Origin of the sequence: Haloarcula sebkhae, assembly GCF_014647415.1 — an archaeon.
GTDB lineage: Archaea > Halobacteriota > Halobacteria > Halobacteriales > Haloarculaceae > Haloarcula > Haloarcula sebkhae.
In genome coordinates this window covers 53,538-109,305 of sequence record NZ_BMPD01000001.1, presented here as the reverse complement: position 1 = coordinate 109,305, position 55,768 = coordinate 53,538, and the positions used below count along the sequence as shown (strand labels likewise).

Annotated in this window: 56 protein-coding genes (2 of these 56 only partly in view); 28 read left to right on the top strand and 28 right to left on the bottom strand. The window is 63.9% G+C overall.

Features of this window, described 5'->3' with window-relative positions; translation table 11 throughout:
• Together IEY38_RS00600 and IEY38_RS00595 are read left to right on the top strand one after the other, a co-directional pair.
• Positions 1-221 carry the end of a 4-phosphopantoate--beta-alanine ligase gene (locus IEY38_RS00600; protein WP_188974520.1) on the top strand. 529 nt of this gene lie to the left of the window's left edge, so 221 of the gene's 750 nt are visible here — the last part of the coding sequence; the start codon falls outside the window, past its left edge; it ends in the stop codon at positions 219-221.
• On the top strand, positions 218-2,770 hold the full coding sequence (locus IEY38_RS00595; protein ID WP_188974519.1) for an AAA family ATPase: 2,553 nt from the start codon (positions 218-220) through the stop codon (positions 2,768-2,770). The genes IEY38_RS00600 and IEY38_RS00595 overlap by 4 nt, the downstream gene beginning before the upstream one ends.
• A 7-nt stretch (positions 2,771-2,777) precedes the next feature.
• Here IEY38_RS00595 and hutH read toward each other — a convergent pair whose 3' ends face one another.
• The 4 genes from hutH to hutU are packed head-to-tail and all read right to left on the bottom strand — an operon-like array spanning position 2,778 to position 8,348.
• The gene (gene hutH / locus IEY38_RS00590; protein WP_188974518.1) at positions 2,778-4,424 is read right to left on the bottom strand and encodes a histidine ammonia-lyase; all 1,647 of its coding nucleotides are present in this window, start codon (positions 4,422-4,424) and stop codon (positions 2,778-2,780) included.
• Entirely contained in the window at positions 4,421-5,683 is a 1,263-nt protein-coding gene (gene hutI, locus IEY38_RS00585; RefSeq protein ID WP_188974517.1) for an imidazolonepropionase, read from the bottom strand. Before hutI ends, hutH begins: the two co-directional genes overlap by 4 nt.
• On the bottom strand, positions 5,680-6,603 hold the full coding sequence (hutG, locus tag IEY38_RS00580; protein ID WP_188974516.1) for a formimidoylglutamase: 924 nt from the start codon (positions 6,601-6,603) through the stop codon (positions 5,680-5,682). The genes hutI and hutG overlap by 4 nt, the downstream gene beginning before the upstream one ends.
• Positions 6,600-8,348 carry a urocanate hydratase gene (gene hutU, locus IEY38_RS00575; RefSeq protein ID WP_188974515.1) on the bottom strand — a complete coding sequence of 583 codons (1,749 nt, stop codon included), beginning with the start codon at positions 8,346-8,348 and terminating at the stop codon, positions 6,600-6,602. The genes hutG and hutU overlap by 4 nt, the downstream gene beginning before the upstream one ends.
• Before the next feature lie 81 nt (positions 8,349-8,429).
• Here hutU and IEY38_RS00570 point away from each other — a divergent pair, with 81 nt between their 5' ends.
• From IEY38_RS00570 to IEY38_RS00545, 6 genes are all read left to right on the top strand, one after another.
• Positions 8,430-9,074, top strand: a complete 645-nt coding sequence (locus IEY38_RS00570; protein ID WP_188974514.1) for a helix-turn-helix domain-containing protein — start codon at positions 8,430-8,432, stop codon at positions 9,072-9,074.
• Positions 9,075-9,306: 232 nt separating this feature from the next.
• Entirely contained in the window at positions 9,307-9,765 is a 459-nt protein-coding gene (locus IEY38_RS00565) for a hypothetical protein (RefSeq protein ID WP_188974513.1), read from the top strand.
• A 77-nt stretch (positions 9,766-9,842) separates the two neighbouring features.
• Positions 9,843-10,631, top strand: a complete 789-nt coding sequence (locus IEY38_RS00560) for a hypothetical protein (protein WP_188974512.1) — start codon at positions 9,843-9,845, stop codon at positions 10,629-10,631.
• A gap of 90 nt (positions 10,632-10,721) precedes the next feature.
• Complete coding sequence (locus tag IEY38_RS00555) at positions 10,722-11,654, top strand: sulfide-dependent adenosine diphosphate thiazole synthase (RefSeq protein WP_005537851.1); 933 nt, start codon at positions 10,722-10,724, stop codon at positions 11,652-11,654.
• A 133-nt stretch (positions 11,655-11,787) separates the two neighbouring features.
• Positions 11,788-12,276 (top strand): HTH domain-containing protein, encoded by a 489-nt coding sequence (locus IEY38_RS00550; RefSeq protein WP_188974511.1) that lies wholly within the window; start codon positions 11,788-11,790, stop codon positions 12,274-12,276.
• Between the two features lie 181 nt (positions 12,277-12,457).
• On the top strand, positions 12,458-13,219 hold the full coding sequence (locus tag IEY38_RS00545) for a DUF7001 family protein (RefSeq protein WP_188974510.1): 762 nt from the start codon (positions 12,458-12,460) through the stop codon (positions 13,217-13,219).
• 17 nt (positions 13,220-13,236) lie between these two features.
• Here IEY38_RS00545 and IEY38_RS00540 read toward each other — a convergent pair whose 3' ends face one another.
• The 4 genes from IEY38_RS00540 to IEY38_RS00525 are packed head-to-tail and all read right to left on the bottom strand — an operon-like array spanning position 13,237 to position 16,131.
• Positions 13,237-13,887 (bottom strand): class I SAM-dependent methyltransferase, encoded by a 651-nt coding sequence (locus IEY38_RS00540; protein ID WP_188974509.1) that lies wholly within the window; start codon positions 13,885-13,887, stop codon positions 13,237-13,239.
• Entirely contained in the window at positions 13,884-14,780 is an 897-nt protein-coding gene (locus tag IEY38_RS00535) for a thiamine-phosphate synthase family protein (RefSeq protein WP_188974508.1), read from the bottom strand. Before IEY38_RS00535 ends, IEY38_RS00540 begins: the two co-directional genes overlap by 4 nt.
• Positions 14,780-15,367, bottom strand: a complete 588-nt coding sequence (gene dcd, locus IEY38_RS00530) for a dCTP deaminase (protein ID WP_004591373.1) — start codon at positions 15,365-15,367, stop codon at positions 14,780-14,782. The genes IEY38_RS00535 and dcd overlap by 1 nt, the downstream gene beginning before the upstream one ends.
• A gap of 41 nt (positions 15,368-15,408) precedes the next feature.
• Positions 15,409-16,131: a YIP1 family protein gene (locus tag IEY38_RS00525; protein WP_229775189.1), complete on the bottom strand. Its 723-nt coding sequence runs from the start codon at positions 16,129-16,131 to the stop codon at positions 15,409-15,411.
• 98 nt (positions 16,132-16,229) lie between these two features.
• On the opposite strand from IEY38_RS00525, the gene pth2 reads away from it, so the two are divergent.
• The 3 genes from pth2 to psmB all read left to right on the top strand — a co-directional run bounded on the left by pth2 (position 16,230) and on the right by psmB (position 18,064).
• Positions 16,230-16,568 (top strand): peptidyl-tRNA hydrolase Pth2, encoded by a 339-nt coding sequence (gene pth2 / locus IEY38_RS00520; protein WP_004591375.1) that lies wholly within the window; start codon positions 16,230-16,232, stop codon positions 16,566-16,568.
• A 69-nt stretch (positions 16,569-16,637) separates the two neighbouring features.
• Positions 16,638-17,372, top strand: a complete 735-nt coding sequence (gene psmA / locus IEY38_RS00515) for an archaeal proteasome endopeptidase complex subunit alpha (RefSeq protein ID WP_004957832.1) — start codon at positions 16,638-16,640, stop codon at positions 17,370-17,372.
• Positions 17,372-18,064: an archaeal proteasome endopeptidase complex subunit beta gene (gene psmB / locus IEY38_RS00510; RefSeq protein ID WP_188974506.1), complete on the top strand. Its 693-nt coding sequence runs from the start codon at positions 17,372-17,374 to the stop codon at positions 18,062-18,064. The genes psmA and psmB overlap by 1 nt, the downstream gene beginning before the upstream one ends.
• A gap of 56 nt (positions 18,065-18,120) precedes the next feature.
• Here the strand turns inward: psmB and IEY38_RS00505 are convergent, their stop codons facing one another.
• The 5 genes from IEY38_RS00505 to tenA all read right to left on the bottom strand — a co-directional run bounded on the left by IEY38_RS00505 (position 18,121) and on the right by tenA (position 21,654).
• Positions 18,121-18,516, bottom strand: a complete 396-nt coding sequence (locus tag IEY38_RS00505; RefSeq protein ID WP_188974505.1) for a universal stress protein — start codon at positions 18,514-18,516, stop codon at positions 18,121-18,123.
• 83 nt (positions 18,517-18,599) lie between these two features.
• Complete coding sequence (locus tag IEY38_RS21585) at positions 18,600-18,728, bottom strand: hypothetical protein (RefSeq protein ID WP_268238725.1); 129 nt, start codon at positions 18,726-18,728, stop codon at positions 18,600-18,602.
• Positions 18,725-20,233: a sodium:solute symporter family protein gene (locus IEY38_RS00500; protein ID WP_188974504.1), complete on the bottom strand. Its 1,509-nt coding sequence runs from the start codon at positions 20,231-20,233 to the stop codon at positions 18,725-18,727. The genes IEY38_RS21585 and IEY38_RS00500 overlap by 4 nt, the downstream gene beginning before the upstream one ends.
• Entirely contained in the window at positions 20,234-20,998 is a 765-nt protein-coding gene (locus tag IEY38_RS00495; protein WP_188974503.1) for a TenA family protein, read from the bottom strand.
• Positions 20,995-21,654, bottom strand: coding sequence for a thiaminase II (gene tenA / locus IEY38_RS00490; RefSeq protein ID WP_188974502.1), 660 nt, complete (start codon positions 21,652-21,654; stop codon positions 20,995-20,997). The genes IEY38_RS00495 and tenA overlap by 4 nt, the downstream gene beginning before the upstream one ends.
• Before the next feature lie 202 nt (positions 21,655-21,856).
• On the opposite strand from tenA, the gene IEY38_RS00485 reads away from it, so the two are divergent.
• Positions 21,857-22,780, top strand: a complete 924-nt coding sequence (locus tag IEY38_RS00485; RefSeq protein ID WP_188974501.1) for a thiamine-phosphate synthase family protein — start codon at positions 21,857-21,859, stop codon at positions 22,778-22,780.
• 22 nt (positions 22,781-22,802) lie between these two features.
• Here IEY38_RS00485 and IEY38_RS00480 read toward each other — a convergent pair whose 3' ends face one another.
• A complete protein-coding gene (locus IEY38_RS00480; protein WP_188974500.1) occupies positions 22,803-23,774 on the bottom strand; it encodes a C-terminal binding protein in 972 nt (323 codons plus the stop codon).
• Positions 23,775-23,933: 159 nt separating this feature from the next.
• Here IEY38_RS00480 and IEY38_RS00475 point away from each other — a divergent pair, with 159 nt between their 5' ends.
• The 6 genes from IEY38_RS00475 (at position 23,934) to IEY38_RS00450 (ending at position 30,849) form a co-directional block, all read left to right on the top strand.
• Positions 23,934-25,337, top strand: coding sequence for a short-chain fatty acid transporter (locus IEY38_RS00475; protein ID WP_188974499.1), 1,404 nt, complete (start codon positions 23,934-23,936; stop codon positions 25,335-25,337).
• Between the two features lie 78 nt (positions 25,338-25,415).
• Entirely contained in the window at positions 25,416-26,765 is a 1,350-nt protein-coding gene (locus tag IEY38_RS00470; RefSeq protein WP_188974498.1) for an MFS transporter, read from the top strand.
• Between the two features lie 289 nt (positions 26,766-27,054).
• Positions 27,055-28,437, top strand: a complete 1,383-nt coding sequence (truD, locus tag IEY38_RS00465; RefSeq protein ID WP_188974497.1) for a tRNA pseudouridine(13) synthase TruD — start codon at positions 27,055-27,057, stop codon at positions 28,435-28,437.
• Between the two features lie 70 nt (positions 28,438-28,507).
• Positions 28,508-29,203 (top strand): phosphoribosyltransferase, encoded by a 696-nt coding sequence (locus IEY38_RS00460; RefSeq protein ID WP_188974496.1) that lies wholly within the window; start codon positions 28,508-28,510, stop codon positions 29,201-29,203.
• A gap of 390 nt (positions 29,204-29,593) precedes the next feature.
• Entirely contained in the window at positions 29,594-30,256 is a 663-nt protein-coding gene (locus tag IEY38_RS00455; RefSeq protein WP_188974495.1) for a ribonuclease H family protein, read from the top strand.
• A gap of 332 nt (positions 30,257-30,588) precedes the next feature.
• Positions 30,589-30,849: a hypothetical protein gene (locus tag IEY38_RS00450; protein WP_188974494.1), complete on the top strand. Its 261-nt coding sequence runs from the start codon at positions 30,589-30,591 to the stop codon at positions 30,847-30,849.
• Positions 30,850-30,959: 110 nt separating this feature from the next.
• Here IEY38_RS00450 and IEY38_RS00445 read toward each other — a convergent pair whose 3' ends face one another.
• Together IEY38_RS00445 and IEY38_RS00440 are read right to left on the bottom strand one after the other, a co-directional pair.
• Positions 30,960-33,212, bottom strand: a complete 2,253-nt coding sequence (locus IEY38_RS00445; RefSeq protein ID WP_170097272.1) for an NADP-dependent malic enzyme — start codon at positions 33,210-33,212, stop codon at positions 30,960-30,962.
• Positions 33,213-33,384: 172 nt separating this feature from the next.
• On the bottom strand, positions 33,385-35,298 hold the full coding sequence (locus IEY38_RS00440; protein ID WP_188976095.1) for a methyl-accepting chemotaxis protein: 1,914 nt from the start codon (positions 35,296-35,298) through the stop codon (positions 33,385-33,387).
• A 128-nt stretch (positions 35,299-35,426) separates the two neighbouring features.
• Between IEY38_RS00440 and IEY38_RS00435 the strand changes: the two genes are divergently transcribed.
• From IEY38_RS00435 to IEY38_RS00415, 5 genes are all read left to right on the top strand, one after another.
• Positions 35,427-35,915: a COX15/CtaA family protein gene (locus IEY38_RS00435; RefSeq protein WP_170097273.1), complete on the top strand. Its 489-nt coding sequence runs from the start codon at positions 35,427-35,429 to the stop codon at positions 35,913-35,915.
• Positions 35,916-35,979: 64 nt separating this feature from the next.
• The gene (locus IEY38_RS00430) at positions 35,980-36,780 is read left to right on the top strand and encodes a basic amino acid ABC transporter substrate-binding protein (RefSeq protein ID WP_188974493.1); all 801 of its coding nucleotides are present in this window, start codon (positions 35,980-35,982) and stop codon (positions 36,778-36,780) included.
• Positions 36,781-36,783: 3 nt separating this feature from the next.
• A complete protein-coding gene (locus IEY38_RS00425) occupies positions 36,784-37,464 on the top strand; it encodes an amino acid ABC transporter permease (RefSeq protein ID WP_188974492.1) in 681 nt (226 codons plus the stop codon).
• Positions 37,461-38,213 (top strand): amino acid ABC transporter ATP-binding protein, encoded by a 753-nt coding sequence (locus tag IEY38_RS00420; RefSeq protein WP_188974491.1) that lies wholly within the window; start codon positions 37,461-37,463, stop codon positions 38,211-38,213. Before IEY38_RS00425 ends, IEY38_RS00420 begins: the two co-directional genes overlap by 4 nt.
• 3 nt (positions 38,214-38,216) lie before the next feature.
• Positions 38,217-39,197 (top strand): amino acid ABC transporter permease, encoded by a 981-nt coding sequence (locus IEY38_RS00415; protein ID WP_188974490.1) that lies wholly within the window; start codon positions 38,217-38,219, stop codon positions 39,195-39,197.
• Here IEY38_RS00415 and IEY38_RS00410 read toward each other — a convergent pair whose 3' ends face one another.
• Positions 39,198-40,724, bottom strand: coding sequence for a replication factor C large subunit (locus tag IEY38_RS00410; RefSeq protein WP_188974489.1), 1,527 nt, complete (start codon positions 40,722-40,724; stop codon positions 39,198-39,200).
• A 98-nt stretch (positions 40,725-40,822) separates the two neighbouring features.
• On the opposite strand from IEY38_RS00410, the gene IEY38_RS00405 reads away from it, so the two are divergent.
• Both IEY38_RS00405 and IEY38_RS00400 read left to right on the top strand, forming a co-directional pair.
• Positions 40,823-41,371, top strand: a complete 549-nt coding sequence (locus IEY38_RS00405) for a type IV pilin (RefSeq protein ID WP_188974488.1) — start codon at positions 40,823-40,825, stop codon at positions 41,369-41,371.
• A 52-nt stretch (positions 41,372-41,423) separates the two neighbouring features.
• Entirely contained in the window at positions 41,424-42,131 is a 708-nt protein-coding gene (locus IEY38_RS00400) for a helix-turn-helix domain-containing protein (protein WP_188974487.1), read from the top strand.
• 27 nt (positions 42,132-42,158) lie between these two features.
• On the opposite strand, the gene IEY38_RS00395 is transcribed toward IEY38_RS00400, so the two are convergent.
• From IEY38_RS00395 to IEY38_RS00375, 5 genes are all read right to left on the bottom strand, one after another.
• Complete coding sequence (locus IEY38_RS00395; protein WP_188974486.1) at positions 42,159-43,373, bottom strand: ZIP family metal transporter; 1,215 nt, start codon at positions 43,371-43,373, stop codon at positions 42,159-42,161.
• A complete protein-coding gene (locus tag IEY38_RS00390) occupies positions 43,370-44,668 on the bottom strand; it encodes a multicopper oxidase domain-containing protein (protein ID WP_188974485.1) in 1,299 nt (432 codons plus the stop codon). Before IEY38_RS00390 ends, IEY38_RS00395 begins: the two co-directional genes overlap by 4 nt.
• Complete coding sequence (locus IEY38_RS00385) at positions 44,668-44,979, bottom strand: helix-turn-helix domain-containing protein (RefSeq protein ID WP_188974484.1); 312 nt, start codon at positions 44,977-44,979, stop codon at positions 44,668-44,670. The genes IEY38_RS00390 and IEY38_RS00385 overlap by 1 nt, the downstream gene beginning before the upstream one ends.
• Positions 44,980-45,531: 552 nt before the next feature.
• Positions 45,532-46,869 (bottom strand): hydroxymethylglutaryl-CoA synthase, encoded by a 1,338-nt coding sequence (hmgB, locus tag IEY38_RS00380; protein ID WP_188974483.1) that lies wholly within the window; start codon positions 46,867-46,869, stop codon positions 45,532-45,534.
• Positions 46,870-46,967: 98 nt separating this feature from the next.
• The gene (locus IEY38_RS00375; RefSeq protein ID WP_188974482.1) at positions 46,968-47,654 is read right to left on the bottom strand and encodes a hypothetical protein; all 687 of its coding nucleotides are present in this window, start codon (positions 47,652-47,654) and stop codon (positions 46,968-46,970) included.
• 220 nt (positions 47,655-47,874) lie between these two features.
• Between IEY38_RS00375 and IEY38_RS00370 the strand changes: the two genes are divergently transcribed.
• On the top strand, positions 47,875-48,585 hold the full coding sequence (locus IEY38_RS00370; RefSeq protein ID WP_229775188.1) for a spore germination YkwD domain-containing protein: 711 nt from the start codon (positions 47,875-47,877) through the stop codon (positions 48,583-48,585).
• A 33-nt stretch (positions 48,586-48,618) separates the two neighbouring features.
• On the opposite strand, the gene IEY38_RS00365 is transcribed toward IEY38_RS00370, so the two are convergent.
• Positions 48,619-50,616: a PKD domain-containing protein gene (locus IEY38_RS00365; protein WP_188974480.1), complete on the bottom strand. Its 1,998-nt coding sequence runs from the start codon at positions 50,614-50,616 to the stop codon at positions 48,619-48,621.
• A gap of 46 nt (positions 50,617-50,662) precedes the next feature.
• On the bottom strand, positions 50,663-51,244 hold the full coding sequence (locus tag IEY38_RS00360) for a DUF2150 family protein (RefSeq protein WP_005537897.1): 582 nt from the start codon (positions 51,242-51,244) through the stop codon (positions 50,663-50,665).
• A gap of 212 nt (positions 51,245-51,456) precedes the next feature.
• Here IEY38_RS00360 and IEY38_RS00355 point away from each other — a divergent pair, with 212 nt between their 5' ends.
• Complete coding sequence (locus IEY38_RS00355) at positions 51,457-51,765, top strand: hypothetical protein (RefSeq protein ID WP_188974479.1); 309 nt, start codon at positions 51,457-51,459, stop codon at positions 51,763-51,765.
• Between the two features lies 1 nt (position 51,766).
• On the opposite strand, the gene IEY38_RS00350 is transcribed toward IEY38_RS00355, so the two are convergent.
• Both IEY38_RS00350 and pdxS read right to left on the bottom strand, forming a co-directional pair.
• Positions 51,767-52,990 carry a mechanosensitive ion channel family protein gene (locus tag IEY38_RS00350; RefSeq protein WP_188974478.1) on the bottom strand — a complete coding sequence of 408 codons (1,224 nt, stop codon included), beginning with the start codon at positions 52,988-52,990 and terminating at the stop codon, positions 51,767-51,769.
• Between the two features lie 94 nt (positions 52,991-53,084).
• Positions 53,085-53,993 carry a pyridoxal 5'-phosphate synthase lyase subunit PdxS gene (pdxS, locus tag IEY38_RS00345; protein WP_170097288.1) on the bottom strand — a complete coding sequence of 303 codons (909 nt, stop codon included), beginning with the start codon at positions 53,991-53,993 and terminating at the stop codon, positions 53,085-53,087.
• 166 nt (positions 53,994-54,159) lie between these two features.
• Here pdxS and IEY38_RS00340 point away from each other — a divergent pair, with 166 nt between their 5' ends.
• Positions 54,160-54,930, top strand: coding sequence for a DUF1405 domain-containing protein (locus IEY38_RS00340; protein ID WP_188974477.1), 771 nt, complete (start codon positions 54,160-54,162; stop codon positions 54,928-54,930).
• A 36-nt stretch (positions 54,931-54,966) separates the two neighbouring features.
• Here IEY38_RS00340 and IEY38_RS00335 read toward each other — a convergent pair whose 3' ends face one another.
• Positions 54,967-55,143 (bottom strand): hypothetical protein, encoded by a 177-nt coding sequence (locus IEY38_RS00335; RefSeq protein ID WP_170097290.1) that lies wholly within the window; start codon positions 55,141-55,143, stop codon positions 54,967-54,969.
• Between the two features lie 93 nt (positions 55,144-55,236).
• Positions 55,237-55,768 carry the final stretch of a valine--tRNA ligase gene (locus IEY38_RS00330; protein ID WP_188974476.1) on the bottom strand. 2,141 nt of this gene lie beyond the right edge of the window, so only the last 532 of its 2,673 coding nucleotides appear in the window; the start codon falls outside the window, past its right edge; its stop codon occupies positions 55,237-55,239.

Sequence of the window (55,768 nt, the reverse complement as noted above, 5' to 3'; positions counted from 1 at the left end):
AGACGGAACTCGTCATCGACCTCAACCCTCGAAGCCGCTCGGCGGAAGTGGCGACGGTCCCCATCGTCGACAACATCATCCGCGCGATCCCGAACATTACCGAGCACGCCCGCAACCTCCGTGGCGACCCGGACGCCCAGCAGGACGCCATCGACGCGTTCGACGCCGACAGCGCCCTGACCGCTGCCGAGCAGACGATTCGGGAGGGCGACCTCGAATGAGTCTGCCACCGTACATCTACGCCGACCGTCGGGTACCAGAGGAGGAGACCGTCAGAGAGACGCTCGACCAGCGGACGATGACCGCTTTCGGGGACGCCGAACAGCTGGAACGCCTCCACCGGGTGTTCTATCCGGTGTTCAAAGTCGACTACGAGTACGAGACCGGCAAGGGGAAGCTGCTCGGGACGACGACGAAGTCCGAAACGGCGTTTCTCGACGGCCTCTGGGCGGACAACGACCGGGCTGTCTCGCAGTACGTCGACGACACCGACGCGGTGGTCCGCCGAGCGACCAGCGACTACGACCTCGGCCGCAGCGACCCGGCGCTTGGCCGCTCTGTCCTGCTGCAGTTTCAAGTTACTGACGACGACGCCCGAGCGTTACTGCCCCAGCGTGTCGCGGAGTACCGCGACCAACAACAGAACGCCGCCTCCGGCACGGCCAACGTATTCCTCCGGAAACTGCGCGAATCCTACGGGCTCCCCGGGGATTTCGACCCCGACGGATTCGACAGCGTGACTGGCGTCGACCGCCTGTATCTCCCCTTCTGGCTTGCCGAGTACCACTCACCCGACAGCACGGACGTGAAGCTCGTCACCTTCCGGGACCCCGATGCCCCGACCGAGGAGCTACAGCGCCACGGCTGGCTCGCGGAGTTTTTGAGCGCCGAACCCCGCCGGCTGGCCGAGTACGGCTACGAAGTCAATCCGGACCGGCTCGAACGGAACATTCGGGAGCGAATCGACCAGTCCGACGAATCAAGTTCGACCGGGACGAGCGGCAATACCGACTCGAACAGTACCGACGGCGCGCCCTCGATAAACCGCGAGCAGCCCTCGGACGACGGGACGGTGGTCCAGCCCGACGGCGTCGACATGGAAGCCGACGGGCTGGTCGACCCGAACCCGTCCCGGAGCTTCGCCGATGTGGGCGGGATGGCCGAGCTACTGGAGACGCTCAACCACAAGGTCGTCCGTCCGCTGCAGGACCCGAGCGCCTTCGAGGAGTACGGCATCGGCGTCGTCAACGGTGTCCTGTTGCACGGCCCGCCCGGCTGTGGGAAAACCCACGTCGCCGGCGCGCTCGCAGGCGAGGTCGACCACGCCTTCATCGAGGTCACGCCCGCCGACGTGACGAGCAAGTACATGGGCGAACCCGCACAGAAGGTCGAGGAGCTGTTCCAGATCGCCCGTGCGAACGCCCCATGTATCCTTTTCATCGACGAGATCGACGGCATCGCCGGCGCACGCGACGGCGACAGCAACATGAACAGCAGCGAGCAGCAACTGGTCAATCAATTGCTCACCGAACTTGAGGGGATCGCAGACGAGGACGTGGTGGTGCTGGGCGCGACGAACCTCGTCGAGGACGTGGACGACGCCATCCGACGCTCGGGTCGGTTCGACGAGCGGGTGGAGGTCCCCCCGCCGGACCCGCAAGCTCGAAAGCAGATTCTGGAGATTCACCTCGCCGGCCGACCGACGGCCGCCGACATCGACCTCGACCCAGTCGTCGAGGAGACGGCCGGCTTCGCGGCCAGCGACATTGAACTCATCGCCGAGGACGCCGCCCGAAAGGCGCTACGGGCGGACGCCCCGATCGGGACGGACCATCTTATGCAGGCCGCCACAGAGACCGACATCAGCATTCCGGACTGGGTCGACCCCGAGATGGTCGCCGAAAACGGCGTCGTCCAGCCCGACGGCGTCGACCTGCAGGCCAGTTCGCTGGTCGAGACTGATCCGGGACGGGACTTCGGCGACGTGGGCGGGATGGGCGAACTGAAGGACCGACTCGAAGATACAGTCCTCGATCCGCTTCAGAACGCCGACGCCTACGCCGAGTACGGGATCGACGTGCTCTCAGGACTGTTGCTGTACGGCCCTCCCGGCTGTGGGAAGACCCACCTCGCCGGCGCGCTCGCGGGCGAGCTCGAACATAGCTTCGTCGAAATCAGCCCCGCGGACGTGACGAGTAAGTGGATGGGTGAGCCGGCCCGCAACGTCGCCGAGGTGTTCGAGGTGGCCCGCGCGAACTCCCCTTGTGTGCTGTTCATCGACGAGATCGACGGCATCGCCGGCTCGCGGCGCGGCTCGATGAACACGAGCGAGCAACAGCTGGTCAATCAACTGCTCACCGAACTCGAAGGCGCGGCGGCTGAAGACATTGTCGTGGTCGCAGCGACGAACTTCGTCGAGGATATCGACGCGGCGCTGCGGCGCTCGGGCCGGTTCGACGAGCGTGTGGAGGTCCCCCCGCCGGATGCCGAGGCTCGAAGGCAGATCCTCGAAATCCACCTGCAAGGCCGGCCCGTTGCCGGCGACATCGACTGGGACGCCATCGTCGGCCCGACCGCGGGGTACGCCGCCAGTGATCTCGAACTCGTCGCCGAGGACGCGGCGCGCCACGCCCTGCGAGACGGCTCGGAGATAACGCAGGCGCACCTCGAAACCGCTGTCCGGGAGACCCATTCGAGCATCGCCGACTGGGACGACCGGGAGCGCTATCAGGGAGCAAAGGGGACCGCTGACCTCGGGCTCGGGTCCTGAGGACGGCTCACTCTAGCTCTTCGTCGAGGGCCGCAGCAACCCGCTCGGTGAAGGCCGGTGACTCGACGAGCGCGCTCGCGGCCTCGATGTCTTCGTGGACCGGGCGGTCCGCCGTCAGCCTCGGGACTACTGCACGGACGGCGTCGTAGGCTTCGGCGGACCCGACACCCAGTTCGAGGCCGTTGTCGACGAAGTCGGCGGCCTGCGCCCCACAGCATAGCTCGACACCGAGGATCGCAGCGGTGTTTCGCGCCGTTTTCCGGGCCAGATACGCCGACTGCGCGCTCATGCTGACGTGGTCCTCCTGATTCCCGCTGACGGGGGTGTTGTCCATCGACGGCCGACCGAAGGACCGACATTCGTTCAACAGCGCCGCGGCAGTGTACTGGGCGATCATGTAGCCCGAACGGACGCCGCTCTGTTCGGTGAGAAACGGCGGGAGGTGTGGCTCCTGCAGATTGGGGTTGAGCATCCGGTCGGTCCGGCGCTCCGAGATGGCCGCGAGTTCGGTGAGCGCGTTCGTCAGATAGTCGAGACGCATGGCGAGCACCGCGCCGTGGAAGTTCCCGCCGGACAGCACGCCCGCGCTGTCGGAGCCGGAGGCCCGATCGTCGACGCTCACAGCGCTTGCCTCGCTCGCTTCACGTCGGTCGCTCCTGCTCGCTCGGCCCGAGGATTCACTGCGCTCGTCTTCGCGGGGGAACACCAGCGGATTGTCCGTCGCGCTGTTAAGCTCGACCTCGACAGCCTCCCGGAGGTGGCCGACGGCGTCACGGACCGCACCATGGACCTGCGGCAGACAGCGCATCGCATAGGCGTCTTGCACGCGGTCGCAGTTTCGGTGTGACTCGACCACGTCGGAGTTGGCCGTCAGCCGCCGGACGTTTCGCGCACTCGCGGCCTGGCCAGCGTGGGGCCGGACGGCAGTGATAGCTTCGTGGGACGGCACTGTCGAGGAGAGGGTCACCTCCGTCGTGAGCGCGCCGGCGATGTCGGCGGCAGTGACCAGTCGTTCAGCGTCGTCGAGGAGGAGCGCGGCGACGCCGACGGTCAGTTGCGTCCCGTTGATGAGCGCCAGCCCCTCCTTGGCCCGGAGCGTCACCGGTTCGAGGTCGGCCGCGTCAAGCGCCTCGTCGCCGGGGAGTCGGTCCCCCTCAATCTCGGCTTCCCCCTCGCTGATGAGCACCAGCGACATGTGTGCGAGTGGTGCGAGGTCACCGCTCGCACCGAGGCTGCCCCGCGATGGAACGACCGGGTGGACACCCGCGTCGAGCATTGCAACCAGCAGATCGACGACGGATTCCCGGATGCCCGAATACCCCTTCGCCAGCGTGTTCGCCCGCGTGACCATCATCGCTCGGACCTCCTCGGTAGTCAATTCCCGGCCGACCGCGGCGGCGTGGCTCCGCAGGAGGTTCCGCTGGAGGCCATCGAGCTCCTCGCGCGGGATGCGCTCGTCGACGAGGTCGCCGAAGCCGGTGGTGACACCGTACACCGCCTCGCCGCTGTCCAGCACGCTCTCGACGCGCTCGCGGGACTCGCGGATTCGCTCGCGGGCGGTCTCGGCAACGGTGACGGGTGCGCCGTTCCGGGCGACGGCGACCACGTCGGCAGGCGTGAGCGACTCGCCGTCGAGGACAACGTCGGCGGTCATGGTTGCGCCTCCCGGTGGTATGACTCATGTGTTGGGGTGCTGACGACCGAGCCGCCTTTCAGGACGGTGTCGACGACATTGGTCCCGTACTGGTATGGAATGTGGACGTGACTCGGCGCGGCAAGGACGACGAGGTCACCGGGAGCCCCCTCGCGGAGCGTTCCGAGTGTATCAGTCCTGTTCAGTGCAAGTGCGGCGTGTTTCGTTCCAGCGATTAGCGCTTCGGCCGGCGTCAGTCCCATCTCGACGCAGGCCAGCGACAGCGCAAAGCCCATGCTGTGGCTGTGGCAGTTCGGATTGAAATCCGTCGCCACCGCGACGGGCGCACCCCGGTCGCGGAACGCCGTCGCGTCCGCGTACGTTGCGCCCAGACCGAACGCCGTTCCGGGGAGCAACACCGGCGTCACGTCGGCTTCGACCAGCGCGTCGATGTCGTCGTCGGTCGCGTGCAGGAGGTGATCGGCACTGGCCGCGCCCACGTCCGCCGCCAACTGCGTCCCGCCGATGTGCGCCAGTTCTTCGGCATGGACCTTCGGCGTCAGGCCGGCGGCTATGCCCGATTCGAGGACGTGACGGGACTGCGCGACTGAGAAGACCCCCTCCTCGCAGAACACGTCGCAGAACTCAGCAATGCCCTGTGACTCGACCGCTGGAATCTGCTCGTCGACGACCGCCGCGGTGTAGTCGTCGGCGTCCCACCCCTCGGGGACCGCGTGTGCACCCATGAATGTCGGGACCACGTCGACGGGATGGACGGCATCGGCGCTGTCGATAACCCGGAGCATCCGTAGCTCTGTCTCCGTGTCGAGCCCGTATCCGGACTTCACCTCGACTGTCGTCGTCCCGTGAGCGAGCATGGTGTCGAGATTGGCCAGCAGGTTCGACAGCAGCGTTTCCTCGTCAGCGTCCCTGACCGCTCGGACCGTTCGGAGGATGCCGCCGCCTTCGGCGAGGATATCCTGATAGGACTTCCCGCGCAGTTTGGCAGCGAACTCGTCAGAGCGGTCACCGGCGAACAGCGCATGGGTGTGTGGGTCGACAAAGCCCGGAACGACGGCCTGACCGCTGGCATTGACAGCGTGCCGGGCGTTCTCCGGCGGGTACTCAGCGGTCACCTCTGCCGTCGGACCGACAGCCGCGACCGTGCCGTCAACGATGGCGATTGCGCCATCCTCGTAGGTCTCCAGACCGCGGCCGTCCGCCGCCGGGCCCGCGACGAGTTCGTCCGCGCCGTAGACCACGGCGTCGGGGGTTGTCATCGGTCACCTCCCAGGCCGCTGAAGAAGTGCGCGATGGCGCGGGCCCCGGCGCGGGCAGTCCGGTTCCCGGTGTCCAGCGGCGGCGCGCACTCGACCACTTCGAACCCGGCGATGCGGTCGTCGGACGCCACGCGACCCAGCATCCGGAACAGTTCTCGTGTCGAGAGGCCGCCCGGTGTCGGCGCACTCACACCCGGTGCGGTCGCGGCGTCGAGCACGTCGAGGTCCAGACTGACATAGACGGCGTCTACGTCGCCCAGTGCGGCGAGAGCGTCGTCAGCCGCGCCAATGGGGTCGCCGGCAACCGACTCCGGCGGCAAGACTGTCCCGCCCTGCTCGGCGAGGTAGTCGTGGTACGCTGTCGAGGTTTCGAAGTGACGCGCGCCGACGACGGCCAGCGTGTCGAGGCCCGCATCGTGGAGCTGACGGTACGGCGTCCCGCTCGTCGGTTCGTCCTGCACGGCGCGGCAATCGAGATGGGCGTCGAAGCTGATCGCGCCGACAGTGCCATCAGCCACCAGCGGCGCGGCGTTCGGGAACGTCAGCGAGTTGTCGCCACCGAGAAACACTGGCACCGCGCTCGTTGCGTGGACCCGGTCCGTTACCGAACGGACGGTACGCTGGACCTGTTCGACGTTGCCGGCCGGGACCTCAATGTTACCGAGGTCGGCGACTGCGTGGACCGGCCCACGTTCGATATGATGTGTCTTCGTTCCGCCGAGTTCGCGCCGGAGGGCCGACGGGCCGGCACGCGCCCCCGGCCGTCCGATGACGGCCCCATCGTACGGTTCGCCCACCAACACAGCGTCGTACTCGCCAGCGGTCGCGAGCGTGGCCGTCTCGACGATGTCACCGAACTGCTCGTCGTTTGGGTCGCCGGACGGGCCGATCCACGGCGACGGGTCTGTTAGGTCGGTCATCGGTCGCGGTCGCGGTCGCGCATCGGGACCGCCACGTCGTTCTCGTCGGCGATATCCTGTGCGATCTCGTAGCCCGCATCGGCGTGGCGAATAACACCCATCCCGGGGTCGGTCGTGAACACGCGGCGGGCCTTCTCGGCTGCGAGATCAGACCCGTCGAGGACGACGTGGTTGTTCGTGTGGAGAGAGTTGCCGATGCCGACGCCGCCGCCGTCGTGGACGCTGACGATATCCGCGCCAGCCGCACAGTTCAGCAGGGCGTTCAAAATCGGCCAGTCGGCGACTGCGTCGGTCCCGTCCTTCATCGCCTCGGTTTCGCGGTTCGGCGAGGCCACGCTCCCGGCGTCCAGATGATCGCGCGTGACGACGACCGGCGCGGAAATCTCGCCGTCGGCGACGAGTTCGTTGATACGGAGCGCGAGGCGGGCGCGCTCGGTCAGTCCGTCCTCGGTCGCGTACCCCAGCCAGCACACTCGCGAGGGAAGCCCCTGAAAGGACACCTGCTCTTGGGCGAGGTCGATCCAGCGATGGAGGTCGTCTTTCCCCGGGAACAACTCCTTGACTGCGTCGTCAGTCCGATGGATGTCCGCGGGGTCGCCCGAGAGCGCGGCCCAGCGGAACGGCCCCTTGCCTTCACAGAACAGCGGGCGGATGTACGCGGGAACGAATCCCGGGAAATCGAACGCGCTGTCGAGGTCGCGCTGGTCCTCGACCTGCCCGCGGATGTTGTTGCCGTACTCGAAGGCGATGGCACCCCTGTCCTGCAGTTCCAGAATGCCTTCGACGTGTCGTTCCATCGTATCGAGGCTCTCCGCGACGTACGTTTCGGGGTCGCGCTCGCGGAGCCGGTCGGCTTCCTCGACGGTGTAGCCAGCGGGGTAGTACCCTTCCAGTTCGTCGTGTGCGCTTGTCTGGTCAGTCACTATATCGGGGACGAACCCCATCTCACGCATCTCCGCAAGCATATCCGCGGCGTTCATGTGGACACCGATGCTGTAGGGCTCACCGTTCGCCGCGGCCTCCTGTGTGCGCTCGATAGCCGTTGGGAGGTCGTCGGTCTTCTCCTGACAATACCCCGTCTCGATGCGCCGGTCGATACGGTCCTCGTCGACTTCGGCCGCGATACAGACGCCGTGGTTCATCGTCACCGCGAGCGGTTGCGCACCGCCCATTCCCCCGAGGCCGCCGGTGACGACAATCTTCCCGCGGAGGCCGTCGTTGTCCGGGTAGTGTTCCCGAGCGAGCGCGGCCAGCGTCTCGTAGGTTCCCTGAATGATGCCCTGCGTGCCGATGTAGGCCCACGAACCGGCGGTCATCTGGCCGTACATGATCTGCCCCTTCGCTTCGAGTTCGTGGAAGTGCTCCCAGGTGTCCCACTTACCGACGAGATTCGAGTTCGCGATGAGGACGCGGGGGGCCTTTTCGTGGGTTTCGAACCGACCGACCGGCTTGCCGCTCTGCACGAGGAGGGTTTCGGTGTCCCCGAGTCCGCGGAGTTCGTCGACGATGGCGTCATAAGCGTCCCACGACCGAGCCGCACGCCCGGTTCCGCCGTACACGACCAGTTCCTCCGGATTCTCGGCGACTTCAGGGTCGAGGTTGTTGTTCAGCATCCGCAGCGCGGCCTCCTGTCGCCACCCTTCACACTCGATATCGGTGCCGGTGGGCGCACCCTGGTACTCGCGCCACTGTTCCGAGGGAGTCCCGATGTCGTGGTCGGTGTCCGGGGAAGACTGCTGTGCCATACCCTCCTATTCGTGCCCTAGCGTGATAGCGGAGACCCTCCGTTCGGAACTGTTTTTATACGCATATGTGTATTAGTTGCTATGTACGAGGCGGTGTTCCGGGTGGCCGGTGATGGGACCTACGAGACGGCGACAGACGGGACCGGCACGCGAATCGAACTGTGGTGTACCGACCATAGCGACCTCCTCCACGTCCGCGGTGGGGATGTCGGGCCGGTCGTCGAACAGGTCCGCGAGACTGTTGGTATCGCCGAGCGCCTCGAAACGGACGATGGGCAGGTTCTGGTCACAGAGGCGTGTCTGAAGGTCCATCTAGCGGACACCGTCGAGCGCTATCTGGCCGACGAGGGGTGTCTGCTCGTGCCGCCGCTTCGGTACGCGGAGGGGCACAAACTCGTCCGGGCGCTGGGGCTTAGTTCCGACGCGCTATCGGCAGTGTACCGATCGTTAGTGTCGGCGTTCGAGGTCACTGTCGAGTCGAAACGTGAGGTCGGGGCAGTGACGCCCGACGCGCCGCTGGTGACCGCTGGCGACGTGGTACCGTCTCTTTCGCCACGCCAGCGCGAGGTGTTCCTGACGGCGTACGAGCACGGGTACTACGAACTGCCGCGCGAGACGACAACGGCGGCTATCGCGGACCGTGTTGGGGTCCAGCGCCGAACCGCGGAAGACCATCTGCGGCGCGCTGAAAAGAAACTAGCCGACGCGCTGGTGGCGTACCTGTAGCTGCGGGGGTTGCGACCAGTACGCTGACGCTAACAGCACCCAGTTCGGGGCTGGTGTCGATGCCCACAGTCCGGACACGTCGCGCTGAACGCCGGTGCGTCATACTCGAACCCGGTGTCACACTGCTGGCAGACGAGTAGCTGTGTCATGGCAGTGATGCAGGTCTGCACCCATATCAGTCTCCCGCCGCCGCTGGCGGGGCGCACTTCCGTGTTCGGGCTAAGGGCCGGGTATGGACCTCGACCGCTTTACCGAGGACACACCGGCCGACGACGCACCCGGTGGGGCCCGGGTGTGTGTTGTCGCCGCACAGACAGAGACGTTCGAACGCTGTCGACAGGGCTTCTATCCGTCACCAGAGTCCTACGACCGAACGACAGAGTCGTTCGACTACATGGCGTTCTACCGGACTGCGCCGGTCTCGGCGGTCACGCACTACGCCCCGGTGACCGATCGAACGGATCAGACCCGTGGCGGCCCGGGACCGATGGACGCGGACGACTGGGGAGCCCTCATTGACTCGTTCTCGGAGACGGACAACGTCGTGGTGTTCGAACTAGACGACCTCGTGCCGCTCAACGCCCCTGTCGAGAATGACCAGCACGGCCTCCAAGGCGCGTGGTACTGCACTATCGACGATCTTCGGGCCGCCGATACGCTCTCGACACTGGCCGCTACCGCGACTACCTGAGCAGGGGCCGGTAGCCCACGCAACGCCCCGGTATCAGTGGCGAGGGTTCAAACGGGAAGCGCCCTTACGAAGGGCGAATGCTCATCTACCCATCGGTCCGGGATCACGGTGTTTCACTGTGCGAGCGGGCCGGCTACGATGTGGCGGTACGTGACGATAGCGGCCGACCGCCCGCGCTCGCGACGCCGAACAACGACGCGGTCGGTCTCGTGGATGCGACAGATCCGCGGCCGATCGCTGTCGAACCACTGACCGAAGCTAACGTCGGCCCTGATGGACTCATTCCCCGGTTTGTCGATGCGGTTCGGGAGGGGCGGGACTGTCTGTTCGTGGTCCCGTCGACAGAGGCGATGGGAACAACACTGACCCAGATGGTCGCCACCGTTCTGGGTGAGCCCACCTGTCTGGCCGCCGACGGCCCCGACGGACGGCAGTTCTACAACGGCCCCGACCGCGTCCCGCTCTCTGATGGCACATACGCCTGTGCGCGAGCACCGGCCGATGACCTCCAGTGGCGCGAGGTCAAAGTCGATCAAGGACGACCCAGACTCGAACTCGGTGTCGGAACGGAAGTGGTCGCCGTTCTCAAACACGTCGATTCGCTCGCCGATGCCGGCCGCCACGCTTTCCAGCACGCCTATCGCCGGGCAGACAACGGGCAGTTCGAGGTGACAGCGGGCGGCGACGTAGTCGAGCGATTCCCCGGGCCGACGGCGATGCGGCGCGGCGGCTACCCACCCGTGCCGATGCCGCTGGTCCCTGAGCACCTGTTTCCCGAGGACGCGGCCCACTCGCGGTGGGCTGTCTGCCAACCCGATGGCGGCACGGACGTACTGACCGCTGATGGACTGAGCGCCTGGGCCTGACGGCGGCTATTTTTCCCTGATGCTGTGTGAACAGCGACCGATAGCTGCATCAGAACGACTATGTATCACCAATGAATATCACTAGGTGGTATGAGCGATTCCGATTCATTCGAACAGTTCAGCGACGTCGGCGAGGCGGAAGTCACACGCGCAATCGGGCAGGAATGGACCGAGGAGTTCATGGACTTCTCGGACTCCGACGTCATCATCGTCGGTGGCGGCCCGTCGGGACTGATGGCTGCGAAGGAACTCGCTGAGCGCGGCGTGCAGGTGATGGTCGTCGAGAAGAACAACTACCTCGGCGGCGGCTTCTGGCTCGGCGGCTTCCTGATGAACAAGGTCACTGTCCGGGACCCTGCCCAGCAGGTGCTCGACGAACTCGAAGTCGACCACAAGCAGTCCAAGGACAGCGAGGGTCTCTACGTCGCCAACGGCCCGGAAGCCTGTTCCGGCCTCATCAAGGCCGCCTGCGACGCCGGCGCGAAGATGCAGAACATGACGGAGTTCACCGACATCGTCATCCGCGAGGATCACCGTGTCGGCGGTATCGTGATGAACTGGACGCCGGTCCATGCGCTACCCCGCGAAATCACCTGCGTCGACCCGATTGCCGTCGAGGCCGACCTCGTCATCGACGCGACGGGCCACGACGCGATGGCGGTCAAGAAACTCGACGAGCGCGGCGTCCTCAACGCACCGGGCCTTGAAGACGAAGCCAGCGGCATGGACCAGACCGACGACGACACCTACGGCGCGCCCGGCCACGACTCGCCCGGCCACGACTCGATGTGGGTCGGCGAGAGCGAGGACGCTGTCGTCGAACACACCGGTCTTGCCCACGACGGCCTCGTCGTTACTGGCATGGCCACCGCGACCACCTACGGCCTCCCGCGCATGGGGCCGACGTTCGGTGCCATGCTCGTCTCCGGCAAGCGCGCCGCGCAGGTCGCGCTTGATGAACTTGAAGTCGACGCCGAGCCGGTCGACGTTACGAGTCGCGACGCAACCCCTGCTGACGACTGAAATCCTCCCTACGTCCCGCTGGTTTTTTAAGCGTCTGTCTTTTTCGGAGTGAGTTACTCATTCAGGCCATAATATCGCACTAATACAAACAATTATGCAAGCGTGCGACAACTATGTTAGTGATTATCAACCAATGCCCGAAGAGATGCAGCGGAGCGACAACCACGGGTCTGACGAGCCAGTCGGCGGCGAGATCGCGGTCCACCTCTGGAGTCGACGGCCGGTTTGTGGTCCCCGAACGACAGCTATCGACCGGTTCACAGAACTCGCCGCAACGGGAGTTGTCGATGATTTCGATATCCAGACGTGGCCCGAGGAAATTCCCGTGTCCCAGCGGAGCGAACACGGCGAGGTGCTGGAGACTGTCGACCGGTACGAACAATGGGCGACCGAACGGGGACTGAGTCTTCGACCACCCTTTGAGACGCGGACCTCGTCGCTACTCGTCGGCGGCAGTACGGAGGTGCTGCGACTCCCGATGATAGCCGTCGCCGTTTACGCGGACGACGATCTCGTGGGGGTCTACCCGTGTACTGACGGAGAGACGACGTGGTCCGTCACCGATTGCATCGACGCGCTCACCGCGGACCCGACGGCGCTCCCGCACGAACCGAAGCAGTGACGCTCGACTGGAACGGCTCAGTCTGTCCGGTGGCGGCCCTGTCCAGCACTGCGATCGGTGTCCGTCTCTCGCCTGAAACACCACACTGACTCGCTCACTCTGACTCTCTATTTTGCATCTCAATGCGCAGTGATCCCCGAGGCACAAACGGTATTACCAACCGATACCACTGGCAAATAAAATGGAGTCCGTCACGCTATACCGCGCCCCGACGACGGTCGCCGACGCCGACGCCATCGCCGGCTGGCTCGACGCACGGATCGAGGCCACTGTCTCCGTCCGGGACCGGTTTCTCTCGCTGCACGGTGACTCGGACTTGGCGGAATCGTTCGCGGAGGCGCGGGTACTCTCGCCGTACGACCGCAAGACCGGGAACACGATGCTGGGTATCGTCCGGTACGAGGAGCGAGCGCTGGAGTCCCCCGAACGGGCCGGCGGCGTCATCTACGACGGGCTGGCGGTCCAGCGGGCGCTCCACGAACGAATTCCCGAGTCCGAGCGGTCACTCGACCACCTCCACGTCCCGCTGCTGGACCGCGTCGTCGGGACCTGGGGCGACCACGACGGCCGCTGGCACAAGCGCGTGCACGTCCTCGGCCAGCCCGCGGTCGTCTCGGTGCCGGGGCTCTACGAAGCCCCCGCAAAGCCCGAGCAGTACTACAAGGAACAGCAGAAACACGCCCTGCTCTCCGGTGGCACACCGCCTCGGGAGGTACTCGAAAACGAAGTCGAGGGCGAGTTCCTCGTCGAGGACGACCCGCGGACGACCGACGCGCTCAAGGGGTACGTCCTGCAGGCCTGCCACTACCTCGACACTGGCGAGGCGTTCTGTGACGAGGAAACATGCCGGCTCCACAACTCCCACCGCCAGCCCGACGTCGTCGCCGCACAGCTACGGGAGCCACAGTTCTGTCCGGAGCACGCCGAGCGGTATCGGCCATAGCGATTCGGCCCGTCCCGTCAGGGCACAGTCCCGCTGAGCAGTCCGGCGAAGCCGCCGGCCATCGTCTCGTACCGCCTGTCGACGGTCCGCTCGGTGAGTCGGTCGCGGGCCGCCCGCACCCGTCGCTCGAACGCGCTAGCGTGTGACCGCGTGGAGAGCCGCGTCCCCGGCGCGGAGAGGCGGACGAACCCCTCGAACACGAGATTCAGTGGCGCGGCGAGAACGCTGGGGCTCCGCTGGAAGTTCAGCAGGGCGACGCGGCCGCCGGTGCCGACGCTGTCACACCACGCGTCGACCGCCGCCGCGGGGTCCTCGAAGATGCCGGCGACGAACGTCGCCAGAACGGCATCGGCCTCTCGAATCGGCGGACGGGCGGCATCGGCCTGCACATAGTGTACGCTTTCGCCCGTCCGCGCGGACCGCTCGCGGGCGCGGTCGAGCATTTTTTGCGTCACGTCGATGCCGACGACTCGACCTGCCGGGGCGACTCGCTCGCGGAGACGGGGGACGTTCGCGCCCGTGCCACAGCCCATCTCGACGACGGTGTCGCCGGGTGCAAGCGCCAGCGAGTCCGCCGCTCGGTCGCGCCAAGACGCCACACCCGGCGCATTCGCTACCCAGTCGTACACTTGCGCCCACCGGCCGTAGAACGATTGCGCGTCGGTCACAGGATTTCGCGCGCCGTTTCGGCGACCGATACGGCGTCGTCCCCGAGCAGGTACACCACCGGCTCGATCCCCATCGCGCCAGTGTGATAGAGCACGTCGGCCCCCGGGTCGTCAGCCAGCGCAGCCGCGACGGCCGGCTCGACGCTCTCCTCGGCATCGAACTCGACGACGGTGAGGCCCGCGTCTCGGAGCGTGGCCACGACAGACTCGTCGTAGCGGACGTTCAACACCGCGCGGGCGTCGCTTCCGGCAGCCCGCGCTGCCAGCAACAGCGTCGCGACGTGCTCGCTGACGCCGAACTCCGGGTCCGACGGAATCGTTGCCCGTCCTTTCACGTCGAGGATCCGCCCCGGGACGGCGGCCACGTCGTCGATGCTGTCGGCGTCAGGGAGACACTGAACGAGGTTCGACCCCACCGCCGGGATGAGCGTCGCGAACCCGCTCGTGTTTTCCAGCACACTGAGTCCGCGCCGCACCGAGGCGAGCGTCCGCTCGGCCGTCCGAAGCTGTGAGTCCGGGTCGTGGACGGCGAACTCGTCGTCGTAGTCGCCCAGTTCCGGGACCGCGTCCTCGTGTAACTGTGCGAGGACACCGCCCTGTTCGAGTTCGCGGATGAACACTTCTGTCTCGACCAGCGCCTGAACGGAACTCATATCGCCATTTGCCAGCCCGTCGGCCAGCCGCTCAACCAGTTCTTCCAGCCCGCGGTGGGCCAGCAGGTCCTCGTGGCGCGCCACGTCGCCGTGGACATACTTCGACACCGCGCTCTGGCTGATTCCCAGCAGGTCGGCGACCTCGGACTGCGTCAGCCCGCGCTCTCTGAGAGCGTCGGCCAGCAGCGAGCGAAACGTCGGCAGGAAGTCGTCGACGACGATTTCCTCGATGAATCGCACTATTGGTCGCCTCCAAATTCTCTATCTCCCTGTATCTTGCTCGCCTGCGGCCCGGACTGGCCCTGATACTTCGAGCCGCGTTCGGCCCCGTACGGACGGTCAGCGGGCGTCTTGAGTTCCGTGAACGTAAGCTGCGAGATTCGCATCCCAGGCGTGAGCGCTACCGGCGCGGTGCCGAGGTTCGACAATTCGAGCGTGATCTGCCCCTCGTAGCCGGGGTCACACAGGCCGGCCGTCGCGTGTACCACGATTGCCAGCCGGCCCAGCGACGAGCGTCCTTCGACGTGGGCGATGAGGTCGTCGGGGATGGCGACCCGTTCGTGGGTCGTCCCAAGCACGAAATCACCGGGGTGGAGGATGAACTCCCCGCCCTCCTCGATGACGGTTTCCTCGACGTAATCGGCGACTTCGTCCTCGGAGTTCGGGTGGATACAGGGGATGTTGGCGTGCTGGAACTCCAGAAACTCATGCCCGAGACGGAGATCGACGCTGGCGGGCTGAATCTGGATGTCCGGGTCGTCGAGCGGCTCGACGACGAGGTCACCCTGCTCCAGCCGTCGGAGAATATCCGCATCTGAGAGTATCATGAGAGTGGCGTGTGCGGCCGGAAGCCTAAACTCCCCGATTCTTATGAGGCGATCACGGGAAGCGTCGCAACGATGACAGCGATGGCGACCGCCGCGTACCTGCTGATCTCGTGAACGACTCTGAGGCCGCCGGCCCAGACGTACGCCTGCCAGGCTGCGGTCCCAACCTGTATCGCGAGAAAGACGAGCCCCGAAAGGCCGTTCTGGAGACGCCGAACCTGTTCGGGCAGCAGTTCCGGCGAAGATGCGGAGAGATCGGTATTGGCAGCGAAAAAGACGAGTGCAGCACCGCCTGCGGCAACGCCGACCACGGAGGGCAGCAGTCCCCAGGCAGTGATCTCCGCTGTCTCGCCGAACCGGCCGAAGCCACCGGCTAGCTTTGCGCCGACATACAAACTGAGCATCAATCCGATCCAGACGATGATGAAACCGACGAACAGCCCCGGAAGGACCTCACTCGCATAGTCCCAGATGAGCGACCCGACTTCGACAGTTTGCGTTGCCGGTTCGTCACAGCCGGAAACGGTTATTCCGCCGACGCCGCCGTCTTCGCACATCTGGTCCGGCGGCCGTGCGGGGTTGTCTCGCTCGACAGTGCCGGTGAACTGTGTGGCGAACAGCCGCAGCGAGATTCCGAGAATGGCTGTTACGGCGACGGCGATCCCAAGAGCGAAGGCACCGCCACGGTACCCGTTCAGCCGCTCACGCCGCTGTTCGAAGAACGACCCCGGTCGCAAGAGGAATGTCCGGATGGCGGAGGGCATCTCCGGGGTGTGCTCGGCCACGGCGTATGTACTCTGTGGTATGTGCAACCGTGGAGGGAGTCCGACGGGAGTTTAAGTACGGGTGGCCATGTAATCGTATGAAGCAGGCTATCGTCGCGCGGGCCGACATCGGCATGGGCGAGGGCAAGCTCGCCGCCCAGGTTGCCCACGCCTCGCTGTCGGCCTACGAGGACGCCGGCCCGAAACCCCGGAAAGCCTGGAAGGGCGCGGGGCAGAAGAAAGTCGTCCTGAAGGCCACCAGCGAGTCCGAGCTGTTCGAACTCGCAGACGTGGCCGAGCGCGAAGGCCTGCCGCATGCGGTCGTCCGGGACGCCGGCCACACACAGCTCGATCCGGGGACTGTTACGGCACTCGCCGTCGGCCCCGCCGAGGACGAGCTGGTGGACCGCGTCACCGGCGACCTGCCGCTGTTCTGAGGGCAGCGGCCCGCGATACGGTTATATAAGAGCAACCCTAACCTCAGGTGAACAACAACACGATACATTATGCAAGGAAACGAACAACAGGCCTACGACCGCGGGATTACCATCTTCTCCCCGGACGGACGCCTCTATCAGGTCGAGTACGCACGAGAAGCCGTCAAGCGCGGAACCGCCAGCGTGGGGGTCCGCACCGAAGACGGCGTGGTCATCGCCGCCGACCGCCACGCCCGGTCGCCGCTCATCGAGCGCGACAGCATCGAGAAGATCCACGAGATCGATTCCCACGTCGGTGTCGCTAGCGCGGGTCACGTGGCCGACGCACGCCAGCTTATCGACGTGGCGCGCCGGCAGTCACAGGTCAACCGCCTGCGCTACGACGAGCCGGCCTCCGTCGAGTCCCTGACCAAGGAGATCACGGATTACATCCAGCAGTACACTCAGACCGGCGGCGCACGCCCGTTCGGTGTCGCGCTGCTGGTCGCCGGTATCGAGGACGGCGAACCGCGCCTCTTCGAGACGGACCCATCGGGGACGCCCTACGAGTGGCAGGCCGTCGCCATCGGCGGCTCCCGCGAGGACATCCAGTCGTTCCTCGAAGAGGAGTACGCCGAGGGGATGGACCTCGAAGGCGGCATCGAACTCGCGCTCCGGGCGCTGGCCTCGGTCAACGAGGACGGCCTCGACGCGACCGGTGTCGACATCGCCACCATCGATGTGGAAAGCGAACAGTTCGAAAAGCTCGCCGAGGACGACATCGCCGAGCGGCTTGAAGAGTTCGAACTCGGAGGTGAGGAATAATGCACGACCCCGAGAACCGACTGACTGATGCCTACGAACCCGAAGTCGGCACACTGCCGAACGAGGACGGCGGGCGCGACGAGGAGAACGTCGTCAAGACCGGCACGACAACCGTCGGTCTCTCGACGGAGAACGGCGTCATCATTGCGACGGACCGGCGTGCCTCTCTCGGTGGCCGCTTCGTCTCGAACAAGCAGGTCCAGAAGGTCGAGCAGATCCACCCGACGGCCGCGATGACGCTGGTCGGCAGCGTCGGCGGGGCCCAGTCGTTCATCCGCTCGCTTCGCGCCGAGGCCGACCTCTACGAGGTCCGCCGCGACGAACCGCTCTCGATCCACGCGCTGGCGACGCTTGCGGGCAACTTCGCTCGCGGCGGCCCGTACTTCGCCATCAACCCCATCGTCGGTGGCGTCGACGAAGAGGGCAGCCACGTCTACAGCGTCGACCCAGCCGGTGGTGTGCTCGAAGACGACTACACCGTCACCGGCTCCGGGACGATGGTCGCAACGGGGACCATCGAGGGGCAGTACGACCCCGAGATGACCCTCGACGAGGCCCGCGGTCTTGCGATCCGAGCCGTCAACGCCGCGGCCGAGCGTGACACCGGGTCCGGCAACGGCGTCGTGCTTGCCGAAATCACCGACGAAGGCGTCGAAATCGACGCTTTCGACGACTACGAGTCGGCCGAATAACCCGGCTACTCAGTTTTCGGTTTCTTTGCGGTCGGTTGTCAGCGGCCAGTGGCTGCTCAGTCTCGTGGCACGACCCGCATCGGATAGTCCGACTGCCGCATGATGTCCTGGGCGACGCTGCCGAAGATGAGCCGGTCGGTTTGGCTCCGCTTGCGGACGCCGATGACGAGTTCGTCGGCATCGACTTCCTCGGCGATGTCGAAGATGTCCGCAGCCGGGCTGTTCCCCCGGATTATCTGGTAGGTCTCGACGGACACCTGGTCGCCCAGTCGGTCCGAGACGACTTCGAGTGCGGCTTTCCCGTCGGCGACCGCTGTCGATGACGTGCTGTCACCACCGCGCTGTGAGTTGACCGCGTAGACGCTGTCGTCCGGGTCGAGGACGCCTTCGAGATACGAACACAGTGTCTGGCTGACTGTCTCGGAGTTCGTCGCGAGCACGAAGGTCTGCATACGAGATGTCCGCCACCCATCATGATAAGTATGTGTACTGTTACCGCGAACCACTTTCTGTCCAGGCTCTTCCGGCCGTCGGGCTACTCGGTCAGGACCAGCCAGCCGACGGCGAGAAAGACCCCGAGCACGAGCAGAATCGACCCCCAGGCCAGCGCCGCGAACGCTGTTGACCCGAGTGCGGCAAGAGGGACGATAGCCGGCAGAGTCATTGCTCTGACCCTCCGTCGGCCACCGGATCGTCGAGCGCACGGACTTCCCGGCCGAGTGCGTCGAGGTCGGCGTCGGCCCCGCCCAGAACTGTCGCCGCGACGGTGAGAGCGGCCGAGACGAGCGTTGCACCGGCGAAGGCAATGAGGAACGACGGCGCTGGCAGCATACTCCCGACGCCTGGTATGGCGCTGACGAGGCCACGGAGCGACGGGAAGTAGGTGAACCCGACGAGTAGCCCCGCGATGCCCGAGACTACCGCGCCCGGACCGGTGAGCCGCTCGGTGTAGAGACCGGCGAGGAAGGGCACGAAGACGCCAGCGGCCAGCAGGTCGGCAGTCAGGAACAACTGGAGGACGCTGTACCCCTGTGCGCCGATGAACATCGCGGCGAGCGCGACAGCGACTGTCAGCCCACGGCCGCCGAGCCACAGGGTCCGCTGGTCGGGGTCGTCGAGCAGTCGAGCGAGGTCAGCCGTGACGACGCTGGCGATAGCGTTGAACATGGTATCGGCCGAACTCATCACCAGCAACACAGCGAGGACGACGATGGCGAGGGTCACCCACGTCGGGAACGCCTCCGCTACCACGAGGAAGAAGGCGATGCTGGCGGAGCCGGACTCAGTGAGGCCCAGCCCCGCGGCTGCGATACCGAACAGACCGGCGAGCAGGAGCATCGGGACGACGACGATGGCGGCGATTCCCATCCCACGCCGCAAGGCGCCATCCCCGTCGGCGGCGTACACCCGCTGCCAGACGCCCTGATTCAGCATATTCGCGCCCAGAAGCGCGAAGGCCACGTACAGCCCGAACTGCAGACCAGGACCGAACGTCGGGTCGAGCAGTGTCGGGTCCGCCGACACCACCGTCGCGTGGAACTCGCTCGTGCCACCAAGTGAGAGGAGCGCACCGGCGAAGCCGACGGCCAGAAGCGGGAGGATGACCAGCGTCTGGACGGTGTCGGTGACGATGCTGGCAAGCAGGCCGCCGTAGGTCGTGTAGACGAGGACGAAGCCGCCGATGAGCAGCGAGGTCTGCCAGAGCGGCACATCTGCGACGAGCGCGAGCGCGCCAGCGATGCCAGTCATCTCCGCGGCGAGGAAGATGAACATGTAGAACACTGAGACCAGCAGGACGAGCAGGTACATTCCGGACCCGAAGCGGGCGTAGGCGAACTCCGTCAGCGAGTGGCCCGCGGGCATCACCTCGCGGATGCGAGCGCCGACCGGGATAAAGAGGACGAGGGGAATCGCGCTGCCGATGGCGTAGCCCAGCACGGCGGGGAGTCCGCCGAACGCGGCCCCGGCCTCTGCCGGACTCAGCAGAATCCAGACGCCCATCATCGACGCGATGACCGTCGCAGCGAGGGTTCCGCTGCCGGCTGAGTCACGAGCAGAGATGTACGTCTCAACCGAATCGATGCGGCCGCGTGCGGCGAAGAGGCCGACGCCCGTGAACACGAGGACGGTCGCCGCGGTCAGGCCGAGAACGACAGCGGAGGAGACCATCTACGGACTCACCTCGCTGTCGACTGTTGCTTGGGGCTTCTCGTAGGCCGTCTCGAAGAACTGTCGTTCGAGCATGACCGTGCGGTCGAACAACGACGCGACGCGGGCTTCCCGGTGGGGCGAAAGTGTCGGTCCGATGGCGTCGAGTTCGCCCCGGAGCCAGTCGACGAACGCGACGAAGGAGTCGACGGCGTGGAGGTCGACCCACTCGGCGAAGTAGAACGGCAGTCCCATCCCCGCGCTGGGAAGCCCATCGCTGTCCGGGTCACCGTGGGCCGTGGCAGCCGCCGTCGCCCACGACTCGTATATCCACTCTGCCGGAACGAGGACGGCCAGCGTCTCTGCGTATCCGCCTTCTCGGGCAGCGCGACCCGGTAGGTCGATGAACGCCGCCGTTGCATCCGTCGGCTCCGGGTCCTGCCAGCGCTCGTCCGCGACACCCAGCGCAGCAAAGGAGCGCTCGAAGTAGTCGTCTTCCTCGTCGGTCACGGTATCGAGGAACTCCACAAGCTGCCGCTTGGCGGCCATATCCGGTGCCTGTCCGACCGCGTGGCCGAATGTGCCGACGAGTTCGTCGACGAACGCGTAGTCCTGTACCAGATACTCGGCGAACGCGTCTTCGTCGAGCGTTCCGGCCCCGAGTTCCTTGACAAATCGGTGCTCGACAGCGGCGTCCCAGTCCGGCTGACTCTGTTCCCGGAGCCAGTCAGTAAACCGGGGCTCGTCTGTGTGTTCGGCGTACGCCGCGTACGTCTCGCCTGTCATAGCTCCCACCCCTCCTGCGTGTAGGCCATCTCCCAGAACCGATGTTCGAGTTTCGCGCTCGTGCGGAACGCGTCTTCCATGGCATCGTGTTGGCCGGGATAGCGCTCGCCACAGCGGTCGACGTACGCCCGACACCACCCCGTCGCCTCCCGGAAGTCGTCGCTGGTGTACATCTCGATGAACGGCGTGTACCGGTGTTCGCCGTCGGCCAGGTCAGCCATGTGTTCGGCCACGTCGAGGTAGCCCTGCATACAGGGGTACAGCGCGGCGGCGATCTCCGCCTCGTGTCCCTCGTAGGCCGTCCGAACGAGGAAGTTCGTGTACGACAGACACGTCGGAGCCTTCTCGGTCGACTCCAGCTCGCGCCGCGAAATGCCGTAGTCCGATGCGAACTCCCGATGCAGGTCCATCTCGGTGTCGAGCACCTGGTGGGCGACCCCGAGCAGGTGTGTCATCGTCGACTCGTCGCCGGCCGTCGCCCCAGCGAGCGCGAACAACCGTGCGTAGTCTTGCAGGTATCGGTAGTCCTGTTTCACCCAGTGTTTGAATGCCGCCTCGTCGAGCGTCCCGTCGGCCAGTTCGCGAACGAACGGGTGGTCCTTCTGTGCGTCCCAGATGTCCTCACCGATGTCGAGCAGGTGGTCGCTGAATGCCATTGGTAGCCAATACAACAAACTCCGACGTATTATATCCTGCTAATACAACCAAGTTGTACTCGCTGGAGAGAACGATGCGCACAGCAACTGCGGGGTTTGGGTGTCTCGGGGCCGTTCTGGCTGCTTGCACCCACAGTGGCGTAGTCGACCGACAGCGTTCGTAGTCCCAACTGCTAAACGAACTACGCACTCACTTCCGGTAATGACACTGCAGTTACCGAGTGAGATCGTGGTCGAGCGATTTCTCCCGACGGCTCGGGCGATGCTCGCCACGAGGCTCGACGAGGAGGGCTGGACCCAGCAGGAGATCGCCGACCAGCTCGGCGTGACACAGGCCGCAGTGAGTAAATACGGCAGCGGTTCGGTCACCATCGAGGAGCGGTTCCGGGAGGACGCCCGGATGCAACAGACCATCGAGCGCATCGCCGATGGGCTGGCCGCAGGCGAGATGGACGAGTTCGCGGTGCTGGGCGAACTGCTCGCTCTGGTGCGGGAGTTCGAGGACCGCGGTCCCATCTGTGCGGTCCACGAGGAGGAGATGCCGGCCCTGCAGGGGATGGGCTGTGACCTATGCGTTCGGGGGACAGACACCGCAGTACAGGCGGAGCGAGCCGTGCTGTCGTCGGTCCGGCGAGCCACGCGACTGCTGGCGAACAGCGATATCATCGTCGACGCCATCCCGAACGTGGGGATGAACGTCGGCATGGCGCTGCCGGACGCTGCAGACGCGCTCGACGTGGCGGCGGTTCCCGGCCGGATTCACGACCTGCGAGGGCGGGTCAACGTCCCATCGAACCCCGAGTTCGGCGCGTCGGAACACGTCGCGGGGACGATACTGGCTGCGATGGCGGTCGACCCCTCGTGTCGAGCGGCGCTCAATCTGACGACCGATGAAGCGTTCCTCGATGCCGCCCGGAGACGGGGTATCGAGCCGCTGGAGTTCGACGCCGGCTACGAGGATCGGGACGAACGGCTCGAAGCCACTTTCCGCGAACGCGGCGACGTCCCCCGTGTTATCTACCACGGCGGCGCGTTCGGCATCGAGCCGATAACCTACGTTTTCGGTGAGTCAGCGGTCGAAGCTGCTGAGCTCATGATCGAACTCCTCGACGCTGCTGACACCTGAGCTGTCTCGTTCGCCGAGCCCATCAGAACCAGCCGGTTTCGAGGTCGATGGGATTCTCGGGCGCCTCGCCGCGCAGTACCCGGATGACGTCTTCGGTCACGGTTTGTGTCAGTTCGACCCGGGACTCCTCGGAGTACCACGCGACGTGGGGGGTACAGACGACGCTGTCGAGGTCGTGCAGCGGCGAGTCGCCGGGCGGTTCCGCCTCGCGAACGTCCAGTCCGGCCCCGCCGAGATCACTGCTGACGAGTGCGTCGTACAGCGCTGTCTCGTCGACAAGCCCGCCCCTGGCCGTGTTCACGAGCAGCGCGTCGTCGCGCATCCGGTCAAGCGCGTCCGCGTCGATCATTCCCCGAGTCTCGTCGGTCAGGGGGGCGTGCAGCGAGACGATATCGGAATCGCTCAACAGCGTCTCGAAGGTGACCGACTCAACGTCGAGGTCTCCCATCCGGTACTCGGGCGCGTACGGGTCGTATGCGATGACATCAACGTCGAACCCCCGGAGCTTCGCGGCGAACCGGCTGGCGAGCTTGCCGAAGGCGACGAGACCGACGGTGCTGCCGGCAAGGCGACGGATCGGCTGTCCGACAGCCCACTCCCACTCGCCGCGCTTGACCGAGCGGTCGAACGTGGGTATCTTCCGCAGGCAAGCGAGCACGAGCGCGAACGTATGGGTCGACACCTCCTCCACAGAGTACTCCGGGACGTTGACGACCGACACGCCGGCCTCGACCGCTGCCTGCACGTCGATGTTGTCCACGCCGATGCCGGCCCGGCCCACCACTTTGAGCGAGTCGGCGGCGTCGATGACTTCGGCCGTGACCTGCGTGCCGGCGTCGACGATTACCGCGTCAGCGTCTTTCACTGCGCGTGCGACGGCCGCCGGCTCTTTCGCTGCTATCGTTTCGACGGTCGCGTCAACCGCGTCCAGCACCGCCGCCCGTGTCTCCCCGTCCATCACTTTAGTGTCAGAGACGACGACTTTGTATGTCATACGCTGGCTTGCCTCGGGCCCGAAATAAAATCATCTGTCAGGATCGGTCCGGTCGTCGAAATCGCGCCACAGGACTGTGGCTGCACAGCGGTGATTAGCGGAGAACTGACAGAATAGTAGCAAACATTTATGATATATTCGCGAGGAGGTGGCAACAGTATGTCGGCTAGTAACACAGGTGAAACTTCCCTCGAACGTATCGGCTATCGACTCTCTGCGTGGGTGGAACGGTGGATGCCGAGCCCGTTCCTGTTCGCACTCATCCTCAGCTACGTCGTGTTTCTGGCCGGCGTCGGTCTCACTGGCTCCGGCCCAATCGAGATGGTCCAGTTCTGGTACGACGGGTTCTGGGCCTTCTTGACGTTCTCGATGCAGATGGTGCTCATCCTGATGACGGGCTTCGTTGTCGCGTACCACCCGCGTGTCAACGCCGGCATCCGCCGGCTGACAGAGATTCCCAGCACCGGAAAGCAGGCGGTCGTCCTCGTCGGTCTGTTGACGATGCTGCTTGGCTGGGTACACTGGGGACTGAGTCTCATCCTCGGCGCGATCTTCGCCCGTGAGATGGGCAAGACCGCCCACGAGAACGGCATCGACGTCCACTATCCGGTCCTCTGTGTCGCGGGCTATCTCGGCCTCGGCCTCACCTGGCACTGGGGGCTGTCCGGGTCCGCGCCGCTCTTGCTTGCGACGGAGGGCAACGAGTTCATCCAGCAGGGCGTCATCGACGTTGTCGTCTCCGCCTCGGAGACCATCTTCCACCCCTACGGCCTCATTCTAACTGGCCTGTCGATAGCCTACGCGCTCGTCGTCCTCTACGTCATCACGCCGACCGGCGACCAGGCGCGCGGTATCACGAATTACATCCCCGAAGACGACCTGTTCGAGTCCGCGAGCGACGGCGGCGTGGAAGCGACTGCCGCCACCAATCCGGTCCCAGCCGAGCGTCTCAACCACAGTCGCGTTCTCGGCGGGATTATCGGCTTGACCGGCATCGCACTCGTCGCCTCGCAGTTCGTCCAGACCGGTATCGATGCGCTCGGGCTGAACATCGTCAACTTCGGCTTCCTGACGATTGGCATCTTCATCTACATGGACCCACAGACCTACAGAGAGAAGTTCGGCGAGGCGGCGACTGCCGCGTCGGGCATCGTGCTGCTTTTTCCGTTTTTTGCCGGCATTCAGGGGATGATGGCCACCTCTGGACTGGCGCAGCTGATGGCCAACGCGCTTATCTCGGTTTCGACGACCCAGACGTTCCCAGTCATCGCCTGGCTCACTGGCGCGACGGTCAACATCTTCGCGCCGTCCGGCGGCGGTGAGTGGATCATTCTCGGACCGCCGGTTCTCGAAGCCGCGCAGAACCTCGGTGTCCCGGCCGGGCAGGCGACGATGGCATACGCCGTTGGTGACGCCCACACGAACCTCCTGAACCCCTTCTGGGCGCTGCCGCTGCTCGCAATCACCCGCATCAAGGCCCGTGAGATGTTCGGATACGCCATCGCGATGTTGCTCGCACTCACGCCATTCCTGGCTGTCGTGCTGTTCGTCCTGCCGTACTGAACAGGGACTCCGGCGAGACAGTACGGCCGATTGCCCCTTCTTCGAGCGTTAAGTTGGTGGGGAAACTGCACTCCGATAATGGCAACTGAGACAGGGACCGACGAGGATGTGGACCTGCTCAACACCTTCCGACAGTTCTTCGCGCTGGAGCGGGACGTGCTCGTCCTGTCGCTGTCCATGCTGGCGTTTAGCCTCGCGTTCCAGATGACCAGCCGGTATATTCCCGAGTACATGCGGATTCTGGGGGCCAGTGCCGGCGTTATCGGTCTGTACGGCAGCGTTGGGAATCTCATCAGCGCGGTGTATCCCTATCCCGGGGGCGCGGTGTCGGACCGCATCGGCTCGCGGCTGGCGCTGACCGCCTTCGCGACGCTGGCGACGGTCGGTTTCGGGGTCTGGTATCTCGCCTCGGTCATCGGCGATATCACGCTCGGCGCGACGACGCTACCGGCCTGGACGCTCGTCTTCGTCGGCCTCTTTCTCGCACAGGCCTGGAAGTCCTTCGGGCTTGGCGCGACCTTCGCCATCGTCAAGCAGAGCGTTCCACCACAGCGACTGGCGATGGGGTTCGCCAGCACGGAGGTGTTCCGCCGCATCGGCTTCCTGCTTGGACCGCTCGCCGCCGCGGCGCTGCTCGCGACGACTGCGACCTTCGTTGACGGCTTCCAGCGCGTGCTACTGGTCGCCCTGGCCTGTGGTCTCGTCGCCACTGTCGCTCAGCACTTCCTCTACGACGCCAGCGAGGATACGCTCGGAAAGTCCTTCGAGGGCATCGACCAGATACTTGCCGACCTGCGGACGATGCCGGCGACGCTTCGCCCGCTGCTGGTCGCCGATACGTTCGTCCGCTTCGCTAACGGCATGGTGTACGTCTTCTTCGTCATCGTCGTCACCGAGTTCCTCTCTGTGGGGTTCACCGGCTTCGGTGTGCAACTGCGGCCCGACGCCTTCTTCGGTGTCCTGCTCGGCGTCGAGATGGTCGTCGCCATTCTCTCGATGGCTCCCGTCGCAAAACTCACCGAATGGGCCGGCCTCAAGCCCGCCGTCGCGCTGGGCTTTCTCGTCTACGCCGTCTTCCCGCTCCTGCTCATCTTCGCACCGGATGACCAGTGGGTGCTGGTGCTGTTGTTCGCGTTTTCGGGCCTCCGTTTTGCCGGCTTGCCCGCCCACAAAGCCCTCATTGTCGGCCCGGCGGAACAGGACACCGGCGGCCGCGTCACCGGGACGTACTACCTCCTTCGGAACACGCTGGTCATCCCCAGTGCCGCGCTCGGCGGGTGGCTCTACGGCAGTGAGTGGGCTATCTCCATTGGTCCCGTGGTGCTACAGGCCGGTCCGGAACTGGCCTTCGGCGTCGCGACAGTTGTCGGGCTGGTCGGCGTCGCGTACTTCGTCGCCTTCGGCCGGGAGTTCGAGGCGTACGAATAAATCGCCGTGCCGGCCTCCCACTCCTCGCGTGGCGGGAACTCCTCGCCACAGCGCGGGCAGTACCGCATCGGTGCGCGGGACTCCTGGCCGTCCCTGTCGAAGGTAATCTCTCGTCCGCAGCTCTCACATGCTAGCTTTGGCATCGTGGTGCTCTCCGGTCGCCCGCATAGCCACGACCTGAGACTAGATAGAGTATGTCCCGTGATAACACTAGGTATCGACTGAGAGACGGACCCACGCCGAGTCCGCAAGCGCCAATCATAAGCGCCGAGCCGCGAACAGTCGACCAATGCAAGCGGCCCACCCAATCGAGCGCGCGGTCGGTATGGAGTACTACGTCAGCGACGCCGACGGGGTGGGCGGCCGCCTCCGCTCGTCGCCCGCGGACTTCCGCGTTCAGGAACTGGAAGCGTTCGACACTGAACCGATCGACGCCGACACCGGGGCGTACCCACATCTCGTCTTCCGGGCTGAACTGCGTAACTGGGAGACCAACGACTTCGCCAGCAAACTCTCCGACCGGTTGGGCATCTCCCGCGAGCGGGTGTCGTGGGCGGGAACGAAGGACAAGCGCGCGGTCACGACCCAGCTGTTCTCGGTGAAGGGAGTCGCGGCAGAGGACCTGCCGGAGATCGGCGGCACGGATATCGAGGTCATCGGCCGCGCCGGCCGCCCAATTCTCTTCGGCGATCTGGCGGGTAACGCCTTCGAGATTGTCGTCCGCGACACCGAGAACACCGATAACGCCGCCAGCGTCGTGGCGGACCTGCGAGCCTTCGCCAGCGGGGACGACCCGACAGCGAGCCAGGGCCGGTCCGGCGACGCCACGCTGCCGAACGGCGACACGACGGTCGGCGTCCCCAACTACTTCGGCCAGCAGCGGTTCGGGTCGCGCCGGCCGGTCACCCACGAGGTCGGGCTGGCCATTGCCCGTGGCGAGTGGAAAGACGCGGTTCTCGCCTACGTCGGAAACCCGAACGAGCGCGAACCGGAGTCGACGCAGGAGGCGCGGGGATACGTCGACGAAACCCACGACTGGGCCGGCGCGCTGGACAAGCTTCCCGGTGCGCTGGGCTACGAACGCTCCATCTGTCACCGGCTGGTCGAGAACGGAGCCAGCGAGCCGGAAGATTTCCGCGAGGCGCTGGAGGCGCTTCCGTCGAACCTCCAGTCGCTGTTCGTCAATGCCGCCCAGTCCTACGTGTTCAACCGCATTCTTTCGGAGCGGCTGGAACGGGGGCTCCCCTTCGATCGACCCGTCGAGGGCGACGTGGTCTGTTTCCGGGACAGCGACGCGCTGGAGGACTTCCCGATTCCGGACGCCGACCGCACCCAGCAGGTCACGGCGAAGCGGCTGTCGACCGTCGAGCGCCACTGCGAGCGCGGGCGAGCGTTCGTTACCGCGCCGCTGGTCGGGACCGACACCGAACTCGGGAGCGGCGAGCCGGGCGACATCGCCCGCGACGTACTCGACGACGTGGGTCTCGAACAGGGTGACTTCGACCTCCCCGGGGCGTTCGACAGCGACGGGACGCGGCGGGCTATCCTGCTCCGGACGGACCTCGGTGTCGAGCGCGACGGTGCTGACCTGACGTTTACCTTCTCGCTACCGAAGGGGAGCTATGCGACGGTCCTCCTCCGTGAGTTCCGGAAAGGTGACCCGGACGCGTAGCGGTTCGACCGTGTTCGGCAACTGATGCGGAATATGCAACGGTTAAGTCCGGCCACACACGCCATCTCGTATGGGCGAGCTACCGGACGAGTTTTCGTGTACCATCACCGACTGGGAGTACATCTATGGCCTCTGCCGGGACGTGGCCGACGACGTGAAAGCCGCCGATTTCGAGCCCGACGTGGTCGTTGCGCTGGCACGCGGCGGCTGGTTCGGCGGGCGCTGTCTCTGTGATTTCCTCGGGCTTGACGACTTGGCGAGCCTGAAAGTCGAACACTACGTTGGGACCGCGGCGAAAGGCGAGGAGGCACAGATCAAATACCCGCTGGCCGACGGCGCGGTTGAAGGGAAGGATGTGCTGGTCGTCGATGACATCGCCGACACCGGCCAGTCAATCGAGACAGCCGCCGAGTGCGTGCGCGACCGAAACCCGAGTAGCGTCAGAACGGCGACGCTCCAGTTACTCCAGACCAGCGACCACGAACCGGAGTTCGTCGGCGAGCGACTCGACGAGTGGACTTGGGTCGTCTACCCCTGGAACTTCGTGGAAGACATGGTCGAACTCACCGCAGGCGTGATGGAAAAGAGCGACCAGCAGACCCACACCGAAGACGACATCCGCCGTCTGCTGCGGGATTTCCACGGCGTTAGCCGCACGAACTTGGAAATCGCACAGCCGAACCGACTGGGCGAGGTCACGGCCGAGATGGAACGGCGGGGCGTCGTCAAATCGGTCGGCGACGGCTGGCAACTCACCGACGACTGAGCAGGCCAGTCGCGGTAGCCCGACAGGCGTCGCTCACATCCGCTAGTCTCGCCGTCCACTATCGCTAGTCGCGCGTCCTCCGCTAGTCAATAAAAAGCCGATTAGCGACGGCTGCGACCGTCGTCTCGGACGTACTCTAACGCGCTGACGAACAGCTCCGTGTCGACCCGGTCCTCTGACTCTTCGATTCGTTCCCGGATTTTTGTTGGAGTCATGTGTATTGGTAACATTGTTCTACGTCGATATAACTCTTTCTCACCATCTAACATATTCCGCGCGGACACAGGTCTGACACAGTAACTGGACCGTCCGGTGGACCCCAAACCGCTGTACCGAGGTGACGCCCCTGTCGAGGGAATATATTTATACCTTGCTCACCCAACGGAAACTATGGCCGCTTACGGCCGGCCGTCACTTCGAGACCTGTTCGATGAATCACCGACGCCGCACATCGCGCATCCGCCGCGGAGTCACCATCGAGACTTCTACATCGCCACAGACGGGTCGTTCAGGCCCCACAACGGCACGACATCGCCCGACAGCGAGTCGGACAGCCCGACGGGCGGGCTGGGTGTCGTCGTCGAAACTCTCGACGGTGAGCGCGTCGTCAGGCTATCTGTCCCGGACACCTGCCCCGACAACAACGTCGCGGAGTATCGGGCGCTCCATCTGGGACTCGACGTGCTTGCGAGACGGGCCCCACCCAACGCCCGCGTCGGCTTACTCATCGATCATGACCAGCTCGCCGAGAACGTGAACGCGGAGGTACTGGCCTCCCACGGCTCCGCCTACGATCCGCCACACTCCGTGTCGGTCCCGCCGGCGACAGGGCTGCACTGGCGCGGGATTCAGGCACGTATCAACGGGTTCGGCGAGATCCGTGCCGCGCGGATCTCCGGCGATCGTAACCCCGCCCATCCGCTGGCGAACGCCCCCGACCAGTACGCACACGTCAATGGCGAGCCGGACCGGTGTGTCCTCCCTGACGCGCCGACGGTAAGCGAACGCGTCCCGCCGCCGTCACGTGCGGAGCGTGGCGGCGCATCGGACTGACGGGACCCGCCCGGTAACTGCCGACCGGCGACATCGTCTTCTTTCACATCGCCGTCGACAGCGCGCGTAGCCATAGTACCACCTCGCTCAGCACACGGTTGTCGTGCTTGAAATATCACATACGACTACAGTTCTGAAAAGAAGATCGACTACGGATAGAAATACTTGTAGCTGGGGGCTCCGACGCTCTCCGCCAGTCCCCTTTCACAGGTAATAATCTTCATAAGTTATGAAAATAGTCGCACCTGTTACTACGTACGTTCGGGGAACGTCACACAGACCAAATTTTATGTATTAGAAATGGGATAGTATACGGTAGGAGGTGAGTTACGTTGAGTACCAGAACTAACGGATCAGACGGTTTCAGCGGACAGTACGTCGAGCAACTGTTGCCGCGTCAGTCGCCGACGCGGCACGACCTCGTCCTCGCCGTCATCCCCGCGGTGTTCGTCCTCACGCTCGCCGCCGCGGTCGTTCTGGACCTCTCGCTGCAGGTGGCAATCGCCGGCGGCGCACTCGTCGGTGCTGTGGCGGTCCTTGATGCACTCTTCATCCATCCCCCGACTCGCGGTCGACGGCGAGGCGATACGTGACATCGCGTTCCGGCGACGGGCCTGAACGCTGATCTTTTCTGAATCGGCTTCAGAACGAACCGAACTCAGTACCTTCCTCAGTAACCGCTGGCAAGAGCCGGTTGTATCGATTACTCCTGCTGTGCGTCGACGACGGCGACGCCCGCAAGGTTTACGATGTCTTTGACCTCGTCGCCACGCTGGAGGACGTGGACCGGTTTGTCCATGCCGACGAGCATCGGGCCGATGGCCTCAGCGCCGCCCAGCCGCTGGAGGAGCTTGTAGCCGATGTTCCCGGCTTCGAGGTTGGGGAACACGAGGACGTTCGCAGGGTCGTCGAGTTCGGAGAACTCGTAGGTGTCTTGCAGGATATCCTCGACGACAGCGGTGTCAGCCTGCATCTCGCCGTCGACCGGGAAGTCCACGCGGTCGTCGTCCTGCAGGCGCGAAACCGCCCGACGGATCTTCTTGGTCCCGGGGTTGTCGACGCTGCCGAAGTTCGAGTACGACAGCATTGCCGCTCGCGGTTCGACGTTGAACCGACGCGCCAGTTCCCCGGTGTGTCGGGTGACCTCCTCCAGCACGTCCGTATCGGGGTCCTGATTAACTGTGGTGTCCGCACAGAAGATGACGCGGTTCTTGAACGTCAGCATGTACACCCCAGCCGCGTAGTCGGCGTCGTCGGCCGTGCCGATGACCTGCAGCGGCGGGCGCAGGGCGGAGGGGTAGTGGTGGGTCAGGCCGGTCAGCATCGCGTCGGCGTCGCCCATCTCGACCATCACACTGCCGAGGTAGTTGCCGTCCCGAATGAGTTCGTCAGCCTCGCGGCGCGTGATGCCTTTCCGCTGGCGGAGTTCGTACAGTCGGTCGGCGTAGTCGGCCACGTCGGCTGTCTCGGGGTCGACGACGACAGGGTCGAACTCTAGGCCGAACTTCCGGCGCGTGGACTCGATGCGGTCGGCGTCGCCGATAAGTATTGGCTCGGCGATACCCTGTTCGACCAGCTGGTAGGCTGCGCGGATCATCTTCTCGTCGTGGCCCTCGGCGAGTACGACCCGCTGGGGGTCGCTCTTGGCTTTGTTGAGCACGACGCGCATCATCTCGCGGGACTTGCCCAGCCGCGCTTCGAGCTCCTCGACGTAGGCCTCCGTATCGATTTCCGTCCGTGCTGCGCCGCTCTCGATGGCGGCCTCGGCGACTGCAGGAGTCACCTCAAACAGAACCCGCGGGTCCAGTGGTTTCGGAATGATGTAGTCGGGACCGAACTGCAGCGGCTGGTCGCCGTAGGCCTTGACGACCTCGTCGGGCACGTCCTGCCTTGCGAGATCGGCCAGTGCGCGGGCCGCGGCAACCTTCATCTCCTCGTTGATTTCGGTCGCTCGCACGTCAAGTGCACCGCGGAAGATGAACGGGAACCCGAGGACGTTGTTGACCTGATTCGGATAGTCTGAACGGCCGGTCGCCATAATGACCGTGTCGTCGCGGGCGGCCTTGGCCGACTCGTAGTCGATCTCCGGATCCGGGTTCGCCATCGCGAAGATGATGGGGTCGCTGGCCATCGACTGCACCATCTCCTGATCAACGATGCCACCGACAGAGAGCCCGACGAACACGTCCGCCCCCTCCATCGCGTCGGCGAGGTCACCCTCCGGGATGTCGCGTGCGAACTCCTGTTTGAACCGGTTGAGTTCCTCGTGAGTCGCCCGTTCCTCGGTGATGATGCCCGAGGAGTCACACATCGTGATGTTGTCCTTCGAGACGCCCAGTGAGACGTAGAACTTCGCCGAGGCGATAGCCGAGGCCCCCGCCCCGGAGAAGACGACCTCCAGGTCCTCCAGTTCCTTGTCGGCGATGTCGGCCGCGTTGACGAGCGCCGCGCCGGAGATGATCGCGGTCCCGTGTTGGTCATCGTGGAACACCGGGATGTCGAGTTTCTCGCTGAGCCGGCGCTCGACCTCGAAACACTCTGGGGCGGCGATATCTTCGAGATTGATGCCGCCGAAGGTCGGCTCCATCGCCTCTACCGTCTGTATCATGGCGTCGGCGTTGTCCGTGTCCAGCTCCACGTCGAACACGTCGATGTCGGCAAACCGCTTGAACAGCACGCCCTTCCCCTCCATGACCGGCTTCCCGGCTTCCGGACCGATGTCGCCGAGGCCGAGCACGGCGGACCCGTCGGAGACGACGCCCACGAGGTTCCCTTTCGCGGTGTACTCGAAGGCTTTCTCGGGATCTTTATCGATCTCCTCACACGGCGCGGCCACGCCGGGCGAGTAGGCTAGCGAGAGGTCCCGCTGTGTGTTCGTCGGCTTCGTCGTCGCGATCTCTATCTTCCCCGGCGGCTTGCTCCGGTGGTACTCCAGTGCGTCCTCGTCAAGTCCCATACCCGGATGTCGAACCCAACTGTAAAAAAGACAAGTTTACCGTCAATGGACGAGCGGTATAACGACGGTTGTCGAATGTCGGCTTGTTGCAGCGGTTTTTGTCACGCTCGTATCCCATCAATTGGAAAATACCCATCGCCGGGACATCGTCGTGCTGGACCACCTTCGAAGCTCAGTTCTTGCTAGTGAGTTCGCCGACTCGGTCGGTCAGTTCGGTGACCGCGTCTTCCTGCTGGTCGGTCGCCTCGACGATCTCCTTCGTCGCCGCCTCGGCCTCTTGAGCGTGGTTCTGTGCGTCTTCGACCATCGAAGTCACGTTCTCGATAGCGCTCGCCTGGTCGTCGTTGGCGTCGGCGACCTCTTGGATACCTCTCGTCGCCTCCTCGACGGCGTCGGAAATCTCGTCCAGCGCATCCAGCGCGTCTGCGATCTCGGACTCCGCACGCTCGACCTGCTCGTGGGAGGTTTCGACCATGTCGGCCGTTTCGGTCGCCTGATCCTGAATCGTCGTGATGCTTGTCGAGATCTCGGAGGCGTACTCGCTTGTCTCGTTTGCGAGCGTCTTCACCTCGTCGGCCACGACAGCGAACCCGCTCCCGCTTTCGCCGGCCCTGGCCGCCTCGATGTTGGCGTTCAGCGCGAGCATATTCGTCTGCTCCGCCACGTCGGCGATTATCTCGACGATCTCGCTCACTTCGTCCATCTGGTCGTCGAGGTCTGTGACGGTGTCCACGAGGTCTTCGCTCGTCTCGGTGAGGCCATCGGTAACGTCCATGACTGCTTCACCAGCATTTGATCCGTCTTCCGCAGCCGCCTTCGCGCGCTGTGCTGCTGACGCCACTTCGCTCGACGTTGCGGCGACTTCCTCCATCCCGGCCCCGATGTCCTGAATGTTGTCGGCCGCCTGGGTGAGGGAGTCGGTCTGTTCGGTAACCCGGCCCTCGACAGCCGCTGCGGACGCATTCGCCTGCTCGATAGTGGTCGCAAGTTGCTGTGCCTGTGCGTCCACTTGGTCCGCCAACTGCTCGACCTGTTCGGCCATATCGTTGAGCGACGTAACGACCTCGTACAGCTGGTCGTCGACGTATTCGCCGCCGTCGGCTCGGTCGAACGACGCCCGAGCGTCGAGGCGGCCGTTTTTGAGTGCGGCCATGGTTGATTTGACTTCGTCGACCAGGCTCGTCACAGCCTCGTGGCGGTTGGCCTCGTCAGTTCGGTCCTGGACCATCTCGACGACCGCGATGAGTTCGCCGTCGCCGTCGTAAATCGGGGCAGCGCTGAATGAAATGTGGCGTTCGTTCCCGTGCTGGTCGGCCATCACGCTCGTATCGCGGTACAGCGTGAAGTCTTCGTCCTCGACCTTCGGCACGTCGTACTCTGTGTGGGTGGTCTCCGGGGCATCGAGGACTTTGTCGGCGAGTGTCTTTCCGCGTCGGCCGTCCGGATAGAACGCCATACTCGCCATCTCCATCTCCTGTGCTTCGGCCTCGGAGACGCCGGTGAGGTTTTCTATCGAACTGTTCCAGCTGAGGATATCGCCGTTCGTATCCAGAACAAAGAGCGGCGTCCCGATATGCTGCAGTACGTCGTGGTAGTCGAACCCTTCGTTAGCGCCGCTTTTAGCTGCAGAGCCGCTGAACGAATCGATGCCGGCTTGGGAGACGGATCGTGTCGTTTCCAGTCCTTCGTGAAGCTCCGCCTCGACAGTGTCGATGGCGGCTTGGGCATCTGGGCCGAGTTCATCCCGAAGCTGCTCGAACGCACCTTCGACGAGCGATTCGGTGACGAAGCCTTGGGTTGCGATGAATTCGCGCTGGCTGATTCCGGCGCTTTCGTAGTCGCCGATCAGCGCTCGGAGTTCGTCAGGTTCAACTTCGAACTGTCGCTCGACGTGCTGTGTCCCGGTAGCGGCCTTCTCGGGGTCGTCGAAGCAGTCGTTGAGGCGTGGCGAGTCCGGGTCAATGGCGTCGGCCAGAAAGCGAGTTCGCCCGTCGCTCGTGACGAGTCCGCCATCCGCCCGTCTGGCCGCAGCGTCCGGAGAACGGGACCGCTGGCCGTAGAGATAGGTGCGGATCTGTTCGAGCATAAGGTAGCTATGTTCCATTCCAACACACCTGTAGATAAAGATGACTCCGGGAGTATCAGCAAAGATAATTGTACTTGTCGGCAGAGCGGGAAAAGAGAGCATAAGTACGTGCAACCGAAGTGCTAGGTATGACCACCCGTTTCCGCCGACTGGTGGCGACGACGACGGTGCTGACCTTCGCACTCATCCTGCTCGGCGTGTACACCGGTGCTATCGGTGCCGGGCTAACCTGTGAGGCACGCTGGCCGTTCTGTGACGGCTGGATGGGGCTGTTCCCCGCAAACTGGGCGAGCTTCGTCGAGTGGTTCCACCGTCTAGTCGCAATGGTTACCGGCTTCGGCATTCTCGGATCGACAATTGCCGCGTGGCGTGGCGAGTACAGCCGGCGGATCAAGCTCGCGACTGCCGTCGCAACGGTCGTACTCCCAGTGCAAGTCCTCCTCGGCGCGAACACCATCTTCAACTTCGGTGCCACGGCGCAGGTGCTCCACCACGGGGCCGCACAGCTCATCTTCGGTGCGATGGTCGCGGCGACGGCGTGGGCCTACACCGATACGGCGGAGTCGCCGTCGGTACAATCGGCCGATACCCAGCACACAGCACGCGCTGACGATTGAATACGAGTCCCACCTCCGTGGGTAACACGTAAGATATATTCCGGTCTGTCGTGTGGTGAGGACTATGTCAGACGACGGCCTTTCACGACGCCAGTATCTCTCCACGGTCGGTGGAACCGCAGTAACCGTCTCGCTTGCCGGCTGTTTCGGCGGCGGTGGCGGTAACGGTGGCGACGGCAGTACCGAAATCACTGCTGGAACTGCACCGGGGTTCCCCCCGTTCGAGATGAAGCAAGACGGCGAACTCGTCGGGTTCGACATCGATCTGCTTGAAGCGGTCGTCGACGAGACCGACTACACCCTGGCCGGCTGGGAGGAGTTCGAGTTCAAGTCCCTGATTCCGGCGCTGACCAACGAGAACATCGACGTGGTCGCCGCGGGGATGACGATAAACGACGAGCGCGACGAAACTATCGACTTCACCGATCCGTACTACAGTTCGAATCAAGCAATTGTCGTCCGTGAAGACGGTGACTTCTCACCGACGTCACTGTCGGATCTCTCCGGACGTGCTATCGGCGCACAGAAGGGGACCACCGGCGAGAGTACGATCCAGTCGGAGCTCATCGAACCGGGGAACCTCGACGAGTCGAACTACAACTCCTACGGCAACTACGTGCTGGCAGTCGAAGACCTCCAGAACGGCAACATCGACGCCGTGGTCATCGACGAACCGGTCGCCCAGACCTTCGCCGCCCAGCGCCCGGTTAACATCGCCTTCACGTACGAGACGGGCGAGAACTTCGGCTTTGGCGTCCGCGATGGCGACGACGAGTTCACGCAGGCACTCAACGATGGCCTGTCCACCGTCAGGGATGGCAGCACCTACCAGGACCTGACGAACAAGTGGTTCGGCCAGCAGTAACTGATGCAACCCCTCCCGTTGCAGAGTGACTGGGCGTTCGTTGCCGGGAACCTCGACCTGCTATTCGACGGTACGGTTTTCACCGTCGGCCTGACAGCGACGAGCATTCTGCTTGGCTTTCTGCTTGGGTTTCCGGCGGGAGCCATTGAGGTGTACGGCCGCGGCCCGCTCAAACGCGCCGTTGAGACGGCCGGCGTCGTTCTCCGCGGGACGCCGTTGCTCGTCATCATGATCCTGCTGTTTTTCGGCCTGTCGGTGTCAAGCAGCGCCTTCGTGACGGCGACCATCGCGCTCGGCCTCCGGAGTGCTGCATACCAATCGCAGATCTTCCGCGGCGCGCTCCAGAGCGTCGACGAGGGGCAACTGGAAGCCGCGCGCGCCATCGGCATGGGTCGGCTCCAGGCCATCCGTAGCGTCGTCGTCCCGCAGGCGTTGCGCCGGAGCGTGCCCGGCTTCCAGAACGAGTTCACGATCGTCCTCAAAGACACGAGTATCGCCATCGTCATCGGCCTCGGCGAACTGCTGACCGTCGGCCAGAACCTCTATCAGGGCGGTCAGAGTACCGCTGCACTTGAGATTTTCCTGACTGTGAGCCTCATTTACTTCGTTCTCACGTTCGTGACGAACCGCTCGCTCGATTACGTCGACGACCACTTTAGCATCCCCGGAGGTGAGCGGGCGTGAGCGACCCGTTGCTGGAGCTTGACGATGTGTACAAGTCCTACGGCGAGGAACAGGTGCTCTCCGGTGTCAGCTTCGAGATGGACGCCGGCGATGTCGACGTCGTTATCGGCCCCAGCGGAAGCGGCAAATCGACGATGCTCCGTTGTGTGAACCGCCTCACCGAGATCAACGGCGGCGACATCTACCTCGACGGCGACTGCATCACCGATGCGGACACCGACGTGAACGAACTCCGAAAACAGGTCGGGATGGTGTTTCAGGATTTCAACCTCTTTGCCCACCTCACGGCGCTCGGGAACGTCACACTCGGCTTGCGGAAAGTCCGCGGCATGGACAAAGCGACAGCCCAAGAGCAGGGCTACGAACATCTGGAACAGGTCGGGCTGCTGGATCAGGCAGACTCCTATCCCGCCGAACTTTCCGGCGGACAGAAACAGCGCGTCGGCATCGCCCGCGCGCTCGCCATGGACCCGAAGCTCCTCCTGTTCGACGAGCCGACCAGCGCGCTTGACCCCGAACTCGTCGGCGAAGTCGTTGAGGTGATGCGCGACCTCGCAGCGGAGGGCATCACGATGCTCGTCGTCAGCCACGAGATGGGGTTCGCGCGGTCGGCGGCGTCGGACATCATCTTCCTTGACGATGGGCAAATTGTCGAACACGGTCCGCCGGAACAGCTGTTCCAGAACCCACAGGCGGCCCGGACCGGTGAGTTTCTCAGCCGTCTCGAAACGGCCCACGAGGAGGAGTGACCGATGGGGACGCCGGAGTCCACGACTTCCGGGCGAACGCTCCGTGCCCGCGCCGCCGGGCTGACAGACCAGCCACTGACGCTACTTACCGTCGGGGTCTTCTGGACGTGGCTCGTCGTCCGGTGGACGAACGACTTCCTGCTTGACGGCGCGCTCATCGAGCGCAACACGTCGTTCTTCCCGGTCGGGCCGTTCGAGGCAGCCGCGTCGACGCTCGGCGCTCTCGCCGCGAGTCTCGGTCCGGTCGGGTTCCCCGTCCGCTGGCTCGCCGGCTTCTTCGAGTTTCTGGCGGCGTCGATTCCCTACTTGCCGCAACTGGCGACCGGCGTGTGGGCCACGATACTGCTGACGGTACTTGGCATCGCGCTGGGGTTCCTCATCGCCGTCCCGCTCAGCGTCGCCCGGGTGTACGGCGGGAGTGCCACTCGTTTGCTCGCGCTGGGATACACCGAACTGTTCCGCGGGACGCCGCTGCTCGCCCAGCTGTTCGTCCTCTACTTCGCGACGCCGCTGACGACGATCATCCGTGAACTGCCCGCGGTCGGGGCCGGATTCATCCCCGCGCAGGCGTTCTGGGTGGCCGTTATCGCGTTCATGCTCAACAGCGCCGCCTACCAGTCGGAGTACATCCGCTCGGCGCTGAACTCCGTCCCGGAGGGGCAACTCACCGCCGCGCGTGCCATCGGACTCTCGAAAGTCGATGGGATACGCCACGTCGTCCTGCCCCAGGGCCTTCGCTACGCCATTCCGGGCTGGTCGAACGAACTGGTGTACCTCATCAAGTACTCGTCGCTGGCGAGTTTCATCACCGTCCGTGAACTGTTCGAGCGGACTGACGCCATCGCTAGCGAAACCTACCGGTACACGGAGCTGTTCGTCCTCGCCGGCCTGCTGTATCTGGCGCTTGTTATCTCGGCGTCACTGGTGATGGAATACGTCGAGGACCGGGTCGCGATTCCCGGTCTCGGCACGACCAGCCGATGACTACATAAAGTCAGAAAGGCCGGACTGCTGGTCGTCGTCTTCGGCTGCGTCGCTCGCTGTTTCCGTCTCGTCATCGGTAGCGGTGCCGTCACTGGTGGCGTCGGATTCAGCGCCATCGTCCGCCGCAAGGGTCACCTGCTGGTCACCGCTCCCCTCGCCAGCATCGGTATCTGGAGCATCGCCACCTGTATCGCTTTCTCCGTCACCGCCGTCTGCACTCGCACCCTCGAAAACCCCGCCGGAGTGTTCGACGGCGGCTTCCTCCTTGAGCGCCTCTGCGTCGGCGACGATGTCCTGCACCTTGTTCGTGTCCTTGCCCGACCCGGTGACGAAAGAGATGTGTTCGGCCTCCATATCGTAGGTCGCAGCCATTGCCACCGTTAGGTCTCGATTCCGGCAGTGGTGCGTCATCGTCGAGAGGAACGGCATGATCTCCCGGCGGGCGGTTCGCATCGATACGCCGTCGATAGCGGCGATCTGCTGGGCGACGTAGTCCCGCGTGTTTCGGGTTCCCTTCGACCGGCCGAGTTTCGACCAGTAGCTCGGCGGGCCGTAGCGGGTCCAGCCGCCCTTCGTTCCGTCACGTGCCGCGGCGACGCCGGCGGTCATGTTGTCGCCGGCGTACCGCCAGAAGGAGTAGTTCTGTGTCTCCCGGACGCGGCCGAGCCACTGGTCGGCGTTCGAGAGGAACTCGTAGGCACGGACCAGTTCGGTTCCCTCGTAGTCCTTGGGCATGTTGTCCTCGATCCAGTTGATGAGGTCGTCTGGCGTCTCGTCCACGTCGTAACTGGCCTCTAGCGCTTCCTGTGCGCCGGCCTCCTTGAGAACCACGTCGAGATACTCGAAGATGCCCTCGGTCGTATCGCGCTCGCCGGTCACCACGTCGTCGGCGGTCAGGCGCTCCGTCGTCTCGGCGATGGCCTGGAGGTCCTTGACCGCGCCCCGCAGGTCGCCGCTGTTCTGCTCGGCGAGTTCCTGCAGCGCGTCGGACTCGTACTCGACGCCCTCTTGACGACAGAGATCACGGAGGACGGGAACGATAGAGCGAGGCGAGACGTCCCGGAACTCGATGTCCTGGCAGTTGTTCCGCAGGCCGTTTGACATCTCGTAGTACTCGTTGGCGATGAGAATCATCGGCTGGCTGGCCTCCTTCACGAGGGCCGTTATCGCCCGTGCACCCCCGCGGTCAGCGTTGCCGTGGATGTTGTCTGCCTCGTCCATGATGACGAGTCGGCGGCCGCCACCGCCAGCGGTCAGTGTCCCGGACTTGGCGGCCTCGCCGGCCACCCGATTGATGACGTCCTTAGTTCGGGAGTCGCTGGCGTTGAGTTCGATGGTCGGCCACCCCATGTCGTTTGCCAGCGCGTGGGCGGCCGAGGTCTTCCCGATACCCGGGGACCCATAGAGGATGACCGCCTCGCGGTGGTCGTCCCACGTGTCCGCCCACTCTTTGAGTGCGTCGCGGGCCTTGTCGTTGCCCCGCACCTCCGACAGCGTCGTCGGGCGGTACTTCTCCGTCCAATCCATTTGATTGTGGTTGGCGCGACCGGCGTTTAGTGATTGCGGAGCAGTACCGGTCTACTGCTGAGGTTTTTATCGGAAGCAACGGACAGCGTGTCTCACCAGTGGCCGGACGAGATCTCCATCGTGACCCTCGCGGCGTCAGTCCCGTCATCGGCGTGGTCCTTATGCTCTCGATTACCGTTCTCCTGGCGGCGACAGTCGGCGGGTTTGTGTTCACTGCGAGCAGCGACCTGAACCAACGGACGCCCACCGTCGCCCGCTCGACCGGAAACTTCGTGACTGGCCCATCGGGGGGATGCGGCGGAAACACAGTAGTGATTCGACACGATGGCGGCGACTCGGTCCCAGCGGACGAACTGGAAGTCGCTGTCGCACTACCAGACACCGACGCCCGCATCGTCGACCTGCCAGTGTCCGGGACAGCGCTGTCAGCAAGCAATACCGACGACCCCGACAACGTCGTCTACGATTACTGTGTCGGCGGTGTCATCGCCAACGGGGGCCAACAGTGGTCGGCGGGTCGGGCCATCACCTTCCAGTTGAACGCCGGCGGTGGTACCGTCGAACCGGGCGATACCATCGAGGTACGCGTCGTTCACACCCCGTCGAACGGTGTCCTTGCTGCCGTCGAACTGACTGCCCGCCGGTAAGCGCCCGTGGTTCCGATACCCTTTTATTCGCGACCCTCCAGCGTGTGAACTAATGGCAGGGGGCGCACGCGATGACCTCGCGGAAAAAATGGCGGGTGAGGTGGCACTGAGCGACGACCCAGGGGCGACCCTGCGGAAGTGGCGCACTGACTTCGGCGTTGCACAGACCGAACTCGCCGACGAACTCGACGTCTCCCCGTCCGTGGTCTCGGACTACGAGAGCGGGCGGCGCGACAATCCCGGTATCGGCGTGGTCCGGCGACTCGTCGTCGCACTGCTCGACATCGACGAGAACCGCGGCGGTGACCACATCCGCCAGCACGCCCGCGTGCTCTCGGCGGGGTTCGACAGCGACGTGGTCCACGACCTCCGCGAATACTCCGCGAATGTTGGTGTCGAGCGCGTCTACGACGCCATCGACGCCGAAGAACTGTTCCGGGGCAGTCAAGACACCGTCGCCGGCCACACCGTCATCAACTCCATTGCCGCCATCACGCGCCTCTCCTCGGACGAGTTCTACCAGCTATACGGTCAGTCGACGAACCGCGCGCTCGTGTTCACGAACGTGACCCGCGGCGAGTCCCCGCTCGTCGCGCTCCGCGTCGTGTCACCGACGCCAAACGCCGTCATCCTCCACGGGCTTGACGAGGACGCTGTCTGGGAGCACGCACAGGATCTCGCTCGCATCGACGACTTCTCGCTTGCGATCACCGACGTGGATCTCGAAGACCTCCTCGGCGGCCTGCGGACATTGCCGTAACGGGGAAGTCGCTGACGCGGTCCTAACTCAGAGAGCGACCAGCAGATCCGTCGCGTACATAATGACCAGTCCCAGAAGGAACGCGAAGACGTTCGTTGCCGTCCCGAGGGAACCCTGGTCACGAATCATCGTGCCGATCTCCCAGTTCACTTGGAGGATCGCGCCGACGCCGATCGCTAGGAAGAGCGCTCCGAGGGTTGGTGAAAAGGCAACACTTCCGATCCACCCACCGAAGATGACTGGGGCACCAGCGATGAGGCCCAGTGCGGCGAAGTGGGCGAGCGATGGGCGTTTCCCGTCGGCGACCGGGGCGACCACGGCCGGCCCCTCGGTGACGTTGTGGATCATGAAACCGATGACCAGGAACGCGCCCAGCGACACCTTTCCAAGGGCGATGGAACTCCCGATGGCAAGTCCCTCAGCGAGGTTGTGCAGCCCGATCGAGAGGGCGACAAGGTAGGCCAGACCGAGTGGCGAGACCCTATCAGCGTTCCACTTCGAAACGGCCTGGATGAGCAATAGCGCACTCAGGATACCGAGGACCACGAGCAGTGACCCCTCGTAAGCACCTGGTATCTGCTCGGCAAGTTCGAACGCCTCGAAGCCAGCGTCGAACGCCAGGAACGCTAGCACGCCGATTGCGAACATGAGCGTGCCGTGAAGCGCGCGCACGCTCATCCGCTGCATGACGGGGAACCAGAGCATCCCGAGGACAACCGGGATGACTCCGACAAAGAGCCCGATGACAGCCAGTAGCCCGATGAGGTCACCCGTGAGACCTGGGTTAACGGCAGGTGCAGGAATCGTGTGGCCGAACGTCGCGCCGTTGTCCAAGACAATCTTGGTGTGGATGTCCCACCCAGACGTCCAGTGATACGGGACGACGATCCGCCCGCTTTCCATCGATCCGAGTGTTTCGGTCTCCTCACCACCAGCGTACAGCGTGAAATCCCAGTACGCGTCGTTTACGTGTACCTGACTGACCGTCACCTGGTTCGGCCCGTTGTTCGTCACGTGGAGGACGATGGTTTCGTCGTTCGGGAGCGACGTGTGCGTGATGGACACGTCCGGCGGTGCCTCGCCGGTTTCCAAGCCAGCAAACGGGGTTGCGAGCAAGAAGCCGGCGACGACGATGGCGAGCAATATGAGCGGTGTAACTGCGCCGACCCATGTCGGTACCCCGAACGGCATCTCGGATTTCGCGTCCACTGTTCCGCCGTCGGTTCGCTCGCGGTCACTCATGATTTCACCTCGAAGAAGCTCATCCAGCCGAGTTCAGCGAACTCTGACTGGTGTGCGTGAAACATGTACAGCCCCGGCTGGTGGTCCGAGTAGTCCAGTTCGATGATGCCGCGCTGTGCCTGACATTGCATGATCGTGTCGATTTTCTTGTGTGTCGGCTTGAGCGTGGTACCGTGGTCGTAGTAGTCGAAGAACTGCGAGTGAGTGTGAAAGGAGTTGATCAGGTCGAACTCGATGGCGTTGACCAGATACACCCGCTGGCGCTGGTCGCGCTGTATCTGGATCGGCTTGATCGTCTCACCGCCGGTCCACTCTCCTTCAGTGGCATCAGTGTTGGCGACGCCGTACGCGAACGCTCGCGTATTTGCCGCGTACACCTCGTTGTCGCCGTCGAAATTTGTGTCAAAGCCGTTCATCACCATCACCATCTCGTCGACCTCGTCGGCCCGGTGTTCGTGGTTCCGGAGTTTCGCCTCCTCGACCAGCTCGGCACGGAGTTCGTCCGTCATCGGGCCGTGGTAGTTGATGTAATCCCGCGGATTGTTCCGCACCCGTTCAGGATCTGGATCGACGATCATCGCGCCGTACAGCCCGCGATGGATGTGTTCTTTCAGCGGCATCGAATGGCAATGATAGAAGTGACAGCCGGCCGGTTTGGCCTGCCACTCGTAAACGAACTCCTCGGTCTGTTCGATGACGCCGGGGCCGTTTTGCGGGATGCCGTCCATCCGCGGGTTCACGTTCTTGAGATGCGGGTGAATGGTATGGGGGTGTTCTTGGCCATTGGTGAATTTGACTCGGATGATCTCGCCCTCGACCGCACGGATCGTCGGCCCGGGCACCTGGCCGTTGTACGTCCAGGCGGGGAACGTGACTCCCGGTGCGATTTCGATGTTCCGTAACGAGGCCGAGAATTCGAACTCGCGGACGCGTTGCCCGTTCTCCTCTTTGACTGTTCCCGTGTTGAACTCTCGGAGGAACGAGTGCGGGTCGAAGTCCGCCGACTGGTATTCTCCAACGGTCCCTGATGCGCCGTGAGGGGACGGGATCGATTCGTGCTCACCGTCTGCACTGACGGATCCCGAGAAACCAATCGCACTGGCACCGGCGAGTCCAAGACCGCCCAGTACTGCTCGACGACTGACGGCCGCGTCTTCTTTGACAGCCGAAACGAGTCGGCCGGTCAACGTCTCTGTCAGTTCTGCGGCGTCGTCACGTTTTCCGCCCGAAGACTGGCCAGATTCCCGGTCAGCAGCCGCGTTCTCTCCGGCGGAGTCCTGCCGGTCATTAGCCATCAGGCTACACCCCGACGTTCGTCCGTCTTCGTACCGGCCGGATGGACGCGAATGGCGTCAGTGATACTGTCAGGCAGCGACTGTTTGGTTCCGTCGTCGAGTGTGACCGGCTCACCGCCCTCGGTGAGCCGTGTTCCAGTGTACTTCTCGCGGTCGATCAATTCGTACGGTTCGAGTGTGTCGGGCATCCTCGACACTATCGGTGGTTGCACGCCGATCGCCTCGGCAATACGTTTCATCGTAACAGGACTGTTACTCTCCTGTTCGAGGCAATAGATTGCCTCGGGATAGGGTTCTATTTTGGGCCTCATCGTACGACAGATTAGACCTATCTAATTTATAAATTTGGTGTACTAATGCATGGTCGGCGTTGTATTCCGATAGGAGGGTGAAGCAGGCAGCGACTCTCTTGGATTGGTAATCTTCGCTGAAATAAGAGAACGGGAAGTTGGCGGGCTCGACATCGGGATCGTGTTGCCGCCCTATCTGCAATCGATCAAACAGGTGGACGCTTCCAACTCGCCACGGGGACGGCCACCTCTCTGTTGGTTCTTGTGGACGAGAGTGACCGGAGCAATGGACAGGCCTTGCAGCGGTGCAAGGCCAGCCCTCTCAGTCAGGAATGTCGGACGAACTGCCGGTCACCGTGTTCACCGGCTGGAGCCTCCTGCTCGCGGCTGCACCGCTCGTCGTGTACGAGACTCACTCCCTACGCTCGTGCCTCTCACTATTCTCCACGGCTCCCTGCGGTCCCCGTTTCGATTCGAGGGTTTCGCTCGCGCTGCTCGCTTCGATCCTCGCTATTCTCGCGGCTGCGCCGCTCGTCGTATATGAGAGCCACTCCCTATGGTCGTGCCTCTCACTTACTCCACGTACCGATACTTCCGCTCACCCATCCGGCCCCAGCCGTCGAAGGCGAACTCCTTTTCCGGTGCGGTGAACTCCTCGACATCGGCCTCAGTATCGTGATTATGGACGTCGTGGACCTGTTCGTACTCGGCGAAAGAGAGGTCGTAGCGGTTCCGGATCTGCTCGTCGATGTCGAGCGCGCCGATTTCCTCCTCCCAGCCAGGGACAACGGTTTCGGCGTGGACCTCCGCCTGTGCGCCGGACCCGTAGGAGGCCACTAACAATCGGGCTTCGTCCAGATCCAGTCCGTTCTCACGGGCGTGTTTCAGCCCAGAGGCACGAGCGATGTGGACAGAACCGGTGTACCAGTTCCCGACCTCCCGGGAGATCTCGAGCGTCGGCTCGATGGTATTGGCGTACCAGTCCTGATAGCGCTCGGTTTCGGTGAGTGCGTCCGTGTACTCCTTGATCGCCGCGTGGAACTCGTCGTCGGTCTCGAAGTCCGAACGCATGGGCTGGTGGCCGATTTCCTCGGCGAGCAGTTCGCCTACGTCCGTGCCGCGAACGATGTGCCGGTAGCCAAGCGCTGCGGCCTTCCGGACCATCCCCGGGAACGGCGTGTGGAACGGAATCATCTCGTAGTCTCCCGGATGGATGTCGCCGGCCACCTCGGCGAAGTCCTCCAGCGCCTCGCGCATACGGGCGAGGTAGACGTTCACCGAGCGCTTACCGTCGACGGACGGGAACTGCTGATTGGGCTTGAGGAAGTCAGTTTCGTCGGCGCTACCGTACCCCTGCTCGGTCGAGAGTTCGACCAGATTCGGGTCTTCGTCGACGAGCATCGCCACCGCACCGGCTCCCTGCGTGGCCTCGCCGGGATCGTCGCGGGCGTACAGTGCGGTGTCAGTTGCGATGACAAGCGCGGCCCGACCGCGGTTCCGTCCGGCGCGGATCCAGTTGTATGCGTCGTCGAGGCTCTGTGTCCCGGAGATACAGGCGAACTTCCGCTCGCCCTTGTTGGCGTGGTGGAAGTTCTCGTCGTACACCTGTTCGAGACAGCCCGCGATGTACGTCGAAACGGGCTTCGAGTTGTCGAAGGCACTCTCAGTCGCCACGTCAATACGGCCGATGTCCTCGGGCGTCAGTCCCTTGCGCTCCATCAGACGATGGGCCGCGTTCGCCCCCATCGTGACGATGTCCTCGTACACGTCCGGGAACGACGACGCGCGCAGGCCGAGCCCCTTCGTGTACTTCCCCGGGTCGTCTCCTTGAGCCGGCGCGAACGTCTCCGCGAGGTCGAGTTTGAGCTTCCCGGTCCAGATCTCCATGGCATCGATACCGACTGCAGTCATGAATCTAGCGTCAGCGTGGATGTATATGGGCTTGTCGACTGGTATTTCGACGGTTGACTAGTATTGCGCAGATGGGCCACGAACCCGCTGTGAGACAGTTACTCGCTGGTCGTCGGTTCCGTATTAAAAGAGAAATCGACCATGCATTCGCCTTCGAGAACATCGTATGGCTCGTCCGGTGACGGAACGGCACGTGACCAGTCGGTGTTGTTGACGACGAGCCGATACGTCCCCGGCGAGATGGTAATTCGGTTCTCGGGGACGTTCGTCTCGTGGAACCGCGACACCTCGCCAGCGTACCGAGCCCGGTGGCGGCTCTGAAATGCCCGGTACTCGTCTTCGGTGAACAGGATGACGTCCACGGCCGGGCCGCGCCGAACGATGAGATCGTAGGTGAGCGTCGTCTGGTCAGTCGCGTCAACTGTGAAATCCTCGTACTCGTTTTCCTCCAGTCGGAATGTCGTATCGACCGACCGGTGGTTCGGCTCGGGTGTCGGCGTCGGTGTCTCAGTCTCGACCTGAATCCGTGCCGACGTCTCCGTAGAGCTGTTCGTCCGCGACGCCTCGGTGCGCTGCGCTGTTGACGTGTTCGCCGGAGCCGCAGCGCGATCTGTTGCTGGGGTCGAGGTAGTACCGACGCGATCAGTTGTAGCAGTCCGCTGTGACGCTGCCGGTTCCGGGACTGGTGTCGTCTCGGACTCCTGTGCAGGTCGATTCCCGAGACAGCCGGCGGAGAGCGCGGCGAGCACCGAGGCCCCGAAGCCGCGCCGCGACAGGTCACCCATACTTCAGGACACTCATCCACAGTAAAGATGTTTACGGGCGGGTTTTCGCCGCTGGTAATCGGAGCTCCAACACTGTCCAAACATATTTGTGGAGAGAGAGCCGAATGTACGCCGTTCGAGACGGTTCCGGGACAACTGTGACTCAGATATCAGTTCTCGGAACGGGACAGGAACGTTTCATATGAACAGATCGGTCATCACACTCGGTTTGGTAGTTCTGGTGGCACTCAGTGTCTCTGGACTCGCAGGAGTAGCGGTCGAGGGGACGCTTGGTGCAAACGCAACCGAGTCAGCACCGGCGGAATCCACGGAACGATCACCAGCAGCGACGCCCAGTGCAGAACGTGTGTCACCGGCGACGCCGAGTAGCCAGGAGACTGCGGCCGGAGTGACGCAGTCCGCAGAACCTACCGCGACGCCGGATGCGGCACGGACCACGCCAGCTGATTCGGGGACAGATATCGATATGGCCCGCCTCGAAGACCGGCTTGTAGCGGCAATCAACGACCGGCGTGGCAACCCGGTTGCCAACGACGCCTTCGATGGTTCTCTCTCAGATGAGACCAACACCGGGCAGAAGTTGTCGGCGATGGCCGGAAACCACAGTGAGCGAATGGCTGCACAGGGGGCGGCCTCCCCGATTGCGAACGGGTCAGACACGACAGACCGGTACGCAGCCGCCGGACTGTCCGAGCAGTGTCGCCTCCGCCACGAAGGGAACGCGTACTTCCGCCCGGTGACTGACCTCGAACTGGTCACGAGCGTCGACCCGAACGGGGCAAACGCGACCCGAGTCGCCGATACCGTCGCCGACCACTGGTTCGACTTCTCCGGTCCCCGCGACACGTTGTACATGGCGAACGCGAACCACATCGGCGTCGGCGCGGCGACTGCCGACGGTGTCGTCTATATTACCGTGAATCTCTGCTGAGGTCGGTGACGGGACGGAATGACAAAACGGACGTTATGGCACTTCTTTACGGACCGTGTTGGCGTTCCCTTCTGCGTCGACGACACGGAGCGCTACTTTCGTGCCAGACGACACCCGTCTCTTCTCTAATGTCTGGCCGTTCGCATCGTCGAAGATACCGTCGCCGTCGAGGTCCCACTCGTAGGCCGCGATGTCTCCCTGCGGGTCACTGGACTGGCTGGCATCGAAATCCCATTTCCCGTTCGATTCTCCCCCGTTGGAGGTTATCGTGAAGTCCGCGTTCGGTTGCGCGCTCGTGTTCGCGCCGCCGGGGGTGACCGTGAACATCTTTGAATCGGTACCGCCACTCGATAGCTCGTAGGTGACGGTTATCGTGACGCTTTCGCCGTTCATCCCTGTCTGGACACCGAACCGTTCGAACTCGAATAAATGAAACGTCGCAATCGAGCCGTCGGACATGACTGGATTCGGCCCGGCTAGATCTCGCTCTTGATTGTCGACATCGATGACACGTGGAATGTCTGTCCCGCCATTGAAATCAGTGTAGCCGTCGGTGTCCGCTTCGATGTACAACTCGTTTTCTTGGGGCGCTGGATCGCGGTAATTGCGGTAACTGTCACTAAGAAAGTCGATATTTTCGTCCACAGCGTCGATAGCAACCGTTGTTATAGTGATCGTATCACCTACCTCATTTGTGACGCTAAACTGCACACCCCCATCAGGACCTCCGTCACTGTCGAGGGCAACGGCGTCCTCGTTGTAGATGAGGCCACTGTTGCCGGACCCACCACCAGAGCCTTGGTTCGCCTCCGTCACCGTCACCGGAATCGAAACGTTTTCCGGAGTCTCACCGACGAACGAACCGTCGATTTCATCGAGGCTGAACTGGACGGTGTATGTTCCAGTTGCCGTCGACTGGCTTGCGTTGTAGACGAATTTGACGCGACCGTCGCTGTCAGACGATTCTGTGTCCGGGGTAAGTGACCCCGTGTTACTCCCTTCGACTGAGCCGTTGACTGTGACACCGCTTACAGGGTTGTTGTACGCGTCCCGAACCTCCAGTACGATTTCTCCGTCGCCGCCCTGCTGGACGCTGATCTCGTTATCATCGACAGTTGTAAGATACGCGTCGTTCTCCGCAGTTACCTTCGTCCCGACACCCGCCTTCGCCATCTTCAGGCGGTAGTTCACCCCTCGCTCGAAGACGATAGTGACGTTGTAGAGCGAGCCAGGTCCCTCCGCCTCAATGACGTTCGCGATGTACCGGTTGTTGCTTTTGTTACCCGGATTCGGATCGACTTCGTCGTCGAGAAGCGCTCTCCATTCCGACGCCGGCAGCCGTGAGAGAAACGACACTGAGACGTTCGACGTCTCGGTTGCGTTCGTCACGCGGACCGTTCGAGACGACTGCGACGTCGGCTTCACGTCGACCGTGACTGAGTCGCTTGCCGAGCGACTCAGCGACCCATTGAGAGCGACGAGCGTGATGTCGCGCCCGTCGACCATCGCCTGTTCAGAGAGCGTGATATTGCCCTCGCGGAACTGGTTGTAGACGAGCGAGTGCTCGTAGACAGTTTCCGGGGCCTCCCCGTAGACGTTGTACTCCGGCTTGTACGCGATGGCGCCCGTGTTGTAGTGCCGTGGCGTGGCTCCGTCCCAGTAATCTGCCGTCTCAGGCGTAATCGCCTCGGCGTTGCGAACCGTGAGGTTTTGCGATTCGTTCGTCGTGCCGTCCGTGTACAGCAATCCTGACGGCGGCCCGGGATTCGTCGCTACCAGCCGACTCGGGTATCGCGTCCCCAGCTGGACCGAGACGGCCTGCCGGCTCGGCTGTCCCGGGACTGAGATGATGGCGTTTCGCAGGTCCTGCAGTTGCGTCTGGACCTGCTGATTGTGGTTGAACTCCACCTCCCGGTTTTGCTCCGGGACAGCAAACGCCTGATACGAGGAGAAGGCGATGATAAGCACGCCGAACAGCAGTACAGCCCCGACCTGTACTGACTGCGCGCGCTCATCGCCCGTGAAAGTCATGGCGATGAGTTGCGGAGACGGCGGTAAAAACCTGACTGCCGAATTATCAACTCTCGTCTTCTTCGACGACTTCCGGGTCGCTCATCGCGGTCTGGAGACTGTCGAGTCCGTTGACCCACTCGGAGACGAGCCCGTATTCGAGGTCTTCGGCGACCTCCATCGGGAGCTCCGACCCGCCGATGATCTGCGTGCCGGCCTGCACACAGTAGCCCAGCGCCGCGTCGAGGTCTTCTTCGGCTTCCGCGTCCGCGGCGGCTTCGATGTAGTCCGTGATGGTCGCGTCGTCCGCGGCCCCTTCTGCGACGAACTCCTCGGCCGCGTAGAACACGCACAGTAGCGAGGTCTGAACCCCGTCGATCAGCATCACAGTCTCCTCGTCGTCGATGTCGATGTCGTCGAGAACGATCTCCCGGACGCCGGCAAGCTCGTCGAGCGTCGCTTCCTCGTCGAGCGGCCCGTCCTCGTAATCGGTGAGAATCTTCGCGACCGCGATCGCGGCGTCGTCCTGGAGGTTCAACAGGAGCCGCGCCGAATCCTCGTCTTCAGGGTCGACGTCTTCTTCCTCGATACGGTCTAGCCAGTTCTGCCAGCGTTCTTCGGTGTAATACTCCCCCGGCGGAGTGCTCATACCAGTCCGTTCGTCCCGTTGGGGATAGTAGTTTCGACCGGCGGCCGCTCCGCCGCGGCGTCCATACGGTAAAGACCGAGCAGCGATCCACTATGTTAGCGCCTGAAACAGCTTTTCCGTAGGTTTCCCGGATTGCTTGCGCACCCCGAATCCATATCATGGCCTCCGTCGAAGAACGTACTTTTATATCAACAAACATGCTATGAAGTAGCATGGCACAGCGACAGCTGGTCTCGACCTGTGACCGACCCTTCGACCCGGCTGCAATCGCCGCGCTGGCCGAACGTGTCGGTCTAGTGCTGATCGCCGTAGCGCTACCGGTCGCCGTCGGTGCATTCGCCGGGTTGGCCCTCACTGCCGGGTCGCTCTCGGCCGCGAGCGATGCCGCGACCGCCACGCTGAGCGGGCCGCTGACAACAAAGCAGGGGCTGTCCTGGCTGTTCTACGTCAGCACGCTCGGGACTGCACTGGGATGCTGGGTTCTCGGACTGGGGCTCCTTCTCGACGGTCTCGATCTGTAGGTCAGCCGTCGCCGTCCGGACGCATCTCCACGCCGCCTTCCAGTGCCTCCTCGTCCGCCGCGTCCACGCGGTTCGAGAGGGTCCGCTGTGGGAACGGGATGGAGATGTCTTCCTCGTCGAAGGTGGCTTTCACACCCCGGACGACTGCCGAGATGGCGCGCCACTTCCGTGGCGGTGTCGGGTGATCGATCCAGAACCGGAGTTCCATCACCACGGCAGAGTCTCCGAAGTCCTTCGGGACAACGTCCGGCGTCGGCGAGTCGACGACGTGTTCGATGTCGGCCATCGCCTCGCGAGCGAGGTCCATCGCCCGGTCGACATCAGTGTCGTAGTCCACACCGATGTCGACCGTGAGGCGCAACAGCCCCTTGCGACTGCGGTTCGTCACCGCGCGGTCGCTCACGCGGTCGTTCGGGATGATGACGAACTCGCCGTCGAAGTTCTCCAGCCGCGTGTTGAAGATGGTGATATCGGTCACGATCCCTTCCTGGTCGCCGACGAGCACCCAGTCGCCGATAGTGAACGGGCGGGAAAACATCAGGACGAAGCCGGCGATGAGCGAACCGAGCGTCTGTCTGGCAGCCAGACCGACGACGATACCGAGGAACCCAGCCCCGACGAGCAAGCCACTGAGATCGATGCCCCAGACGGCGAAGACCGTCGCACCGATAGTGACGAAGACGGTGACCTGCCCCAATCGGAGGAGGATCTCCTCCTGGTGTTCGGTGAATCCGGTAACAGCCTGACTGAACCGGCCGATCCACCGCTGCATCTGGTCGGACAGGACAAAGGCCAGCATGACGAGAACGATCGTCTGTATCGTCGCCAGTACTGACTGATCGCTCCCGTCGAGGTACGGCCCAACCGTCTGGACGATATCGAGAACACCCCAGACGATGAGGAACGAGACGACGACGAGAACGACCATCGAGAACTGGGCGATCCGGAGAAACACGCCCCGGATGGTCGTCGGTGTGTAGTCGGCCATGACCTGCAGCCAGTCACCGGTTCGGTCCGATGTGGCAGACCGAAGCCAGGAGAGGACTGCTGGCACGACGACGACACTGACAAGCAGGACGATCAAGAGGATGAGCGTCGCGACGAGTCGCCCCTGCGCCGCGACCAACTGGTCCAGCAACCGCTGTAACACGGTAAAGAGTTCCAGAAGGCCTTCACCGGTATCGTTGGCCGCTGGCGTGGGCGTTGCCGTCCCCTGCACAGCCACCTATCGCCGCCGTAGGAACTTGTGTCTTCGTCTTTGTGCGGCGGTCTGTACGGTGTCTGATACCGAAAGAAAAAACGACTGGTCGCGGTCCTTGTTAGACGCCGCGGCCCTGCAACTGCTCTTCTTCGTCGAGGTCCGCGTTCGCCTGGCCTTTCATCCCCTTGCCGGGGTTCTTCGCGATCTCCTTGAGCTGTTCGGGGTCGTCGTAGTTGTTGACCGCTGCGACGATGGACTCGCCCATTGCCTGGGGGTTCTCCGCGCCGAAGATACCAGAACCGACGAAGATGCCGTCACAGCCGTGTTGCATCATCAGTGCGGCGTCGGCGGGCGTCGCGATGCCGCCGGCCGCGAAGTTGACGACCGGCAGCCGGCCGCGGTCCGCCGTCTCGTGGACGAGCCGGCGGGGCGCACCGTGTTCGCGGGCCCACTCGTCGCGCTCCTCGTAGGCCATCCCTTCGAGCATCCCGATGGAGCGCTGGATGTTCCGCTGGTGGGTGACGGCCTGATTTACGTCGCCGGTACCTGCCTCGCCCTTCGTACGAATCATCGCTGCGCCCTCGTCGATGCGGCGCAGCGCCTCGGCGAGGTTCCGGGCTCCGCAGACGAACGGCGCGGTGAACTCGCGCTTGTCGATGTGGTAGCGGTCGTCGGCCTGAGTCAGTACTTCCGACTCATCGACCATATCCGCGCCAGCGGCTTCCAGAATCTGGGCCTCGGCAGTGTGGCCGATGCGGGCCTTGCCCATCACCGGAATCGACACCTCTTCGATGATCTCTTCGAGTTTGCTGGGGTCTGCCATCCGAGCGACACCGCCCCGCTTGCGGATGTCGGCCGGCACCGACTCCAGGTGCATCACGGCGACCGCGCCGGCGTCCTCGGCGATTCGGGCTTGCTCACGGTTGACGACGTCCATGATGACGCCGCCCTTCTGCATCTTCGCGAAGCCGCGCTTGACGAGGTCAGTCCCGCGACGGAGGTCCTCGAGGTCGGTCTCTTCAGTCATTACCCAGACTTAGGACTGGATTTACTTAACGCGTGTCCTTTCGAGGGACAGAACGGCGTTTGACCCGCACGCGGGGGAGCCGATATCGGGCCAGTGACAGCGATATTCTCCAGAGGACGGGGCTGAGACCACTACCGTTTTCATCGCGTCTCCCCACTGCATCGACATGGCTACGGACGAGGGTGTCGGCGGGCGCATCGACGCGGCTGTCGCGCGGGTGTTTAGCCGGCGGCTCCCCGATGCCGAAGGGCTTCCGCAGTACGTCGCGCCGCTACCAGCGTGGCTGGAGAACGTCGGGCTCAGACTCGCCTGGCCCATCGCCCTCGTCAATCTGGTCGGGACGCTGTTTGGCTTCTGGTACTACGCCGGCCGGCCGCTGAACACAGCGCCGCCGCTCGTGGAGGGCCAACTCGGTGCGGCTCCGCTAGCCGCCTACCCCCTGATTCCGGACTCCCCGGTCGCGACGATGTTCATCGGGCTCTCGCTGGTGGCCTGGCGGCTCGACTGGAATGCCCAGTGGCTCCACATGCTCGGCTTCTTCGGCTGCATCAAGCTCGGCCTCTGGACACCGTACGTCCAGCTCACTCTCAATGGTCCTGGCGGGATTCCGCTGTGGCTCTACTGGTTCCTAGTTCTGAGCCATCTGGCGATGGCCGCCGAGGCATTTCTCATCCACCGCTACGCGAGTTTCTCTGTCATGTCCGTCGCCGTTGCAGTGTTCTGGTACGGCTTCAACGACATCGTGGACTACTTCGTCCCGGTTCTCGACGGGCCACACCACACCTGGCTCCGGGCCGAGCCAATTGTCGCTGCCGGTGGGTTCGACCACACGGTGCTCGCCCATGACCTCGCAGCGGGCTGGGCGGTCGTGCTGACGCTCATAGCGACGTTTCTCGCACTGGCGACGCGTGTAGAGAAAGTGAAACGGCAAGCCTGACCGGCGCTGTCCTTCGCTGGCGGTTCCGGCAGCGTCTCAGGTCGTGAACCCGTCCTCTGTCTCGCGCTCGTCGAGGACCCACTCCAGTTCCTCGATAGCGCGCAGGATGGCGACCTCGGCCTCGTCTTCCAGTTCGGTCGACGGCGGGTCGTGCTTGTCGTACTCGTCCTGCAGCGCCTCGATTCGGTCCCGAATCGTCTCCTCTGTTCGCATGGTTTCAATGACCGGACCCGCAGGTCTTGATGCTACTGGTCGCGGCGATGTGCGGCCCGGTGGCCGGCGAAATACCTGTAAAACGAGCCGAGCTTACCGAATCACGACGACGGCGCTCTCGGTTTCGGTCATCTCGCCCTCGCCGGAGTAGGTCCGGGACTCCTCGACGGTGAACATCTCGTCGTCGAGTTCGACGCCGGCGACCCGTAGCGTGTCGCCGTCGATCTCGTAGTCGCCGTCCTCGATAGCGGCGTCGATAGCACCGACTTCGCTGCCGAACTCGGGGCCGACGAGCGAGTAGTCGAGGTCGATGCCACTGACCTTCGTCGTGATGTCCGGGGCCTCGTCGTAGGTGTCAAGTTGAGCAACGTGCATCGCCTCGCCGACCGCGTCCTCGAAGCCGGCGATGTGGCCGAACACCTCAACGTGGTCGAGGTCGGCGTTCAGCGGCAGCCCGTTCTCGGTCTTGTACCGCCGGAGCGCGGAGACGACCTCCATCGCCGTCTCGCCCGCCTCGAGGTCGGCGTCATAGCCGCCCGCGGTCGGCCAGTCCGTCGTGTGAATCGAGCTATCTTCCTCGTAGCACCGCTCCCACAGTTCCTCCGTAATGTGTGGGAGGAACGGC

Coding starts and splice junctions, on each gene's coding strand:
- IEY38_RS00595 (WP_188974519.1), top strand. CDS start 218: ATGAGTCTGCCACCGTACATCTACGCCGACCGTCGGGTACCAGAGGAG.
- hutH (WP_188974518.1), bottom strand. CDS start 4,424: ATGACCGCCGACGTTGTCCTCGACGGCGAGTCGCTCACGCCTGCCGAC.
- hutI (WP_188974517.1), bottom strand. CDS start 5,683: ATGACAACCCCCGACGCCGTGGTCTACGGCGCGGACGAACTCGTCGCG.
- hutG (WP_188974516.1), bottom strand. CDS start 6,603: ATGACCGACCTAACAGACCCGTCGCCGTGGATCGGCCCGTCCGGCGAC.
- hutU (WP_188974515.1), bottom strand. CDS start 8,348: ATGGCACAGCAGTCTTCCCCGGACACCGACCACGACATCGGGACTCCC.
- IEY38_RS00570 (WP_188974514.1), top strand. CDS start 8,430: ATGTACGAGGCGGTGTTCCGGGTGGCCGGTGATGGGACCTACGAGACG.
- IEY38_RS00565 (WP_188974513.1), top strand. CDS start 9,307: ATGGACCTCGACCGCTTTACCGAGGACACACCGGCCGACGACGCACCC.
- IEY38_RS00560 (WP_188974512.1), top strand. CDS start 9,843: ATGCTCATCTACCCATCGGTCCGGGATCACGGTGTTTCACTGTGCGAG.
- IEY38_RS00555 (WP_005537851.1), top strand. CDS start 10,722: ATGAGCGATTCCGATTCATTCGAACAGTTCAGCGACGTCGGCGAGGCG.
- IEY38_RS00550 (WP_188974511.1), top strand. CDS start 11,788: ATGCCCGAAGAGATGCAGCGGAGCGACAACCACGGGTCTGACGAGCCA.
- IEY38_RS00545 (WP_188974510.1), top strand. CDS start 12,458: ATGGAGTCCGTCACGCTATACCGCGCCCCGACGACGGTCGCCGACGCC.
- dcd (WP_004591373.1), bottom strand. CDS start 15,367: ATGATACTCTCAGATGCGGATATTCTCCGACGGCTGGAGCAGGGTGAC.
- IEY38_RS00525 (WP_229775189.1), bottom strand. CDS start 16,131: ATGCCCTCCGCCATCCGGACATTCCTCTTGCGACCGGGGTCGTTCTTC.
- pth2 (WP_004591375.1), top strand. CDS start 16,230: ATGAAGCAGGCTATCGTCGCGCGGGCCGACATCGGCATGGGCGAGGGC.
- psmA (WP_004957832.1), top strand. CDS start 16,638: ATGCAAGGAAACGAACAACAGGCCTACGACCGCGGGATTACCATCTTC.
- psmB (WP_188974506.1), top strand. CDS start 17,372: ATGCACGACCCCGAGAACCGACTGACTGATGCCTACGAACCCGAAGTC.
- IEY38_RS00505 (WP_188974505.1), bottom strand. CDS start 18,516: ATGCAGACCTTCGTGCTCGCGACGAACTCCGAGACAGTCAGCCAGACA.
- IEY38_RS21585 (WP_268238725.1), bottom strand. CDS start 18,728: ATGACTCTGCCGGCTATCGTCCCTCTTGCCGCACTCGGGTCAACAGCG.
- IEY38_RS00500 (WP_188974504.1), bottom strand. CDS start 20,233: ATGGTCTCCTCCGCTGTCGTTCTCGGCCTGACCGCGGCGACCGTCCTC.
- IEY38_RS00495 (WP_188974503.1), bottom strand. CDS start 20,998: ATGACAGGCGAGACGTACGCGGCGTACGCCGAACACACAGACGAGCCC.
- tenA (WP_188974502.1), bottom strand. CDS start 21,654: ATGGCATTCAGCGACCACCTGCTCGACATCGGTGAGGACATCTGGGAC.
- IEY38_RS00485 (WP_188974501.1), top strand. CDS start 21,857: ATGACACTGCAGTTACCGAGTGAGATCGTGGTCGAGCGATTTCTCCCG.
- IEY38_RS00480 (WP_188974500.1), bottom strand. CDS start 23,774: ATGACATACAAAGTCGTCGTCTCTGACACTAAAGTGATGGACGGGGAG.
- IEY38_RS00475 (WP_188974499.1), top strand. CDS start 23,934: ATGTCGGCTAGTAACACAGGTGAAACTTCCCTCGAACGTATCGGCTAT.
- IEY38_RS00470 (WP_188974498.1), top strand. CDS start 25,416: ATGGCAACTGAGACAGGGACCGACGAGGATGTGGACCTGCTCAACACC.
- truD (WP_188974497.1), top strand. CDS start 27,055: ATGCAAGCGGCCCACCCAATCGAGCGCGCGGTCGGTATGGAGTACTAC.
- IEY38_RS00460 (WP_188974496.1), top strand. CDS start 28,508: ATGGGCGAGCTACCGGACGAGTTTTCGTGTACCATCACCGACTGGGAG.
- IEY38_RS00455 (WP_188974495.1), top strand. CDS start 29,594: ATGGCCGCTTACGGCCGGCCGTCACTTCGAGACCTGTTCGATGAATCA.
- IEY38_RS00445 (WP_170097272.1), bottom strand. CDS start 33,212: ATGGGACTTGACGAGGACGCACTGGAGTACCACCGGAGCAAGCCGCCG.
- IEY38_RS00440 (WP_188976095.1), bottom strand. CDS start 35,298: ATGCTCGAACAGATCCGCACCTATCTCTACGGCCAGCGGTCCCGTTCT.
- IEY38_RS00435 (WP_170097273.1), top strand. CDS start 35,427: ATGACCACCCGTTTCCGCCGACTGGTGGCGACGACGACGGTGCTGACC.
- IEY38_RS00430 (WP_188974493.1), top strand. CDS start 35,980: ATGTCAGACGACGGCCTTTCACGACGCCAGTATCTCTCCACGGTCGGT.
- IEY38_RS00425 (WP_188974492.1), top strand. CDS start 36,784: ATGCAACCCCTCCCGTTGCAGAGTGACTGGGCGTTCGTTGCCGGGAAC.
- IEY38_RS00415 (WP_188974490.1), top strand. CDS start 38,217: ATGGGGACGCCGGAGTCCACGACTTCCGGGCGAACGCTCCGTGCCCGC.
- IEY38_RS00410 (WP_188974489.1), bottom strand. CDS start 40,724: ATGGATTGGACGGAGAAGTACCGCCCGACGACGCTGTCGGAGGTGCGG.
- IEY38_RS00400 (WP_188974487.1), top strand. CDS start 41,424: ATGGCAGGGGGCGCACGCGATGACCTCGCGGAAAAAATGGCGGGTGAG.
- IEY38_RS00395 (WP_188974486.1), bottom strand. CDS start 43,373: ATGAGTGACCGCGAGCGAACCGACGGCGGAACAGTGGACGCGAAATCC.
- IEY38_RS00390 (WP_188974485.1), bottom strand. CDS start 44,668: ATGGCTAATGACCGGCAGGACTCCGCCGGAGAGAACGCGGCTGCTGAC.
- IEY38_RS00385 (WP_188974484.1), bottom strand. CDS start 44,979: ATGAGGCCCAAAATAGAACCCTATCCCGAGGCAATCTATTGCCTCGAA.
- hmgB (WP_188974483.1), bottom strand. CDS start 46,869: ATGACTGCAGTCGGTATCGATGCCATGGAGATCTGGACCGGGAAGCTC.
- IEY38_RS00375 (WP_188974482.1), bottom strand. CDS start 47,654: ATGGGTGACCTGTCGCGGCGCGGCTTCGGGGCCTCGGTGCTCGCCGCG.
- IEY38_RS00365 (WP_188974480.1), bottom strand. CDS start 50,616: ATGACTTTCACGGGCGATGAGCGCGCGCAGTCAGTACAGGTCGGGGCT.
- IEY38_RS00360 (WP_005537897.1), bottom strand. CDS start 51,244: ATGAGCACTCCGCCGGGGGAGTATTACACCGAAGAACGCTGGCAGAAC.
- IEY38_RS00355 (WP_188974479.1), top strand. CDS start 51,457: ATGGCACAGCGACAGCTGGTCTCGACCTGTGACCGACCCTTCGACCCG.
- pdxS (WP_170097288.1), bottom strand. CDS start 53,993: ATGACTGAAGAGACCGACCTCGAGGACCTCCGTCGCGGGACTGACCTC.
- IEY38_RS00340 (WP_188974477.1), top strand. CDS start 54,160: ATGGCTACGGACGAGGGTGTCGGCGGGCGCATCGACGCGGCTGTCGCG.
- IEY38_RS00335 (WP_170097290.1), bottom strand. CDS start 55,143: ATGCGAACAGAGGAGACGATTCGGGACCGAATCGAGGCGCTGCAGGAC.